The 55,759-nt window shown below is 70.8% G+C and carries 48 protein-coding genes and 3 tRNA genes (1 of these 51 running past the window's edge); 28 read left to right on the forward strand and 23 right to left on the reverse strand.

Going from position 1 to position 55,759, the window contains the following annotated elements; translation table 11 throughout:
- The 9 genes in view from AC2D8W_RS07315 to AC2D8W_RS07355 are tightly spaced (at most 41 nt apart) and all read left to right on the forward strand, a layout consistent with a single transcriptional unit that may run on beyond the window.
- On the forward strand, positions 1 to 298 hold the 3' end of the coding sequence (locus AC2D8W_RS07315; protein ID WP_484670985.1) for a TonB-dependent receptor. It extends 1,928 nt beyond the left edge of the window; only the last 298 of its 2,226 coding nucleotides appear in the window; its start codon lies beyond the left edge, outside the window; the stop codon is at positions 296 to 298.
- Positions 299 to 327: 29 nt separating this feature from the next.
- Positions 328 to 900 (forward strand): VOC family protein, encoded by a 573-nt coding sequence (locus AC2D8W_RS07320; protein WP_484670986.1) that lies wholly within the window; start codon positions 328 to 330, stop codon positions 898 to 900.
- 7 nt (positions 901 to 907) lie between these two features.
- Positions 908 to 2,287: a spinster family MFS transporter gene (locus AC2D8W_RS07325; RefSeq protein WP_484670987.1), complete on the forward strand. Its 1,380-nt coding sequence runs from the start codon at positions 908 to 910 to the stop codon at positions 2,285 to 2,287.
- Between the two features lie 34 nt (positions 2,288 to 2,321).
- Positions 2,322 to 2,960, forward strand: a complete 639-nt coding sequence (locus AC2D8W_RS07330; RefSeq protein ID WP_484670988.1) for a carboxymuconolactone decarboxylase family protein — start codon at positions 2,322 to 2,324, stop codon at positions 2,958 to 2,960.
- A 17-nt stretch (positions 2,961 to 2,977) separates the two neighbouring features.
- Positions 2,978 to 3,268 carry a putative quinol monooxygenase gene (locus tag AC2D8W_RS07335; RefSeq protein ID WP_293481923.1) on the forward strand — a complete coding sequence of 97 codons (291 nt, stop codon included), beginning with the start codon at positions 2,978 to 2,980 and terminating at the stop codon, positions 3,266 to 3,268.
- A gap of 41 nt (positions 3,269 to 3,309) precedes the next feature.
- A complete protein-coding gene (locus AC2D8W_RS07340; protein ID WP_484670989.1) occupies positions 3,310 to 4,308 on the forward strand; it encodes a phosphotransferase family protein in 999 nt (332 codons plus the stop codon).
- A complete protein-coding gene (gene eno / locus AC2D8W_RS07345) occupies positions 4,305 to 5,606 on the forward strand; it encodes a phosphopyruvate hydratase (RefSeq protein ID WP_484670990.1) in 1,302 nt (433 codons plus the stop codon). Before AC2D8W_RS07340 ends, eno begins: the two co-directional genes overlap by 4 nt.
- On the forward strand, positions 5,603 to 6,550 hold the full coding sequence (locus AC2D8W_RS07350) for a 2-hydroxyacid dehydrogenase (protein ID WP_484670991.1): 948 nt from the start codon (positions 5,603 to 5,605) through the stop codon (positions 6,548 to 6,550). Before eno ends, AC2D8W_RS07350 begins: the two co-directional genes overlap by 4 nt.
- A complete protein-coding gene (locus tag AC2D8W_RS07355) occupies positions 6,550 to 7,260 on the forward strand; it encodes an alpha/beta fold hydrolase (protein ID WP_484670992.1) in 711 nt (236 codons plus the stop codon). Before AC2D8W_RS07350 ends, AC2D8W_RS07355 begins: the two co-directional genes overlap by 1 nt.
- On the opposite strand, the gene AC2D8W_RS07360 is transcribed toward AC2D8W_RS07355, so the two are convergent.
- Positions 7,252 to 8,322 carry a hypothetical protein gene (locus tag AC2D8W_RS07360; protein WP_484670993.1) on the reverse strand — a complete coding sequence of 357 codons (1,071 nt, stop codon included), beginning with the start codon at positions 8,320 to 8,322 and terminating at the stop codon, positions 7,252 to 7,254. The genes AC2D8W_RS07355 and AC2D8W_RS07360 overlap by 9 nt on opposite strands.
- A 107-nt stretch (positions 8,323 to 8,429) precedes the next feature.
- Between AC2D8W_RS07360 and AC2D8W_RS07365 the strand changes: the two genes are divergently transcribed.
- Positions 8,430 to 8,909 (forward strand): MarR family winged helix-turn-helix transcriptional regulator, encoded by a 480-nt coding sequence (locus tag AC2D8W_RS07365; protein ID WP_484670994.1) that lies wholly within the window; start codon positions 8,430 to 8,432, stop codon positions 8,907 to 8,909.
- Between the two features lie 16 nt (positions 8,910 to 8,925).
- On the forward strand, positions 8,926 to 9,513 hold the full coding sequence (locus tag AC2D8W_RS07370) for an NADPH-dependent FMN reductase (RefSeq protein ID WP_484670995.1): 588 nt from the start codon (positions 8,926 to 8,928) through the stop codon (positions 9,511 to 9,513).
- Here the strand turns inward: AC2D8W_RS07370 and AC2D8W_RS07375 are convergent.
- Entirely contained in the window at positions 9,503 to 11,131 is a 1,629-nt protein-coding gene (locus AC2D8W_RS07375) for a long-chain-fatty-acid--CoA ligase (RefSeq protein WP_484670996.1), read from the reverse strand. The genes AC2D8W_RS07370 and AC2D8W_RS07375 overlap by 11 nt on opposite strands.
- 113 nt (positions 11,132 to 11,244) lie before the next feature.
- On the opposite strand from AC2D8W_RS07375, the gene AC2D8W_RS07380 reads away from it, so the two are divergent.
- Both AC2D8W_RS07380 and AC2D8W_RS07385 read left to right on the forward strand, forming a co-directional pair.
- The gene (locus tag AC2D8W_RS07380; protein WP_484670997.1) at positions 11,245 to 12,381 is read left to right on the forward strand and encodes an alpha/beta hydrolase; all 1,137 of its coding nucleotides are present in this window, start codon (positions 11,245 to 11,247) and stop codon (positions 12,379 to 12,381) included.
- On the forward strand, positions 12,378 to 12,872 hold the full coding sequence (locus AC2D8W_RS07385) for a DUF3237 domain-containing protein (protein ID WP_484670998.1): 495 nt from the start codon (positions 12,378 to 12,380) through the stop codon (positions 12,870 to 12,872). Before AC2D8W_RS07380 ends, AC2D8W_RS07385 begins: the two co-directional genes overlap by 4 nt.
- A gap of 43 nt (positions 12,873 to 12,915) precedes the next feature.
- Here AC2D8W_RS07385 and AC2D8W_RS07390 read toward each other — a convergent pair whose 3' ends face one another.
- Complete coding sequence (locus tag AC2D8W_RS07390) at positions 12,916 to 14,193, reverse strand: Rieske 2Fe-2S domain-containing protein (protein ID WP_484670999.1); 1,278 nt, start codon at positions 14,191 to 14,193, stop codon at positions 12,916 to 12,918.
- Positions 14,194 to 14,278: 85 nt separating this feature from the next.
- On the opposite strand from AC2D8W_RS07390, the gene AC2D8W_RS07395 reads away from it, so the two are divergent.
- Positions 14,279 to 15,439, forward strand: a complete 1,161-nt coding sequence (locus AC2D8W_RS07395) for a Gfo/Idh/MocA family protein (RefSeq protein WP_484671000.1) — start codon at positions 14,279 to 14,281, stop codon at positions 15,437 to 15,439.
- A 2-nt stretch (positions 15,440 to 15,441) separates the two neighbouring features.
- Positions 15,442 to 16,434, forward strand: coding sequence for a substrate-binding domain-containing protein (locus AC2D8W_RS07400; protein WP_484671001.1), 993 nt, complete (start codon positions 15,442 to 15,444; stop codon positions 16,432 to 16,434).
- A gap of 6 nt (positions 16,435 to 16,440) precedes the next feature.
- Here AC2D8W_RS07400 and AC2D8W_RS07405 read toward each other — a convergent pair whose 3' ends face one another.
- From AC2D8W_RS07405 to AC2D8W_RS07415, 3 genes are read right to left on the reverse strand one after another with little or no spacing between them, the layout of a single operon-like run.
- Positions 16,441 to 18,363 carry a DUF3604 domain-containing protein gene (locus tag AC2D8W_RS07405; protein WP_484671002.1) on the reverse strand — a complete coding sequence of 641 codons (1,923 nt, stop codon included), beginning with the start codon at positions 18,361 to 18,363 and terminating at the stop codon, positions 16,441 to 16,443.
- Positions 18,364 to 18,373: 10 nt separating this feature from the next.
- Entirely contained in the window at positions 18,374 to 19,525 is a 1,152-nt protein-coding gene (locus AC2D8W_RS07410; RefSeq protein ID WP_484671003.1) for a glutathione S-transferase family protein, read from the reverse strand.
- 2 nt (positions 19,526 to 19,527) lie between these two features.
- Positions 19,528 to 21,852, reverse strand: coding sequence for a TonB-dependent receptor (locus tag AC2D8W_RS07415; RefSeq protein ID WP_484671004.1), 2,325 nt, complete (start codon positions 21,850 to 21,852; stop codon positions 19,528 to 19,530).
- A 122-nt stretch (positions 21,853 to 21,974) separates the two neighbouring features.
- On the opposite strand from AC2D8W_RS07415, the gene AC2D8W_RS07420 reads away from it, so the two are divergent.
- Together AC2D8W_RS07420 and AC2D8W_RS07425 are read left to right on the forward strand one after the other, a co-directional pair.
- Complete coding sequence (locus AC2D8W_RS07420) at positions 21,975 to 22,862, forward strand: LysR family transcriptional regulator (protein ID WP_484671005.1); 888 nt, start codon at positions 21,975 to 21,977, stop codon at positions 22,860 to 22,862.
- Between the two features lie 55 nt (positions 22,863 to 22,917).
- Positions 22,918 to 23,397, forward strand: coding sequence for a MarR family winged helix-turn-helix transcriptional regulator (locus tag AC2D8W_RS07425; protein WP_484671006.1), 480 nt, complete (start codon positions 22,918 to 22,920; stop codon positions 23,395 to 23,397).
- Positions 23,398 to 23,401: 4 nt separating this feature from the next.
- Here AC2D8W_RS07425 and AC2D8W_RS07430 read toward each other — a convergent pair whose 3' ends face one another.
- A complete protein-coding gene (locus tag AC2D8W_RS07430; protein WP_484671007.1) occupies positions 23,402 to 24,652 on the reverse strand; it encodes an acyl-CoA dehydrogenase family protein in 1,251 nt (416 codons plus the stop codon).
- A gap of 62 nt (positions 24,653 to 24,714) precedes the next feature.
- Positions 24,715 to 26,535, reverse strand: coding sequence for a DUF3604 domain-containing protein (locus AC2D8W_RS07435; protein ID WP_484671008.1), 1,821 nt, complete (start codon positions 26,533 to 26,535; stop codon positions 24,715 to 24,717).
- Positions 26,536 to 26,764: 229 nt separating this feature from the next.
- Between AC2D8W_RS07435 and AC2D8W_RS07440 the strand changes: the two genes are divergently transcribed.
- Positions 26,765 to 29,131, forward strand: coding sequence for a TonB-dependent receptor (locus AC2D8W_RS07440; protein WP_484671009.1), 2,367 nt, complete (start codon positions 26,765 to 26,767; stop codon positions 29,129 to 29,131).
- Between the two features lie 45 nt (positions 29,132 to 29,176).
- Here the strand turns inward: AC2D8W_RS07440 and AC2D8W_RS07445 are convergent, their stop codons facing one another.
- The 4 genes from AC2D8W_RS07445 to selB form a co-directional block, all read right to left on the reverse strand.
- Positions 29,177 to 29,695 (reverse strand): UGSC family (seleno)protein, encoded by a 519-nt coding sequence (locus tag AC2D8W_RS07445; RefSeq protein ID WP_293481882.1) that lies wholly within the window; start codon positions 29,693 to 29,695, stop codon positions 29,177 to 29,179.
- A gap of 30 nt (positions 29,696 to 29,725) precedes the next feature.
- Positions 29,726 to 31,306: a peroxiredoxin family protein gene (locus AC2D8W_RS07450; protein WP_484671010.1), complete on the reverse strand. Its 1,581-nt coding sequence runs from the start codon at positions 31,304 to 31,306 to the stop codon at positions 29,726 to 29,728.
- Between the two features lie 41 nt (positions 31,307 to 31,347).
- Positions 31,348 to 31,442 (reverse strand) — tRNA-Sec (locus AC2D8W_RS07455).
- Complete coding sequence (gene selB, locus AC2D8W_RS07460) at positions 31,435 to 33,387, reverse strand: selenocysteine-specific translation elongation factor (RefSeq protein ID WP_484671011.1); 1,953 nt, start codon at positions 33,385 to 33,387, stop codon at positions 31,435 to 31,437. Before selB ends, AC2D8W_RS07455 begins: the two co-directional genes overlap by 8 nt.
- Before the next feature lie 104 nt (positions 33,388 to 33,491).
- Here selB and selA point away from each other — a divergent pair, with 104 nt between their 5' ends.
- Complete coding sequence (gene selA / locus AC2D8W_RS07465) at positions 33,492 to 34,895, forward strand: L-seryl-tRNA(Sec) selenium transferase (RefSeq protein ID WP_484671012.1); 1,404 nt, start codon at positions 33,492 to 33,494, stop codon at positions 34,893 to 34,895.
- A 40-nt stretch (positions 34,896 to 34,935) separates the two neighbouring features.
- Here the strand turns inward: selA and AC2D8W_RS07470 are convergent, their stop codons facing one another.
- Positions 34,936 to 35,670: an IclR family transcriptional regulator gene (locus AC2D8W_RS07470; RefSeq protein WP_484671013.1), complete on the reverse strand. Its 735-nt coding sequence runs from the start codon at positions 35,668 to 35,670 to the stop codon at positions 34,936 to 34,938.
- Between the two features lie 122 nt (positions 35,671 to 35,792).
- On the opposite strand from AC2D8W_RS07470, the gene AC2D8W_RS07475 reads away from it, so the two are divergent.
- The 4 genes from AC2D8W_RS07475 to AC2D8W_RS07490 are packed head-to-tail and all read left to right on the forward strand — an operon-like array spanning position 35,793 to position 41,895.
- On the forward strand, positions 35,793 to 37,388 hold the full coding sequence (locus AC2D8W_RS07475) for a carboxylesterase/lipase family protein (protein WP_484671014.1): 1,596 nt from the start codon (positions 35,793 to 35,795) through the stop codon (positions 37,386 to 37,388).
- A 4-nt stretch (positions 37,389 to 37,392) separates the two neighbouring features.
- Complete coding sequence (locus AC2D8W_RS07480; protein ID WP_484671015.1) at positions 37,393 to 38,862, forward strand: MmgE/PrpD family protein; 1,470 nt, start codon at positions 37,393 to 37,395, stop codon at positions 38,860 to 38,862.
- A gap of 13 nt (positions 38,863 to 38,875) precedes the next feature.
- Positions 38,876 to 40,495, forward strand: coding sequence for a carboxylesterase/lipase family protein (locus AC2D8W_RS07485; RefSeq protein ID WP_484671016.1), 1,620 nt, complete (start codon positions 38,876 to 38,878; stop codon positions 40,493 to 40,495).
- Positions 40,495 to 41,895 carry a carboxylesterase/lipase family protein gene (locus AC2D8W_RS07490; protein ID WP_484671017.1) on the forward strand — a complete coding sequence of 467 codons (1,401 nt, stop codon included), beginning with the start codon at positions 40,495 to 40,497 and terminating at the stop codon, positions 41,893 to 41,895. Before AC2D8W_RS07485 ends, AC2D8W_RS07490 begins: the two co-directional genes overlap by 1 nt.
- A 224-nt stretch (positions 41,896 to 42,119) precedes the next feature.
- On the opposite strand, the gene AC2D8W_RS07495 is transcribed toward AC2D8W_RS07490, so the two are convergent.
- The 3 genes from AC2D8W_RS07495 to AC2D8W_RS07505 form a co-directional block, all read right to left on the reverse strand.
- The gene (locus AC2D8W_RS07495; protein WP_484671018.1) at positions 42,120 to 42,959 is read right to left on the reverse strand and encodes a YwqG family protein; all 840 of its coding nucleotides are present in this window, start codon (positions 42,957 to 42,959) and stop codon (positions 42,120 to 42,122) included.
- A gap of 109 nt (positions 42,960 to 43,068) precedes the next feature.
- Positions 43,069 to 43,704 (reverse strand): hypothetical protein, encoded by a 636-nt coding sequence (locus AC2D8W_RS07500; RefSeq protein WP_484671019.1) that lies wholly within the window; start codon positions 43,702 to 43,704, stop codon positions 43,069 to 43,071.
- 411 nt (positions 43,705 to 44,115) lie between these two features.
- Positions 44,116 to 44,192: transfer RNA gene (locus AC2D8W_RS07505), tRNA-Pro, on the reverse strand.
- 146 nt (positions 44,193 to 44,338) lie between these two features.
- Between AC2D8W_RS07505 and AC2D8W_RS07510 the strand changes: the two genes are divergently transcribed.
- From AC2D8W_RS07510 to AC2D8W_RS07525, 4 genes are all read left to right on the forward strand, one after another.
- A tRNA-Gln gene (locus AC2D8W_RS07510) sits at positions 44,339 to 44,412 on the forward strand.
- A 259-nt stretch (positions 44,413 to 44,671) separates the two neighbouring features.
- On the forward strand, positions 44,672 to 45,088 hold the full coding sequence (locus tag AC2D8W_RS07515; RefSeq protein ID WP_293481860.1) for a response regulator transcription factor: 417 nt from the start codon (positions 44,672 to 44,674) through the stop codon (positions 45,086 to 45,088).
- A 2-nt stretch (positions 45,089 to 45,090) separates the two neighbouring features.
- Positions 45,091 to 45,786: a response regulator transcription factor gene (locus AC2D8W_RS07520; protein ID WP_484671020.1), complete on the forward strand. Its 696-nt coding sequence runs from the start codon at positions 45,091 to 45,093 to the stop codon at positions 45,784 to 45,786.
- 209 nt (positions 45,787 to 45,995) lie between these two features.
- On the forward strand, positions 45,996 to 46,730 hold the full coding sequence (locus AC2D8W_RS07525; protein ID WP_484671021.1) for a sensor histidine kinase: 735 nt from the start codon (positions 45,996 to 45,998) through the stop codon (positions 46,728 to 46,730).
- Positions 46,731 to 46,736: 6 nt separating this feature from the next.
- Here the strand turns inward: AC2D8W_RS07525 and fixJ are convergent, their stop codons facing one another.
- The 4 genes from fixJ to AC2D8W_RS07545 form a co-directional block, all read right to left on the reverse strand.
- Positions 46,737 to 47,354 carry a response regulator FixJ gene (gene fixJ / locus AC2D8W_RS07530; protein WP_484671022.1) on the reverse strand — a complete coding sequence of 206 codons (618 nt, stop codon included), beginning with the start codon at positions 47,352 to 47,354 and terminating at the stop codon, positions 46,737 to 46,739.
- Positions 47,314 to 48,825 carry a sensor histidine kinase gene (locus AC2D8W_RS07535; RefSeq protein WP_484671023.1) on the reverse strand — a complete coding sequence of 504 codons (1,512 nt, stop codon included), beginning with the start codon at positions 48,823 to 48,825 and terminating at the stop codon, positions 47,314 to 47,316. Before AC2D8W_RS07535 ends, fixJ begins: the two co-directional genes overlap by 41 nt.
- Positions 48,826 to 48,977: 152 nt before the next feature.
- Positions 48,978 to 49,523: a GNAT family N-acetyltransferase gene (locus AC2D8W_RS07540; RefSeq protein ID WP_484671024.1), complete on the reverse strand. Its 546-nt coding sequence runs from the start codon at positions 49,521 to 49,523 to the stop codon at positions 48,978 to 48,980.
- Positions 49,520 to 51,607, reverse strand: a complete 2,088-nt coding sequence (locus AC2D8W_RS07545) for a S9 family peptidase (protein ID WP_484671025.1) — start codon at positions 51,605 to 51,607, stop codon at positions 49,520 to 49,522. Before AC2D8W_RS07545 ends, AC2D8W_RS07540 begins: the two co-directional genes overlap by 4 nt.
- Before the next feature lie 184 nt (positions 51,608 to 51,791).
- Between AC2D8W_RS07545 and AC2D8W_RS07550 the strand changes: the two genes are divergently transcribed.
- Complete coding sequence (locus AC2D8W_RS07550) at positions 51,792 to 52,631, forward strand: trypsin-like serine peptidase (RefSeq protein WP_484671026.1); 840 nt, start codon at positions 51,792 to 51,794, stop codon at positions 52,629 to 52,631.
- An 18-nt stretch (positions 52,632 to 52,649) separates the two neighbouring features.
- Here AC2D8W_RS07550 and AC2D8W_RS07555 read toward each other — a convergent pair whose 3' ends face one another.
- From AC2D8W_RS07555 to AC2D8W_RS07565, 3 genes are all read right to left on the reverse strand, one after another.
- Positions 52,650 to 53,099: a MaoC family dehydratase gene (locus AC2D8W_RS07555; RefSeq protein WP_484671027.1), complete on the reverse strand. Its 450-nt coding sequence runs from the start codon at positions 53,097 to 53,099 to the stop codon at positions 52,650 to 52,652.
- A 145-nt stretch (positions 53,100 to 53,244) separates the two neighbouring features.
- Positions 53,245 to 54,786, reverse strand: a complete 1,542-nt coding sequence (locus tag AC2D8W_RS07560) for an acyl-CoA synthetase (RefSeq protein WP_484671028.1) — start codon at positions 54,784 to 54,786, stop codon at positions 53,245 to 53,247.
- 136 nt (positions 54,787 to 54,922) lie between these two features.
- Positions 54,923 to 55,678, reverse strand: coding sequence for a class I SAM-dependent methyltransferase (locus tag AC2D8W_RS07565; protein ID WP_484671029.1), 756 nt, complete (start codon positions 55,676 to 55,678; stop codon positions 54,923 to 54,925).
- Positions 55,679 to 55,759: the final 81 nt, after the last annotated feature.

The following is a 55,759-nucleotide window of genomic DNA, read 5'->3' on the forward strand; positions in this document are numbered from 1 at the left end:
CTTCGAGCTGGCGGGCGGTGGGACCATCACCCCCGACGTGGCCTGGTCGCACGAGGGTTCGCACTTCACCGACACCCTGAACGTGCCGCAGGGCTTCCAGAAGGCCTACAACGTCTGGGACGCGAGCCTGACCTACGTCGAGCCCAAGGGCCGCTGGCGCGCGTCGCTCTGGGGCAAGAACCTGAACAACGTGGCGCACCGGCTCTCCGCCGTGCCCACGGCCGGCGTGCTGACCCAGCTCTACTTCGCCGAGCCCCGCACATACGGGGTCGAGCTGCGGGTCAACCTCGGCGAATAGCCTCGGGGGACCGCCAGAAGGAGACGATGATGACTGAGCCCATGCGCTACAGCGGCGTGAACCACGTGGCCCTTGTCGCCCGCGACATGGCCGAGACGGTGGATTTCTACACCAACGTCCTGGAGATGCCGCTCGTGAAGACGATCGACCTGCCCAACGGGCGCGGTCAGCACTTCTTCTTCGACTGCGGCGGCGGCGGCTCGATCGCCTTCTTCTGGTTCCCCAATGCGCCGGAGGCGGCGCCCGGCGTCGCCTCCATGCATCCCGACTACCAGAAGGTGGGCTCGCAGACGGCGCACGCCTCGATGAACCACCTGGCGATCAACATCCCGCTGGAGAAGTTCGACGAGTACGCCGATCGCCTGCGCAAGAAGGGCGTGTCGCTGCGGGTGCTCAACCACGAGGACTCCGACCGGCACGGTTCGGAGGAGGTGACCCCGCTCACGTGGATCCGGTCGATGTACTTCCGCGACCCGAACGGCATCCACATGGAGCTGGCGGCGCTGACCCGCGACTACCGGCCCAGCGACGTGGCCCACGATCCGGTCAACGCCAAGGGCGAGCGCGTGCCGCTGAACGCCCTGGGCAAGGTTCCGGCCTAAGACCCAGATGACCGCGCAGGCGCAGACCGAACCCTCGTCGCCGCCCGCGCCGGCCTCGGCAGAGTATCCGCCGGCGACCTACGCCTGGTTCGTCGTCGGCGCGCTGTCGCTGGTCAACATGATGTCCTACGTCGAGCGGCAGATCCTCACGCTGCTGTTCGCGCCCATCAAACGGGACTTCAACCTGACGGACACGGAGGTGAGCCTGCTCGCGGGCGCCGCCTTCGTGATCTTCTTCGTCGTTTTCGGCCTTCTGTTCGGCCGCCTGGCCGACCGGGGAAACCGCAAGCGGATCATCATGCTGGGGGCCCTGTTCTGGGGCCTCGCCACCGCGGCGTGCGGCGCCGCGCAGAACTTCATCCAGCTGTTCGTCGCCCGGATCTCCGTGGGCATCGGCGAGGCGTCGCTGGGCCCCAGCGCGCTGTCGACGATCAGCGACTACTTCCCGCGGCACAAGCTGACGCGGGCGATCAGCTTCTACACGGGCGCGCAGTACGTGGGAGCCGGCCTGGCCCTGGTGATCGGCGGGCTGGCGATCCACCTGGTCGCCCAGCTGCCGCCCATCGCGCTGCCCGGCCTCGGCGTGCTGCGGCCCTGGCAGATGACCTTCGTGCTGGTGGGCCTGGGCGGGCTCCTGGTGCTGATCCCCATGGCCTTCGTGAAGGAGCCGGCGCGGCGGGGCGTCACCCGCGCGGCGACCGCCAGCGGCGCCGGGCGGGGCGAGATGCGCGCCTTCCTGGGCGCCAACCGGCGCATGATCTTCAGCCACTTCGCCGGCTTCTCGATGAGCTCGATGCTGGGGTTCGGCGTCGTCGCCTGGACCCCCACCTTCTTCATCCGCGTGCACGAGTGGGCGCCGCAGGACATCGGCTACGTCTACGGCGGGATCCTGGCGGTCATGGGCGGCGCCGGGGTGCTGGCGGGCGGCCGGGTCGCCGAGTGGATGGAAAGCCGGGGCGTCCGCGACGCCTACTTCCTGCTGCCGATGATCTCGGCCACCACCACAATGGTCCTCTTCATCAGCGCCATGTTCGCGCCGACGGCCGAAATCGCCCTCGGCCTCCTGGTGTGCTCGACGTTCTTCAGCAGCTTCCCCGTGTCGCTGATCATGACGGCGCTGCAGGCCGTCGCCCCGAACCAGCTGCGGGGCCAGCTGACCGCGCTGTTCTCGCTCGTCACCAACCTGCTGGGGGTCGCCACGGGCCCCACCGTGGTGGCGATGCTGACCGACTATCTCTACCGCGACGAGATGGCCGTGGGCTGGTCCCTCGCCACGGCCAGCGCCGTGATCACGCCGCTGGTCGTCGTCCTGCTCGCCGTCGGCCGCCCCGGCCTGCGCGACAGCCTCGAACGGTCCGCCCGGCAGCATGAGGCGCCGGCGGCATGAAACCCATTTTCCGAACGTCGTCAGGAGTTCGCTGATGCCCCGCGTAACGCCCCTTTCCCGCAGCAAGGCGCCCGAGGACGTGCTGGCCTTCTACGCCGAGGTCTTCGGCGCCCGGGATCCGGTGGAGGAGCCGGGCACGGCCACGGGGACCCCGGGCAACTGGTGGACCGCCTGGGCGCGGGTGCCGGGGATCCTGCGCGCGTTCCGGGCCTATCCGGCGGGCGACTGCCCGCTCGATCCCCAGCTGCGCGAACTGGCCGTGCTGCGGACGGGCTACGCGCGCGGAAGCCACTTCGTCTTCTCGCAGCACTCGAAGTCGGCGCGCCGTGCGGGCGTGAGCGAGGAGAAGGTCCGCGCCGTGCCCTACTGGACGATCTCGGACGTCTTCAGCGACGCCGAGCGCGCGGTGCTGGCCTATGTGGACGGGATGATCCTCGAAGGCGGACGGGTGCACGACTGCGTGTTCGAGGCGCTGCGCAAGGCGCTGCCGGAAGACCACATCCTGATGCTGACTTACTTCGTGAACATGTATGCGCTGCACGCCACCAGCACGAAGGCGCTGCGCCTCGAGTACGACGACGTGCCCGAGCGGGTGGTCGAGATCCCCGCGCCCGAGCAGGGCGGGGTGCAGGACTGGCGCGATCCGGTCTGGGCCGAACGCGGCGGCGCGTGAGCTTTGGGAGGAACCCTGTGACGATCGGTGTGATCGCCCGCGTGAAGGTGGTGGCGGGCAAGGGCGCGGAGTTCGAGGCGGCGTTCGCCGAGCAGGCGAAGGGCGTGCGGGCGAACGAGCCGGCCAACCGGCTCTACCAGCTGGTGCGCTCCCGCCAGGATCCGGACAGCTACGTGGTGATGGAGCTCTACGACGACGACGCGGCCCTGGAGGCCCATCGCGCCGCGCCCCACATCGTGGCGAACCGTCCCCGCATGGCGCCGCTGATCGCCGAGCGGACCGTGGTCGAGGTCTATGACGCGGTCTGAGCCGCTGGACGCCGATCGCTTAGCCTTCTAACGAAAGCGGGATGTCGGCCGAGATCCTGGACGCTCTGAGGCGCGGCGGCTTCCTGGCCGACGGCGACGTCGCGCGCCTGGAGCCGCTGACGGGCGGCGTGTCCAGCGACGTGTTCCGGCTCGAGACGGCGCACGGCGTCTACGGCGTCAAGCGGGCCCTGCCCAAGCTGCGCGTGGCGGCCGACTGGCGCGCGCCCGTGGAGCGTTCGCACTACGAGGTGGAGTGGCTTCGCGCGTCCGAGCCCTTCGCCGGCGGCGCGATCCCCAAGGTGATCTACGAGGATCGCGACGCGCACCTCTTCGTCATGACCTTCTTCGACCCCGCCGCGCACAGCGTCTGGAAGTCCGATCTGGCCGCGGGAAAGGTGGACGCCGACTTCGCCGCCCAGGTGGGCCGGCTGCTCGCGGCGCTGCATGCGGGCGCCGCGGGGGACGCGGCGCTGGCGGCCCGGTTCGACACCACGGCGCTCTTCGAGGAGCTGCGCCTGGCGCCGTTCTTCCGGCACGCGGCGCTGGCGCACCCGGATCTGGCGCGACGTCTGGTCGACCTGGCGGACACGACGGCGGCGCGGCGCATCTCGCTGGCGCACGGCGACGCGAGCCCCAAAAACATCCTGGACGGACCGGCCGGCCCGGTGCTGCTGGACGCGGAGTGCGCGTGGTATGGGGATCCGGCCTTCGATCTCGCCTTCTGCACGGCCCATCTGCACCTGAAGACGGTGTGGAAGCCCGCACATGCGCCGGCCTACCTGGCGGCTCTGGCGCGCCTGCAGGCCGCCTACCTCGCGGGCGTGACCTGGGAGGCTCCCGCAGGCCTGGACGCCCGCGCGGCGCGGCTCGCGGCGGCGATCCTGCTGGCCCGCGTGGACGGCAAGTCCCCCGCCGAGTACCTCCAGGCTGACGCCGACAAGGCGTTCGTGCGCGGGACGGCCCGGCGGCTGATCGCGGCCGACGTGGATCGCCTCGACGGGCTGGCGGCGGAATGGGGCAGGGCGCTGGAGGCGCGATGAAGACGACGATCACGGCGGTGCGCGCCCGGCAGGTCTGGGACTCGCGCGGGCGGCCCACGGTGGAGGCCGAGGTGGCCCTGGCCGGCGGCGCGACCGGCCGCGCCTGTGCGCCCGCCGGGGCCTCGCGCGGCGCGCACGAGGCGCACGAACTGCGCGACGGGGGCGCCCGCTTCGGCGGCCTGGGCGTCGACCGCGCCGTCGCCGGCGTGAACGGCGAGATCGCCGGGGCGTTCGCGGGCGCGGACGCGGCCGACCAGGCGGCGCTCGACGCGCGGCTGGAGGCCCTGGACGGCACGCCGAACCTTGGCCGCCTGGGCGGCAACGCCACCGTGGCGGTCTCGCTGGCGGCGCTGCACGCCGCGGCCGCGGCCGAGGGCCTGCCGCTGTGGGCGCACCTGGCCCAGGGGCGGAAGGTCCGCGTGCCCCTGCCGGAGATCCAGATCTTCGGCGGCGGCGCCCACGCGGGCCGGCGCACCGACGTCCAGGACTTCATGGTGATGGTCCCGAAGGCCGACAGCGTGCGCGAGGCGCTGGAGGTGACCGCCGACGTGTTCCACGCCGCCGGCCGGCTGATGGCCGCCACGGGCCGCCTGGCGGGGGCCGCCGACGAGGGCGGCTGGTGGCCGGCCTTCGACTCCAACGAGGACGCGCTCCAGGCGCTGACGCAGTCCATCGAGCGTTCGGGCCACCGGCCGGGCGAGGACGTGTTCATCTCGCTGGACATCGCGGCCAACGAACTGGACGTGGGCGGCGGCCGCTACCGCCTGGGCCTGGAGACGCGCGAGCTGTCCACCGCCGAGATGGTGGAACAGGTGGCCGACTGGGTGCGGCGCTACCCCATCCTCTCCATCGAGGACCCGGTCTCGCAGGACGACCTCGACGGCTTCGCCCAGGCCACCCGCGCCTACGGCGATCGCGTCCAGCTCATCGGCGACGACATCCTGGTGACCAGCGCCGAGCGCGTGCGCCGGGCCGCGGCCGCCGGCGCGGGCAACGCGGTGCTGGTCAAGGTGAACCAGGCGGGGCTCGTCTCGCGGGCCAAGGCGGCGCTGGATGCGGCGCGGGCCCTGGGCTGGGGGGCCATCGTCTCGGCCCGCTCGGGCGAGACCGAGGACGTCAGCATCGCCCATCTCGCCACCGGCTGGGACGCCGGGCAGATCAAGGTCGGCAGCTTCGCGCGCTCGGAACGGATGGCGAAGTGGAACGAGCTGCTGCGGATCGAGGAGGCCATGGGCGCGGACGCCGTGTTCGCCGGCCCCTCCGCGCTCGCGCCCTCGGTGGCGGCGGGCCTCGCATGAAGGCGGTGCTCCACTATCGCGCCAGCCGCGGCTTCCGCGCCGCGCTCGCCGCGCAGGCGGCCGCGGCGGGCGTCGACGCCGTGGTCGTCGACGAGACGGACGACGCCGGCTTCGCGCGCGAGATCGCCGACGCCGACGTCCTACTGCATGTGCTGAAGCCGGTGACCGCGCAGATGATCGCGGGCGCGCCGAAGCTGCGGCTGATCCAGAAGCTGGGCGTGGGCGTGAACACCATCGACCTGGAGGCGGCCAAGCACGCCGGCGTCGCGGTCTGCAACATGCCGGGCACGAACAGCCAGGCCGTGGCCGAGATGGCGCTGACCCTGATGCTCGCCGTCCTGCGCCGGATCTCCTACCTGGATCCGCTGACCCGGCGCGGGGATGGCTGGGCGCCCGATCCCGACCTGGTGGACGGCGCCGGCGAGATCGCCGGGCGGACGGTGGGGTTTGTCGGCTACGGCGCCTCGGCGTCACGGCTTGGGCCGGTGGTGGAAGCGCTGGGGGCCCGGGTGATTTACACCGCCCGCAACGCCAAGCCCGAGGTCGCCGCGCCGTTCCGCACCCTGCCCGAACTGCTGGCCGAGGCGGACATCGTCTCGCTGCACCTCCCGCTCACCCCGGAGACCGAACGCCTGATCGACGCCGAGGCGCTGGCCGCCATGCGGCCCGGCGCGATCCTGGTGAACACCGCCCGCGGCGGGCTCGTCGATGAGGCGGCCCTGCTTGCAGCGCTTCAGTCGGGGCGGCTGCGGGGCGCCGGGCTCGACGTCTTCGCGCAGGAACCGGTGGATCCGGCCAACCCGCTGCTGGCCTTGCCCAACGTCGTCGTGGCCCCGCACATGGCCTGGCTGACGCCCGAGACGCTTGACCGCAGCCTGACGGTCGCGTTCGACAACTGCGCGCGGCTGGGCTCGGGCCGGCCGTTGGTCCATCAGGTGGTCTGATGCCGCGTCCTGCCGTCGTCTTCGCCTCCGGGCAGCTGCTCACCGCCGAATGCTGGGCCCCGCAGATCGCGGGCCTGTCGCGGGACTACGACCTTCGCCTGTCCGACCACACGCGGGACGAGACCATCGGCGGCATGGCCGATCGGCTGCTCGCCGAGGCGCCCGAACGCTTCCACCTGGTCGCCCACGCCATGGGCGGCTTCACGGCCTTCGAGGTCGCCCGCCGCGCGCCCGAGCGGCTCGCGAGCCTGGTCCTGATCGCCACCCTCGCGCCCAACGACGGACCGGCCCAGACGGAGCGGCGGCAGGGCTACATCCGGCTGGTGGAGGCGGGCCGCTTCGCCGAGGTCGTCGAGGAGCGCATCCCGATCCTCGTCCACCCGGCCCGGCGGGAGGACGCGCCGCTGCTCGAGGTCGTGCGGCGCATGGCGGCGGACACCGGCGCCGAGACCTTCCTGCGCCAGCAAAGGGCGATCATGGCGCGCGCCGACAGCCGGCCTGGACTGGCGGCGATCACCACGCCCACCCTGGTGGTCAGGGGCGCCCAGGACGGGATCACCACGCAGGCGCACTTCGAGGAGATCGTCGGCGGCGTTCCCGGCGCCCGGGGCGTGACGATCGACGACTGCGGCCACCTGCCTACGCTGGAGCGGCCCCACGCCACGAACCGCCTGCTGGCCGACTGGCTGGCCGGACAGGTCTCAGTCTGAGCCGGTCAGCTCCCGGCGCACGATCGCCGCTCCGTCGGCCATGGCCTTCAGCTTGCCGAAGGCGGTCTCGCGGCTGATGTACTTCATGCCGCAGTCCGGGGCGATCAGCAGGCGCTCGGCGTCGATGTAGGGCAGGGCCTGGCGGATGCGGTCCGCCACCACCTGGGGCGTCTCCACGTCGGGATCGTTCAGGTCGATCACGCCGTACATGATGTGCTTGGTCGGCAGCTCCCGCAGGATCGACGGGTCGAGTCTGGGCTGGGCCGCCTCGATCGAGATGATGTCGATGTGGGAGTCCTCGAGTTCCTCCAGGAACGCGTAGCCGCCCGGCTTGCTGGCCCCCTGGTGGACGTGGGCGTAGCCGAAGCAGATGTGCAGGGCGGTGACGCCGCCGACGCCCTTCACGGCCCGGTTGATGGCCTCGATGGCGAAGCTGCGCGCCTCGTCAGCCTTGGCCTGCAGGTAGGGCTCGTCCAGCTGCACGATGTCGACGCCCGCGGCGAACAGGTCCCGCGCCTCGGCGTTGACAGCGTCGGCGTAGTCCAGCGCGAGGGCCGCCATGTCGGGATAGTGGTCGTTCTGCGCCTGCTGGGTCATGGTGAAGGGGCCCGGGATGGTGATCTTCACCGGGCATCCGGCGCGCGCCTTCAGGAAGGCGGCGTCCTGCGACTCGATGGGCGAGGTGCGGCGGATCGGTCCCGCGACCCGGGGCACCGGGTTCATCTTGCCCGTCCGGTCCATCGCCTGCCCCGGCGGATCCGTCTCGATGCCCGCGAGCGAGGTCGCCAACCGATTTGAGTAACTTTCCCGGCGCATCTCGCCGTCGCCGACGATGTGGATGCCCGCCAGCTTCTGGTCGCTGACCGCCACCAGCGTCGCCGCCTCCTGGGCGTCGGCCAGTTGCTGCGGGTCCTTGATGCGCCACAGCTCCTGCGCCCGCACGCGCGGCGGCAGGCGGGACTTCAATCCCTCCCGGTCGATGAGCCAGTCCGGCTGCGGGTAGCTGCCGACGATCGTGGTGGGCAGGAGCGGCAGGCCGGGCAGCACCATCGGACGTTCCAAATCATTAGTATTCTAATGTATCGGTAGGGTCGGTGAATGGGCCTGTCAACGCGAGGTGGTGGGTGGCCGGATTGCAGTGCGGCGCGGACGGTGGAAGGCTCGGGCCCATGACGGACATCCAAGTCTACGCCGATCCCGGCAACAGCATCGGCTACCTGACCCGCATCGCCTTCCGCTCGTTCTCGCGGGCGCTCGAGATGCGCACCGCGCCGCACGGCGTCTCGAGCGGCCAGTGGCGGTTCCTGCGCGTGCTCTGGAGGGAGGACGGGCTCACCCAGCGCGAGCTGAGCCGGCGGGTAGGGATGCGCGAGCCCACGACCGTCATCGCCCTCAAGAGCCTCGAACGCAGCGGCTTCGTCGTCCGCCGCAAGAGCGACGAGGATCGGCGCAAGGTGCACGTGTTCCTGACGCCGCAGGCCAGGGCGCTGCAGCCCCTGCTGCTGCCGGCCGTCGCCGAGGTGAACGCCATCGCCCTGAAGGGGCTGTCCGAGCGGGACGTGGCCGTCCTGAAGAAGGCCCTGAGCCAGGTCGCCCGCAACCTCGCCGAGGACGTGGGCGAGGACGCCAACTCCGATTCCTCCGTCTGAAGGACCCGAAACCAGAATGGCCGTCAAACTCCTCGCCTTCTCCGGCAGCACGCGCGCCGGATCGCTGAACCAGGCGCTCCTGGACCTGGCCGTGGCCGAGGCGCGGGACCGCGGCGCCGAGGTGACGTCCATCCGCCTGAAGGATTTCGACCTGCCGCTCTACGACGCCGACCTGGAGCGGACGGCCTATCCGCAGGGGGCGCGGGACCTGCGGGCGCTCTTCCTCGCGCACCACGGCTTCCTGATCGCCTCGCCCGAGTACAACGGCTCGATCAGCGGCGTCCTGAAGAACGCCATCGACTGGGCCTCGCGGCCCTTCGAAGACCAGCCTGCGACCATCATCGCGGGGTTCCGAGGCAAGGTGGCCGGGATCATGGGCGCGTCCATCAGCCCGTTCGGCGGCCTGCGCGGCGTGACCCACCTGCGCCAGATCCTGGGCACCATCCAGACCGTCGTGGCGACCGAACAGGTGCTGATCCCGGCCGCCGCCACGGCGTTCGACGAGAACGGCAAGCTGAAGGAGGCGCTGCCGGCGCAGCTGCTCGGCGTGATGGCCGCCCGGGTGATCGAACTGGCCGAGAAGCTGTCGCCGCCTACCGCTTGAGGTTCGGATCGAACGGGAGCTGGTAGCCGGTCAGGCGTTCGCGCAGCTTCTTCTTGTCGATCTTGCCGGTGGCGCCGATGGGGATCTCGTCGACGAAGATCACGTCGTCCGGCATCCACCAGCGGGCAATCTTGCCGTCCAGGAAGTCCAGGAACTCCTGCTTCTCGGCGGCGGCTCCCGGTTCCAGCTGGACCAGCAGCACCGGCCGTTCGTCCCATTTCGGGTGCACGACGCCCAGCACGGCGCAGAGCGCCGCCTTGGGGTGACCGACGGCGATGTTCTCCACGTCGATGGAGGAGATCCACTCGCCGCCCGACTTGATGACGTCCTTGGCCCGGTCGGTGATCTGCATGTCGCCGTGCTCATCGATGGTGGCGACGTCGCCGGTGTCGAAGAAGCCCTCGTCGTCCACCGCCGAGTTGTGCGGGCTGCCGTAGTAGCCGCTGGCCACCGTCGGGCCCTTGATCATCAGCCGGCCGAAGGTCTTGCCGTCGTGCGGCAGCCGCCGGCCCTCGTCGTCCACCAGCTTCAGGTCGAGATTGCCCACGAGGCGGCCCTGCTTGAGCTTGCCGGGCAGGGCCTCCTCGAAGCTGAGGCCCGGCCGCTTCGGGATCGAGATGGTCGCCAGCGGCGAGGTCTCGGTCATCCCCCAGCCCTGGATCACGTCGACGCCGTAGTCGTCATGCAGGGTGCGGATGATCGACTCGGGGCAGGCCGAGCCGCCGACCGTCGCCCGCTGAAGGGTCGTGAGCTTGCCGTTCGTCTCCTTCAGGTGCGCCAGCAGCATCTGCCAGAGCGTCGGCACGCCGGCGGAATAGGTGACGCCCTCGGTCTCCATCAGTTCGTGCAGCGAGGCGCCGTCCAGCTTCTGGCCCGGCAGCACCAGCTTCGCCCCCACCAGCGGGGCCGAGTACATCACGCCCCAGGCGTTGGCGTGGTACATGGGCACGCTGAGCAGCACCGTGTCGCGCGCCGAGAGGTTCAACGCGTCGGGCTGCAGCGTCATCATCGCGTGGATGTAGTTCGACCGGTGGCCGTAGAGCACGCCCTTCGGATTGCCGGTCGTGCCCGAGGTGTAGCAGAGGCCTGCCGCGGACGACTCGTCGAAGCCGCCCCACGGCGTGTCCTGCGGGCGGTCGGCCAGCCAGGGCTCGTAGGCGTCCGCCGGGAAGGATGTGGCGGGCGCCTCGGCGCTCAGGAAGATCACCCGGCGGATCGTCGGACACTGCGGCAGGATCTCCTCCAGCAGCGCGGCGCAGGCGGGGTCGGCGAACAGCACCGTGTCGCCGGCGTGGTTGGCGATGTAGACGAGCTGCTCCGGGAAGAGCCGCGGGTTCAGCGTGTGCAGCACCGCGCCGACGCCGATCGTCCCGTACCAGGTCTCCAGGTGGCGATCGCTGTTCCAGCCCAGGGTGGCGATGCGGTCGCCGGGGCGGACGCCCATCTCCAGCAGGCCGTGCGACACCTGCTTGGCCCGCTGCTTCAGGCGCGCGTAGTCCGAGCGCACCAGCGGGCCCTCGACCGACCGGGTGACGATCTCGCGCTCCCCGTGCCAGCGGGCGGCGTGGTCGAGGATCTTGTCCAGGGTCAGGGACCAGTCCTGCATCAGGGCCCGCATGTGTCGTGCTTCCTCCGGTTCGCTGTGGCGCGCCGCGCGCTTCGCCGATAATGGTTAGATAGCGAAGTATCGAGCGGGGCGTGAAGGTCTCGCCGGATCATAGGGGGCGAGGCGTGATCGACGACAGTGACCTTCTGGCGGGGCTGGACCGTGAGTTCCTGGGGTTCGTCTCGCCGACCTCGCCGCGGATCATGGCGGGCGGCCACCCCTGCCAGGGCATCTACACCGCCCCGAAGGGCAAGCGCCCGAAGGTCGCCTTCATCGCCACCCACTACAACGTCGATTTCTCCGAGCACTACGTCGCCCCGTACCTGGCCTCGCGGGGCTGCGGGTTCCTGGGCTGGAACACCCGCTACCGCGGCGCAGAGGACCAGTTCCTGCTGGAGCATGCGGTCGTCGACATCGGCGTGGGCGTGCGCTGGCTGAAGGAGAAGGCCGGCGTCGAGTGCGTGGTGATCCTGGGCAACTCGGGCGGGGGCTCGCTGATGGGGGCCTATCAGGCCGAGGCCATCGCGCCGACCCTGGGCGATCTCCTCAGCGGCCCCGGCCTCGAGGCGCTGAACACCCTGCCCAAGGCCGATCTCTACATCTCGCTGAACGCGCACCAGGGGCGCCCGGAGGTGCTCACCGACTGGATGGACGCCTCGGTGGTCGACGAGAACGACCCGGTGGCCACCGACGAGAGCCTGAACCCGTTCAACCCCGAGAACGGGCCGCCGTACTCCCCGGAGTTCATCACCCGCTACCGCGCCGCCCAGCGCGCCCGCAACCAGCGCATCACCGACTGGGCCAAGGCCGAGCTGGCCCGGCTGAACGCGGCCGGCGTCCCCGACCGGCTGTTCCCGCTGTTCCGCTGCTGGGGCGACCTGCGGATGATGGACGGCAGCATCGACCCGTCCGAGCGGCAGACGCCCATGTGCTACCGCGGCCACCCCGCCGTGGCGAACCGCTCCCCCAGCATCGGCCGGGCCAACAACCTGAAGACCTGGCTGTCGATGTGGAGCCTGGAGACGTCGAAGTGCCAGGGCGCCGAGCAGCTGGCGAAGTTCGACACGCCCAGCCTGGTCGTCCAGGGCCTCGCCGACACGGGGGTCTTCCCCAGCGACGCCCACAAGATCTTCAACAACATCGGGTGCGCCGACAAGGAGCTGCAGCTCATCAAGGGCCAGCACTACTTCGAGGACAGCCGCCAGGTCCGCGACGACATGGCGGACCTCCTGTGCGCGTGGGTCGCGAAGAAGGCCGGATGAGCGAGCTCGCCTTCCCGGGCCTGGTCAGCACGCCCCTGTGCATCGCCGACTTCGAGGTCGAGGGCGGCATCATGGCGCTGGGCCAGACGCCGTTCAGCGCCCGCAGGGTCGGCTACATCACCGGAGGCCGGTTCCGCGGCGCGCGTCTGGACGGCGAGATCCTGCCGGGGGGCGGCAACTGGTCCCACGGCGGCCAGATGGAGCCCGGCGTTCAGGTCGCCGCCTTCGACGCGCGCTCGATGTGGCGGACGCACGACGGGGCGCTGATCCATCTTGCGTACGCGGGCCGCAGCGTCGTGCCGGACGCCGTGGCGGCGGCGTTCCGCGATCCGGCCGCCCCCGAGGTGGACCCCAGCGCCTACTCGATCCGCATCGCCCCGGTCTTCGAGACGGCCGACCCGCGCTACGCCTGGCTCAACGGGGTGCTCGCGGTCGGCTGCGGCGTGCGCATGGACTGGGGCGTCCGGCACTTCATGTACGCGATCGGCTGACGGCGGCCCGGCTCGTCCCGGCGACCGGCTGGGGGCGGGCAGGCTACTCCGCGGCGGCCGCCGCCGCGGCGCTTCGGGCGGTGAAGCCGCGCCAGTCGGACGTCCTGGGCACGACGCCCTCGAACGAGGCCAGATCGACCTGGCGCGAGGCCGAGCGGGTCCCGAGGGCCGGCTCGCCGGCGGCTACGGCCTTGGCGGCCGCCACCATCTGGCGGCGGAACTGGACGATGGCCGCGTCGCTGGCGCCCAGGTGATCTTCGCTGCGGTCGGCGATCGGGCCCATGCTCTCCCACATGGCCATGTCCTGGAACGGGATGCCCTCGATGCCGGTGAAGTCGCCGGCCTTCATCTTCGCGCGGTCCTGCAGGTAGTCGTTGGCCAGGTTGCGGCGCTTGCGGAAGTCGCTGTCGAGGTCCTTACCCACCTCGGCGGCGCAGAAGCGCCGCCAGGCGTCCTGCCCGATCCCCTTCGTCTCGTGCCAGGCGATCCAGTAGAACATGCAGTTCACGTCATCGATCGGCACCAGCATCTGCGCCAGCTTGTACTGGTCGTTCGGCGGGATCAGCACCGTGAAGGGCGCGATGAAGACGGTGGTGCGGACGTAGACGTGGGTCTCGGGGTCGCGCAGCGGCCTGCGCAGGGCGGCATAGTGGAAGCCGTAGTCGGTGGCCTCCACCTCCAGCCGCGGGGCCTTGTCGTTGGAGGGACGCAGCCAGGCGGTGTCGGTCGCGGTCGAGCCCTCCACCTGGGCCGTCGGCATGTTCGTGGAGTGCAGGCTGGACGAGTGGGCGCTGTCGATCGAGCCCTCCAGCACCTGGGCCCAGTTGCACTCGGCGTGGATCTTCACGATCGAGATCCGGGTGTCCGGCGTCGGCGCCCAGGCGGGCGTCTCGAAGGGCCGGACGGCGTCGGGCTCGCCCAGCCAGACCCAGACGAAGCCGCCGGCTTCGCGCGCGGGGTAGGCGCGGGCCTTCAGGTTGTACATGCGGCTGTCCGGGGGTTCGGACGCCATCTCCTGGATGGTCCCGTCCACGCCGAACTTCCAGCCGTGGTAGAGGCAGCGCAGGCCGCAGTCCTCGTTGCGGCCGTAGACCAGCGAGGCCCCGCGGTGCGGGCAGCGCTCGTTCAGCACGCCGATGCGGCCCTCCGAGTCGCGGAACACCACGAGGTCGACGCCCAGCAGGCGGCTGCGGACAGGCGCGCCGTCGGGCTCGGCGACCTCCTCGATCGTGCAGGCCGGCAGCCAGTGCTGGCGCATGAGCCGGCCCATCGGCGCCTCGCCCTCGACACGGCAGAGAAGTTCGTTGTCGGCGGGTCTCATCGTCGCGCCCGGTTGAGATAAACTTAGATATCGAAGTATCGTGCTCCGGCGTCGCGGTGTCCAGTCGGAGGGGAGGCGGGAGTTCATGTCTGGTCGCGTGCTGCGCATCGGCGTGGCCGGACTCAGCCGGGGGTTCGACCTGACGCGCCCGACCTTGCAGGCCGACGCGCGGGTGGCCGTCGTGGCGGCGGCCGATCCGCGGCCCGAGGCGCGCGCCGCCTTCCAGGCCGAGTTCGGCGCGCCGGCCTATCCGACCGCCGAGGCGATGTTCGAAGATCCCGACGTCGAGGTGGTCTACATCGCCACGCCGCACGAGACCCACGCCGACCTCGCCGTCGCCGCCGCCCGTCAGGGCAAGCACATCCTGGTCGAGAAGCCCATGGCCCTGAGCCTTGCCGACTGCGCGCGGATGCGGGCCGCCGCCGACGCTGCGGGCGTGAGCCTGGTCGTCGGCCCCAGCCACGGCTTCGACGCGCCCGTCGCCTGGGCCGGCGACTTCATCGCCTCGGGCGTCGTCGGCGCGCCGCGCATGGTGACGGCGGTCACCTTCACGGACTTCATCTATCGCCCGCGGCGCCCCGCGGAACTCGACACCCGCCAGGGCGGCGGCGTGGTGTTCAGCCAGGCCGCGCATCAGGTGGACGTGGCGCGCCGGCTGGTCGGCGACCGGGTCGTCGCCGTGCGGGCCACGACCGGCATCTGGGACCCGGCGCGGCCGACCGAGGGCGCCTACCAGGCCTTCCTGACGTTCGCGGGCGGGGCGTCGGCCGCGCTCACCTACTCGGGCTACGGCCGCTACGACAGCAACGCCCTGATGGGCGGGATCGGCGAGACCGGCGAGGCGGTCGACGTCGACGCCTACGCCGCCGCGCGAAGCCGGCTCGCCGCCGCGCCGGAGTCCGAATTGAAGTCCTCCCGGGCCTATGGGGCGGCCGCTTCCGCGAAGGGTGCGCCGGTGGGGCATGAACACTTCGGCTTCGTGCTGGCCTCCTGCGAGCGGGCCGACGTGCGCCCGACGGCGAGGGGCGTGGAGATCTACAGCGAGACCTCTCGGCGGACGGTGGATCTCCCGCTGGGTCCGGCTGGCCGCAAGCGGGTGATCGACGAGCTCTGGACGGCCGTGGTGAAGCGGGCGCCTGTCATCCACGACGGGCTCTGGGGCGCCGAGAACCTCGCCGTCTGCTTGGCCATCCTGCGCGCGTCGGCCGAGGGTCGGGAAGTCGAAGTGGACGCGTTGGAGAGCTGAGAATGAGCAGGCTGCGGCTTACCCTGGCGTGCTGGGACTACGACCGCACCCGCGCGCTCGCCGACGGGCGCGTCCGGCCCGAAGGCATCGACCTCAACTTCCTGCCCCTGGAGGTCGAGGAGACCTTCTTCCGGATGCTGCGCAACCGCGAGTTCGATGTCGCGGAGATGTCGCTGTCGTCCTACTGCGTCTCGCTCATGCGCGAGGATCCGGCCTTCATCGCGATCCCCGTCTTCCCGTCGCGCTTCTTCCGCCACTCGTGCGTCTTCGTGTCGGCCCGCAGCGGCATCGAGAGGCCGCAGGACCTGGTCGGCCGCCGGGTCGGCGTGCCCGAGTACCAGATGACCGCGCCGGTCTGGATCCGCGGCATCCTGTCGGACGAGTACGGCGTCGACCCTGCCTCGGTGGAATACTTCACCGGCGGCGAGGAGGAGCCTGGCCGCGACGAGAAGCTGAAGCTGAGCCTGCCCGAGCGGTTCCGGGTCACGCCCATCGGGCCCGGGAAGACCCTGTCGGCCATGCTGGCGGACGGCGAGATCGACGCCCTGCACACGGCGCGCACGCCCTCGACGTTCTACAGCCGGCCGGACGACGTGCGCCGGCTGTTCCCGGACTTCGTGGCGGTGGAGAAGGACTACTACCGGCGGACGGGCCTCTTCCCGATCATGCACGTCATCGCCATCCGCCGGTCGGTCTACGAGGCGAACCGCTGGATCGCCCAGTCGCTGTTCAAGGCCTTCTGCGAGGCCCAGGCCGTCACCTACGCCGCCCTGTCGGTCACGTCGGCGATGACCTCGATGCTGCCCTGGCAGGTGGCCGCCGTGGAGGACGCGCGCGCTCTGCTTGGCGACGACTGGTGGCCCTACGGCTTCCACCGCAACCGGCCGGTCCTCGACACCTTCCTGCGCTACCACCACGAACAGGGGCTGTCGGCGCGCCGCCTTGCGCCTGAGGACCTGTTCGCCCCGGAGACGTTCGAGGCGTTCAAGATCTGAGCGGCCTCAGGCCGCGGGTTCGTACCAGATGGGCGAGGACCAGGCGCGCTCGAGGATCGTCGGCGCGAGGTTCGGGTTGACCGGCGTCCCGTTCCGCAGGGCGTCCCACGCCGACCAGCGGCATGACGGGTTCTCGAGCACCCGCACATAGTAGAAGGCGCGCTGCCGCGGATCGAACTCTGGATCGCGCCAGACGGTCTTGAGCTCGACGTCGCCCTTGAACGGATCCGGCCGGCAGGTCTTCAGGTCGACGCCGGCGCCGTTGTCCGGGCAACGTCCGGCCGAGGGTTTCAGGCCGTCGGAACAGACCACGTCGATCACCTTCTCGCGGGCCTGGCCGTTCTCGATCCAGCCCTTCACGATCTGGGCGCGCTGGAGGTAGCCGCCCGAGGGATCGCGCACCGCCCAGAGGACGAAGGCCGGGGTCTTGCCCTTCGCCGCCAGGAGGTCGCCCCCCATGGGAACGCCGTGGGCATAGGCTTGCCGGACCGCGTCGGCGCGGCCCAGCAGGTCGGCCGGGAATTCGTAGCCGGCGAAGAACCGCACCTTGATGCGCGGCCCCGAGGTGGCGAAGGTCTCTCGCCGCCGCAGCGCGGCGTAGATCGCCTCGCGGCTGTTCTCCTCGGCCCAGACGCCCGCCAGACCGCTCGCGCCCCAGGTCTGAGCCGGCAGCGTGGTCCCGTTGCCGGTCCTCGCCGCTGAGTCCGCGGTCCAGCCGCGCTGGCCCTTCGGCGGGATCGAGCCCCGCAGCTCGGGCGTGCCGTCGGGCAGGCCGGCCTTGGAGAAGTAGTTGGGTTCCTCGACGCTGCCGGGCGCAGCGTTGTGGGTGTCGGATGAACCGATGAACCCCATCCGGAACGGGTTCGCGCCGATCTTCTCGCGATAGATGATCCCGTCCTGAAGCGCGCGGCGGACGTAGCTGCCGGCGAACTTGGTCACCGGGTTCGGCCGCCCGATGTAGGTCTCCATCAGCTCGAAGCCGGCCCATTCGTCGTTCGGCGACAGGGTCGGGTGGGTTTCGGACGTGCCCTTGATCTGGGTGATCTCGGTCAGCGGCTCGTTGCGGTCGCGGAGCTCGGCATAGGCGCGGTCCAACGGCAGCCCGTTGCGCCGCGTGGTGTCGTACATCAGCCCGTCCGAGCCGTTGGCGTTGTGCGAGATCGCCAGCGCCTCGATGCCCTTGGCGCGCCAGCCGTCCATCGCGCGCCACAGGTCCTCGGGGTCGGTCGATTCGCTCGCCGAATAGGGCGCGCCGGGAACCTTTGCCGAGCGGAAGATCACGTTGCGGTGCAGGTTCCGGCCGTCGGGCGCGGAGGTGTACTCGTAGCCGATCAGGGTGGTGAAGCGGCCGGGCTGGTTGTGCCGCGCCGCGGCCGCCTGCACCTCGGCCCAGGCGCGCGAGCCGATCGCCGGATCCGTGTACGCCTGGGGCAGGGTCCCGGACTGCCGCGCCTGCACCAGCCGGGAGAAGCCCTTGAGGATCTGGTCGGGGTCGGAGCTGAAAAGGCCCTGCGAGAACTCGAGCTTCGACAGCGGACTGTTGGGGTCGCCCGCCTCGCGGATCATCGCCATGTATTCGGCGTGGTCGGTCACCGCCACGAAATCGAGCGGCCCGCCTGCAAGCCGGACTTCGAACCCGCCCGCGTGGCCGATCGTCTCCCCGCGGGCGAAACGGTAGGCGTCGTCCGGCGTCCGGCGGACGTTGAAGATGTAGGCGTCGTTGGACAGGTAGGTGTGGACGTGCAGGTCGCCGAAGTAGGCGTTGCGGTCGGCGCTCCACCCCGGCAGCCGGGCGGATGCAGGCGGGGCGGCCGAGGTCCCGTCGGCGGGCGTCTTGATCTCCGGGGCCGCGCCGCTGACGGCGGCGCCTCCTCCCACCAGGACCCCGGTCATGATCGCCGGGATCGCCGCCCGCCAGATCGACTTCATCGCCTGCCCCCTATTCCAGCACCAGCACGTAGTCGGCGCGCTTCAGACCGCGAACCGGTCGGAAATCCCTGACCGTTTCCCCGCCCGTCCGGCGGATGAGATCATCCAGTCTTGCACGTTCCGCGCCTGTGGACTCGCTGGCGATCCGCGCGGCCCGCGCAAAGTGCCAGACCGTCTGGGGCACGCAGCCCTTGCTCATGGTGACGCCGCGCCAGGGGAAGCGGATCGGCCCCAGGTTCGGGTGCACGTCGCGACGGCCTGCGGCTCCCACCGTCGAGCCGGACGGCCGCGCCTCGGCGAGCGCCCAGACGTCGAACGCGGCCCGCTGAGCTTCCAACTCGGGACGGACGTCCGCGAAGACATAGGCCAGCAGAGCTTCAAGCGAGGCTGGAATCTCATCGTGAGCGAAGTAGGCCTGGGCGACAGCGAACTCGGCATCCGCCAGGCCCGCCGTGTTCATCCGCTCGACCCATCGGGCCACGTTCGGGGCCCGGGTCCGCATGATCATGGCTGGAACCGGGTCGCGCCCGAGGTGCGCGAACAGCGGCGCCATCAGGCCGAAGTCCGCGACGCTCGGCCGGCCGCCCAAGAGATACGGATGTCCCTGCAGGTGGATGTCGAGGAGGTCCAGAAAACCCAGGTAGGATTCCTCGATGGCGGGGGCGGTCTCCGGCGAGATCCCCAGCCAGCCGAGAAAGCCGCTGAAATAGCCCATGATCTTGCGGCCGGCGGCCCTCTGCGCCTCGCGGTCGGGTCCGCTGTAGACGCCGCGGCCGAACTCGGCCTCGAGAAAGCCTTCCTGCTGTTCGCGATAGCTCCAGCGGTAGTGCATCGCGGCGGGCAGGAGAAACTCGGTCCCGTAGGCGTCAAGCACCTCGGCGATGAAGCGCAGCGTAGGCTCGCTGGGGGTCAGGGAGGTCCCGGCGTCGGCCTCAAGCCGGTCGATGATCGCCGTGGTGTCCTGCAGCATCTCCCCGTCGGGCGTTTCCAGAATGGGGACGACGCGCAGGCGTACGGTGGGGATGGCGACGTCGCGATAGCGGGCGTCGAAGGGTCGCCGCTCCTCGAATGGCAGACCCTTCTTGATCAGGTAGGCGCGCAGCTTGCCCGTGTAGAGCGAATGCGGCGTGCCCCACATCAGGTAGGGCCTGATCTCCTCCATGGTCAGAACGTCTTCGAGGCCCGAACGCCCCAGGTGCGAGGGGGCGCCACGAAGCCGCGGTAGAGCGTGGCGCCCGTGGCGGGCACGCGAACGCCGAACACCGCGTCCAGGACCTGCACGAACTTGGAGCCCCGGAAGTACTGCTCGTTCGTCAGGTTGTCGCCGAACAGGGCGACGTTCCAGCTCTTGTCCGGGCTCGTGAGCGCGATGCGGCCGCCGTAGAGCGTGTAGCGATCCTGGATCGCCTGCGGGTTCAGGTCCGGCGTGGCGTAGAGGCGATCGGTGTAGGCCATGTCGCCACGCACGGTCAGGGTGAAGCCGCCGCCGAACGGGGGCGTGGTGTACTCGACGCCGAGGTTGCCCTGCCACTTCGGCGCGTAGGTCGGCCGGCGGCCGGTGAGGTTCTGCACCGTCCGGCACGAGGTCGCCGAGTTGTTGCAGGCCGGGAGGCCCGGCGCGGCGACGTTCGAGGTGAAGACCGAGTCCAGGTAGGCCACGCCGAAGTCGATGGAGACCCCGTCGATCGGCTTCACCTGGCCCTCGATCTCGACGCCCTTGGCGCGGATCGAGCCGGCGTTGCGGATGATGAAGCTGACGCCGTCGAACGAGCGCTCCTGGAAGTCGTCCAGGTCGGTGCGATAGGCGGTCACGTTCAGGAGCAGGCGGCGGTCGAACAGCACCGACTTCACGCCCAGTTCCCAGTCCTTCGACTTCTCGGAGTCGAAGAGGCGCTTCTGGCCGAGGACGCTGGCCCCGCCGGCCGAGTTCAGGCCGCCCGACTTGTAGCCGGTGGAATAGGTGACGAACGCCATCACGTCGTCGGTGATGTGCCACGAGAGGTTGGCGCGCCAGTTCGGCTGGCTGTCGTCGAACTTGAGAGCGGTGGTCTCGGCGCCGCGCAGCAGGGCGGCGGCGGGGTTGAGCACGGTCTGCACGAAGCTGCCGGACTTCTTGTCCTTGGTCTCGCGGGCGCCGAGGATCAGGTCGACGGTGTCGGTCACCGCGAACGTGGCCTGGGCGTAGACGGCGTAGCTCTTGGCGTTCTGGGTGAACAGCCCCGGCGTGACGCCGATCTTGGGGCCGGCGTTGCAGGCGTTGACGAGCGCTGGCGCCGCCGCGGCCACGGCGAAGCTGCAGTACTGGCTGCCGAGGTTGAAGTTCTCGCCGATGTCGTAGTCTTCCTCGAAGAAATAGAGGCCCGCGACGAAGTCGAGTCGGCCGTCCAGCAGCGCGCCTTCAGGCGACAGCAGCTGCAGTTCGTGGCTCTGGGCCTGGCTCTTGAAGGTGGAGTCGCGGCTGACGAGGTCCAGGCGGGTCGAGACCACGTCGCCGTCGCGCTGCAGGTTCTTCCAGTCGCGATAGGCGTTGATCAGGCGCAGCGTGTAGTCGCCCGGCAGGTTGATGGAGAGGTCGCTGGTCAGGCCATACTGCCGGTCCTTCAGGTCCCGGTTGTTGACGCGGTAGTCGAAGGTCCGGCTGGGCGGATACGTCAGCTCGGCCAGCGGGGTGCCCGAGCGGGCGGCGAAGTTCGCGATCTGGGTCGGCGACAGCGTCGAGGTGTCGACCTGGTTCAGCGGGAAGCCGTCGCCGTTGGTCCGCGCGTAGTCGACGCGGCCGATCCAGGTGATGTTGTCCGACAGCTTCGCCTTGGCCGAGACGCGGCCGGCGACCGTGTCGCTCTCGCCGTAGGTCTTGCCGTCGAACAGGTTCTTGGCCCAGCCATCCGTGTCGTTCGCGGTGAGCGCCATGCGCACGGCGAACTGGTCGTTCACCGGCAGGTTCACGATCGCCTCGGCCTTGTGACTCCCGAACCGGCCGGCCTCCAGGACCGCCTTGCCCGAGAAGCTGTCCTGCGGCGCGGTGGTCCGCAGCGAGACGGCGCCGACCGTGGCGTTGCGGCCGAAGAGCGTACCCTGGGGCCCGCGCAGGACCTCCGCGCTCTCCACGTCGAGGAAGGTCGTCAGCATGGCGCCGGGGCGCGGGATGAAGACGCCGTCGATGTAGGGCGCGACGCTGGGGTCGATGGCGGCGTTGGAGCTGGCGCCGAAGCCGCGGACCCGGATCGACACGCCCGCGGACTGGGCGATGGTGTCGAAGCGCAGGTTCGGCACGACCTTCTCCAGACCCTTCACGTCGGTGACGTTCTTCGACTCCATCGCCTTGGCCGAGACGGCCATGATCGAGAGCGGCACGTCCTGGATGTTCTCGGCGCGCTTCTGGGCGGTGACCACCACCTCTTCGACGCCCACCGCCTCCTGCGCCGACGCGGCGCCGGCGGCCAGCACCAGCATCGAACTCGCGAGCCAGAAACGTTTCGTGCCGAACATGGTGTCTCTCCCCAAACGCTTTGGCCGGGCGCTTAGCGGCGCGGCGCCTTGCCGGGAAGCGAAAGAACCAGCACACAGCTATCGCCAAAGGCGATAGGAGAAGGGCCCTGGACATCCGTCAGATGCGCCACGTCCTGGCCATACACAGGGCCGGCAGCTTCGCCCGCGCGGCCGACGACCTGGGGCTGGCGCAATCCACCCTCTCGAAGAGCATCGCCCGCCTGGAGGACCAGCTCGGCCTGCGCCTGTTCGAGCGTTCCGGCTCGGGCGCGGAGCCGACGCCCATGGGCCTGGTGGTGGCCGCCCGCGCGGGTCGCATCATCGCCGAGGCCGAGCGTCTGCAGCGGGACGTCGAGCTTGCCGCGGCGGGTGAGGCGGGCGAGGTGCGCATCGGGCTGGGTCCGGCGCTGCGGCCGGCGTTCATGCCGCCCTTCGCCGAGGCGCTGGTGCGACGCTGGCCCCGGCTCAAGGTGACCCTCGACGTCGGCCGCCGCGAGCGCGTGATCGAGGACTTCCGCGCGGGTCGCTTCGACATGGTCATCGCCGCCCGCGCCGCCGAACTCGAGACACCTGACCTGGTGTCCACCGAGATCCTGCGCGAGCCGGTGGTCGCCCTGGCGGCGCCCGGGCATCCGCTCGCGCTTCTGCGGTCGATCGCCCCGGACGAGTTCCTCGCCCATCCGCACGTGGCGGCGAGCGCCGTGTCGATGCTCACCGCCCCCGGGGCGGCCACGGAGGTCCGGCCGACGCTGCCCGACGAGCCGCAGATCCAGTGCAGCGACGAGCAGGCGGTGATCGCCGTCGCCCGGGCGGGCCTCGCCACCGCCTTCCTCCCGCGCCACATCGCCGCCGCCGAGATCGAAGCCGGCCGCCTGGTCGTGCTGCCCCTGCGCTGGCGCATGACGATCCGCCTGATGGCGACCACCACGAAGGCGGCTCGCAGCTCGCCCCTGATCCAGGAGATCCTCCGGACCGCCCGGCAGGTGGCCGACGACCTCAGCCCGGCGTGACGCCTGCGAGGCGAGCGCTGCTGGCGCGGAGACGCAGGTTTGCTAGTAGGGGCCGATGAACGACCGGCCGGAACGGCAGCCGCCCGCCACGCGGGCCGACCTTCTGATGACGCGGCTGCTGATGCGCGTCTACTGGTTCGACGAGGCGCTTCAGACCGCGCTGAAGTCGGCCGGCTGGCCGCCGGTCACGCGCGGCCAGTCCCTGCTGTTCGCCAATGTGTCGGCGGGCGTCCACAGGCCGACGCGGCTGGCCGAGAACCTGGGCGTCACGCGCCAGTACATGAGCCAGATGATCGGCGAGCTTGCAGCCCGCGGTCTGCTGGAGGTGGGCCCGGACCCCGAGGACCGCCGCGCGCAGGTGGTGACCTTCGGCAAGGCGGCCATCCCGTTGCGCGACGCGGCGTTCCAGGTGCTGCAGGATCTGGAAGCCGAACTCGACGCGCGCATCGGCGCCGACGCCGTCGAGGCCCTGGGTCGCGCGCTGGCCGCCGACTGGGGCCCCCCGCCGCAGGTCGCGGCCCCGCCGATCCGATAGCCCGTCAGGTCAGCGCGGTGTTGGGCGGCAGGCCCACGAGCGCGCGTCCCTGAAGCTCCAGCGCCAGGTCGAGGTCGTAGACCACGTGGCTGGCCATGACGTTGACGTCGCGCTGCGCCCGCTGGAGCGGGTTATCCAGGGCGTGGGCGCTCGATCCCGAGGCTTCGCACACCTCGCGGATCGCCCTGCGGCAGGCGTCCATGACCCAGGCGATCTGGACTCGCAGGTGGATGCGCTGTTCGGCGGTCGAGGGGCTGCCCTGGTTGGCCACCACCATCACCTGGCGGGCGGCGTCGCGCAGGAGGACCTCGGCCGAGCGGACCTCCATGTCGGCGCGCGCCAGGCGCATCTGGGCCGCGGGCCTTTCCCCCTGCCGGGTGGTCGTCCCATGCAGCACGCGCACGTCCAGCCGCTGGCGGAAGGCGGTGACCGCCGAGCGCGCCAGCCCGACCGCCGGGATCACCGCCGTGATCCCCAGGAACGGCAGCATGGGCATGCGGTAGATCGGGTTGGGATGCAGCGCAGCCCCCGGCGCGCGGCCCTCGCGCATGTGGCCCATGTCGATCACCCGGTGCTCGGGTACGAACAGCTCATGGGTGGCGATGTCGTTCGAGCCCGTCCCGGCCATGCCGTCCATATGCCAGGTGTCGATGACCTGGGCCTCGGACGCGGGGAAGGCGAAGAACAGCATCCGCGGCGGCGCTTCGCCCGGGACCATCCCCGTCGCCAGGATCCAGTCGGCGTGCATCACCCCCGTGCCCCAGCGCCAGCGCCCGGTCAGCCTGTAGCCGCCGGGCACGGGCTCGGCCTTGCCGGGCGGCATGGTCACGCCGGGCGCGATGACATAGGGCCAGCCGCCGCCGAAGATTTCGTCCTGGGCGGCCTTCGGGAACTGCGCCAGCATCCAGTTGTGCTCGACGCAGAACGAGGCGACCCAGCCCGTCGAGGCGCAGCCCTCGCCCAGCGGCAGCATGGCGTCGATGAAGGTCTCGAGGTCGAATTCCAGGCCGCCGTAGGCCCGGGGCACGAAGTGGTAGAAGATTCCGCTGTCGCGCAGCGCCTGCCAGACGGAGTCCACCGGCCGGCGCAGGGCCTCGGCCTCGGCGGCGTGGGCGGCCAGCAGCGGCCTCAGCGCCTCGGCCCGGGCCACCAGCTCGGCCGGCGTGAGCGCGTCCAGGGCCGCGCGGCTCAGCCAGTCGCCCCCGGCGGGAATGCGGCGGTCCGCGAACTGCAGCGAGGTCATGTCGTCGGGCATTGCGGCCTCCTTGCGCACTTTGTCAGGTAACTTGACAAAGCTCGTCAAGCCGAAAGCTCCCTTTAGCTCGGCGCGTACCAGATCGGGGAGGCCCAGGCGCGTTCCTCGACGGTGCGGTCCGCGGCGGGGAAATCGCCGCACCGGCCCGCCTTACGGCACTGGTGCGCCGACCAGCGCGGAGTGGGCGCCTCGACGACGCGGGCGTACCAGTACGCCGGCTGGCCGGCGTCGAACGCCGGGTCGCGCCAGGTCGCGCAGACGCGCCCGCCCGGCGCGGTCGGGCCGCGCCAGACTGTCTCGACGCGCTCGTCGTAGCCGCCGTCGCGGCGCGTCGCGCCCTTGACGATCTCGATCCGCGCCAGAGGCGCGCGGTCGGCGATGGCCTCGATCCGGAAGGCCGGAGCCGCGCCGGCGGCCTCCAGGGTCCCGCCCATGGGAACCGCGGCCTGCAGGGCGCGCCCGTCCGCGCCCTCGCAGGCGAGGGGCGTCCGCCCGCGGGACGCGTGGACGCGCAGGGCGATGCGCGGACCGCTGGTGGCGTAGACCTCGCGCCGGCGCATCGCCGCGAACAGGGACTCGCGCGTGTTCTGCTCGGCCCACACGCCCACGACGCCGCCGGGGTTGAAGTCGAGCCGGCCCACGTTGCGCTCGAAGTTGTCGAGGCCGAACACCGTTCCCCGCCACTGCGCCTCATCGACGAAGCCGCCGAGGCCGGTGTGGGTGTCCGTCGATCCGACGAAGCCCACCTGCAGCGGGTTGCGGCGGGTCTGGGCCTGGGCCATCAGGCCCCGCCGCAGGAGGCCGCGGGCGTAGGTGGAGCGCGCCTTCTCCCACTCGGCCTGCGCGAAGTCGGCCAGGGGCTTCGGACGTGCGTGCGAGGTGATGTAGGGCTCAAAATCGCAGTCCTTGCTGGTCAGCCGGTCCGCGTACGGCGCCATGCATTCGCTGGCGCCCTTTTCCTGAGTGATCTCGACGAGCCGCTCGTAGCGGGTGCGCAGGGCCAGGTCGCTCTCGTCCTCGGTCTCGATGTCGAAGCTGAGCCCGTCGCCCATGTTCATGTTGTGCGGGATCGCGATGGCGTCGCAGCCGTCCTGCGGCCGGCACTGACGCGCCAGGGTGTTCCAGAGCTGCGAGACGGACGGATAGCGGATGTAGTCGATCGGGACCGCGGTGGTCTTCTCGTTGGCGAAGATGACGTTGCGGTGGTTGTGCGCCGCGCCGGGCGTGCCCGACCACTCGAAGCCGATGAAGGCGGTGAAGCGGCAGGGTTCGTTGGCGGCGTTGGCCTGCTGCTGCACGCGCGCCCACTGGCTGTCCCGCGCCGCTTCGCAGGCCTTCGGGTCCTGCCTGCAGAGCTCGGTGGGCTGAGGGCGGTCCAGGGTGATGGTCGGGTTCACGTAGTCGCGGAAGACCTGGCTGCCCGTCGCCTGGCTGCTCTTCGCGCGCAGGTCCTTGCAGACCGGATGGTCGGAGACCCGCGGGTCGGTGCAGGTGAACATCAGATCCAGCCACTCGGCGTGGTCGGTCACCGCCATGAAGTCGAGCGGCCGGTCCAGCTGGACGGGGCCCGCCGCGAGCCGGATCGACTCACCCTTGGCGAACCGGTAGGCGTCGGCCGGGGTCTGGATCGTGCCGTAGCCGTAGGCGTCGAGAGAAAAGGCGGTGTGGACGTGCAGATCGCCCCAGTAGACGCGCTTCACGCCGGGCTGCGCGCCGGGGCAGGGCCGCGCCTGAGCCATGGGCTCGGCGGCGGCGGGCGTCGCTGCGGGAGGGTCCGAGGCGCAGCCGAGCAGGGGGGAGGCGAGCAGCGCAAGCGGCAGGAGCCGCCGCGTCATCGCGCTCCGCCGGAAGACGCCGGCGCCGGGCAGCCTGCCGATCCACATCCCGCCTCTCCCTGCAAACGCGCGCCGGATCACGCTCGGGGCTGGCGCCGATTTAGTCAACAGACCTGACAGATCGCGATTTCGTCAGGTTAATTGACAAAGCCCGGAGCCCACGTAGCATCCCCGCTGAACGGCGTTCGGGGCCGTTCACAGGCCGGAGCCGTCGCATCACGCGATGGCGCGTCGGAGAACCGGGCCAGCTGGCCCGCCGGCCATACGGGGAGGTAAAATGTCTCGCACATCACGGTCGCCGTACCGGCTGACGTTTGCACTCGCCATGGCCCTCTCGGGCGGTGTCGCGGCGGTTCCGACGGTCTCCAGGGCCCAGGCGGCGGACACCCGCGACGCGCTGGCGATCGAGGAGGTGGTCGTCACCGCCCGCAAGCGCGAGGAGAACCTCCAGGAAACTCCCATCGCCATCACTGCGGTGGGCGGCGAGCAGCTGCAGGCGCGCGGCGCCGTGGACCTGACCGCGATCGAGACGCTCGCGCCGAACGTCCACTTCTCGGCGAACCAGCCCACCTCGGGCCTCTCGGGGGCGACGGCGGTGTTCATCCGCGGCATCGGGCAGCGCGACTTCACCATCAACATCGACCCCGCCGTCGGCGTCTACTTCGACGGCGTCTACGTCGGCCGCTCCATCGGGGCCCTCATGGACCTGGTCGAGATCGAGCGCGTCGAGGTCCTGCGCGGCCCGCAGAACACCCTGTTCGGCCGCAACACCATCGGCGGCGCGATCAGCGTCGTCACCAAGTCGCCCGCCGAGCAGTTCGGCGGCTCGATCCGGGTGTCAGGCGGCGAGGACACCTACGCCGAGGTGGCGGGCAGCGTGAACGTGCCGCTCTCCGAGACGGTGCGCGCCAGCCTCAGCGCCTTCTACCGCCACCAGGACGGCTTCGTGAAAGCCCTCCAGTACAACGACGTGAAGCTGGGCGAGGACGACGTCCGGGGGGCGCGCGCCAAGCTCGTGTTCGACTTCAGCCCGTCCGTCAGCCTGGAGCTCGCCGGCGACATCGCCCGCACGTCGAACACCCCCGGTCCCGTGGTCCCCGTGGTGCTGAACACCCTGCTGCCGGTGGGGACGGTGGGCACCGGCCCGTTCAACACCTTCTTCAACAACAGCCTGACCCTGTCGGGCGACGCGGCTTGCCGGACCACCGCGGGCCACGCCACCAACAGCCGCTGCTTCGGTTCGGTCTGGCTGCCCGCGTCGCGCTACGCCTCCAACGCGGTCTTCACCGACCGCAATGGGCGCAAGGTGGATCCGGACAACCAACTCGACACGAACGGGATCAGCGCGACGCTCACGGCCGACACGCCGCTGGGGCAGTTCAAGTCGATCTCGGCCTACCGTGACTTCGACGCCGTCACCTTCAACGACCTCGACTTCACGCCCTACCTGCTGTTCGCCAACAACCACCCCGAGTTCTCCCAGCATCAGTACTCGCAGGAGTTCCAGCTGGTGGGCTCGACCGCGAACGGAAAGGTCGACTACGTCCTCGGCCTCTACTACTTCGAGGAGAAGGGGCTCGAGCGGATCTTCAACCAGATCGTCACCGCCTTCAACGCGACGACGAACCCCGGCTCGCTCGCCCAGGACATCTTCCGCAACATCGACAACTCGTCGAAGGCCGCCTACGCGCAGGTGACCTACCACCTCACCGACGCGCTCAGCATCACCGGCGGCGCCCGCTACACCGAGGGGCGCAAGACCTTCAGGATCAAGAACATCCTGCCCAGCGGCGCCACCGACGGCCCCTATCGCGGGGTGAAGGAGGTCGAGCGGCTGACCCCCACGATCACGGTCGGCTGGAAGGCGACGCCCGACTCCTACCTCTATGCCACCTATTCGGAAGGCTTCCGGGACGGGGGCTTCGCCGCCCGCTTCCTGGGCGTGCTGCCGGCCAACCTGCCGTCCTACGATCCCGAGTTCGTGGAAGCCTACGAGGTGGGCTCGAAAAACGTCCTGTTCGACGGGCGCCTGCGCCTGAACGCGGCGGTGTTCCACACCAAGTACAAGGACCTCCAGGTCGACGCGACGGTCCCGCCGGCGCTGCAGATCTCCCAGCAGTCCACCATCCTCAACCTGGCGCAGGCCCGCATGCAGGGGGTCGAGGTGGAGTTCGACGGGCGCCTCACCGAGTGGCTGCGGGTCGATGGGGCGGTGGGCTACCTGGACGCCGACATCCAGAGCGTGCTCGGCGGCCGCGTGGCCTCGGGCGCGTTCGGCGTCACCACGGCCACCGATCTGCCCTACACGCCGAAATGGACCGCGAACCTGGGCGTGACCGCCACCACGCGGGTGGCCGAGATGGGCAAGCTCGCGGCCCGGTTCGACCTCAGCTACTCCGACACCCAGACCTCGGCCATCGACGGCAACTACGAGACCAAGCTGCGCTCGCGCAGCCACCTCAACGCCTCGCTCCGGTACACGCCGGACGGCGGCCGCTGGGAGGCCGGGCTCTACGTCCGCAACCTCACGAACGACCACTACTTCGTGCAGAAGACCAACATCCAGGCGCTGAACTCCGCGTTCGGGGCCCTGGGCCGCCCGCGCACGATCTTCGCCTCGGTGACCTACCGTTTCGGAAACTGAGCGGGCCGCTGCGGCCGGTCGACGGATCGCCGGCGACCGGCGCGGCTAGGTGGTGACGGCCGCGACCACCGCGTCCAGCACGGCCTGCGCCTTGGCGCGCATCTCGTCGTCGGTCGCGTCCTGGATCGGATGGTCGACCAGCACGTAGCGTGCGCCATCCATGCCCAGCATCCTGCGCTGGGCTTCGGCGGCCTCGGCGAACTCGCTGGACGCTATGGAGACGGCGGGCCGGCCCTGGATCTCGAACCACACGGTGTCGTGCAGACTGCACGTCGTGCATGATCCTCAATCGGCGAGGGCTTCGACCACCACGTTGCACTCGGCCTTGATCTTCAGCCGCAGGTCCGAGGGGCAGGGCTTGGCGAAGGTCGGCTTCGCGTAGCGCCGGATCTCGGCCTCGGGGAACCGGCCCGCCAGCAGGCGCTCCAGCTCGTCCAGCAGGACGTTGCCGCGCGGCTTCGAGATGTCGAGCAGGCCGATCACGCCGGGAGAATTGGCGGTCCGCGGCGTGATCTGCCGCGCGACGGGCACCCGCTCGTCTGTGGGATCCAGGATTGTCGTCATCGACGTCCTCCGAACGATGCCGCGAGGCTATCAGTCTTCGATTTTCTTGGAAACGACGGCCGAGCCCGCGGAGCCCGTCAGCCAGCCGTGGAAAGCCGCGGAGAACTTTCCGGCTTCCGAGCCCGCCACCACGATGTGGATGAACTTGCCGTCGGCGAACTTGGGCGCGGGCGAATCCAGCACCGCGTCGGTCATCTTCGCGGCGGACGCCAAGGGGATTCCGGCCCCCGACACCGCATTGGCGACCATCTCGCGGAGCGGCCGCGCCGTCACCGCCTGGATGCGCTCGCGCAGGCGGGCCTTGGGGTAGTCGCCCTGTGAGGTGAGCGTCTTCACATGCTCGGGGCAGACCACCAGCAGGGCGTCGACCGGGATCCGGTGGATCTTCGACAGGAAGACGCCCTCCAGCCCCAGGCCCAGCGTGCCCGCGATCTGGTCCGGTTCGCGGGACTCCTGATCGACGATCTGGACCGGACCGCTGGTCATGGCGAAGGCGGTGATGACCGAGTCCTCGCGGCCGAAGCCGCGCTCCACGTGCAGGGGCTCCCACGGCGAGCCTTCCTCCCACTCGGCGAAGCACATGGTGAACTTCATCGGATTGGAGAGGGTCGAGCGGTCGGTGCCGCCGGGCCTGGCCCCCCCGACGTTGCGCACCACGAGCCGGACGGCGCGGCCGATCGTGGCGTTGGCGCGGTTGCCGTTGCCCAGGGCGGCCTGCTTCATGTTCATGCCGATGCGGTGACGGATGGGGCCGTTCACGATCAGCACGGGGGCGGCGCCCATGGTCGTGGCGTTCACGCCGTGGATGTTGAACTCGTCGGTGCAGACCGCCTCGACCCCCGCCAGGACGACCGGCAGGTACTCGGGCTTGCAGCCGGCCATCACGGCGTTGATGGCGACCTTCTCCACCGTCACCGGAGCCATGCTGGGCGGGACGATCGCGACGATGTCCTGCGGCGACCGCCGCGTCCCCGTGAGCATGCGTAGCACGCGCTCGGGCGTTGGCGCCACCAGCGGCAGGCCGTCCGAGAAGCCCTGATCGAACATGAACTCGTCGATGTCGTCGGACGGCGCGACCTCGATGCGTCGCGCCCGTATCGGGCTGCCGTCGGCTTCCGCGAGCAGGCGGTCGTGGATCTCCGGATCGAGGTGCTTGGAGCCGCATCCCGGCCGCCAGTCGGGGAGTTGCGGCCAGTCCACGGCGGGTGGCGGCAGGGCCAGCTCCGCGGAGATCCGCTGGGCGAGCTGCCGCCACTCCTCGCGGACGAATCCTTCCAGGGGCGCGCCCGGTTCCTGGCCTGGAGCGATCCAGTACACGGCAGGCACGATGTCGAAGCCCCACGCCAGCGACGTCCTCAGCGCACTGTCGTCGAGGATCGGCAGGGTCAGGCCGTGACGGTCCTTCAGGATCGCATTGCCGTCGGCGGTCTGGCCCACCATCCAGACGTCCGCGGCGTCGGCCCATGCGCGGTGGAACGCCTCCAGCACGGGCGCGGTCAGGTTGCAGGTCGCGCAGTCCTCCTTGACGAAGGCGATCAGGCTGGGGCGGCCGGTCGGAAACCGCCGAGGCTCGCCGGCCATGTCGGGCAGGGAGAAGGCCGTGGCGGTCATCGGGCTGTCCTCATGTTCGCACGCGTGCGCGGGGCCGCATCTGGCGGAGGCGGATGGGAATCGAACCCACCACACGCCTTGTCGACGTGTCGCCGGTTTTGAAGACCGGGGAAGCCACCAGACTCCAGTCACCTCCAGGGTGCGACACTAGGCTGGGTTCCGTGGCGTCCCGAAGCGCTTTCGCGAAACTCGACGATCCGGCGCACGTCGCCTTCGCGGACCGTGTCCCCGCGGGCGTCCAGGAATTCCAGGATCGGGACGATGAACTTGCGCGACGTGCCCAGGGCTTCCCGCGCGGCGCCGGTGGGAAACGCGGCGGGCGGCGGAAAGGCGGCGCGCAGCCTGGCGAGCGCCTCGTCCAGGGCGGCCACGTGGAACACCAGGGTCTGGCGCAAGGCGTGGTTCCGCAGGCGCGCCAGACGGTCGAGGTCGATCAACAGCTCGACCAGCGCCGCGTCGTCGCTGCCCGGCGGCGCAAGCACGGCCAGGTCGGGCGGCGATGCACCGCCCTCGCGGATCTGGCCCTCCAGCTGGCGCAGGCGTGCGAGCGCCGTGGTGGAAAGCCGCGCCAGCGGGTCGTGCGAGGCCAAGGCCACCCGCGCGCCGTTCAGCCTGATGTCGCCGTCGCGGACGAGCTGTCGTTCCACGTGATCCAGGAGGTCCCGGGAGGTCGTGCGGCCGAAGCCGGCGCGGATCGCAGCGACCTGCGCCCACGCCCGGTCCGGGTCCGCGCGATGGGCCTCGGCCAACCGTGACCGGTAGGCCTCGCGTGTGGCGTCGATGACGGCGGGCGAGGCCAGCAGGTCGGGCGCGAGTTCGCGGAACGCTCCCAGCCGGGCCCGGACCTCGGCCGCCGGCCGCCGCGAAAGCCGCGCCGCTTCCGAGGTCGTGAGAACACCGCCGTCGCGGCGGGCCAGCAGCTCGGCGATCTGGTCGAGGTCCCCCGCGGCTGCGGCTTCCAGAAGTTCGCTGCGCGCGCCGGCGTCTCCCCGCAGCCTCGGCGCCACGGGATCCAGCACCACGGCGCCGCCGATCGTCTCGGCAGGGGAGGGACGGCGCAGCACCGCGCGCTGGCCCGCGAACGCCGCCACCGGCGACGTGAAGCGAAGCTGCGCCAGGCCCCGTGCGCCCGGCGTCAGCGCACCGTCGGCCAGCAGCCGCACCTTCGCCAGGTCCTGCCGCGCGCCCCACATCACCCGAACCTCGTCGCCCGATTTCAGGGGCCGGACGCTGTCCGCCGCCAGCCCGAGCTGAACATCGACCAGCAGGCTGGGTGCGAGGGCGTGCGGCGTGCAGAGGATGTCGCCCGCGCGGACCTCGTCGAGCGTGACGCCGCGCAGCGCCGCCGCGACGCGTCCGCCCGGCGCCGCGCTTTCCACCGCGGCGCCGTGCACCTGCAGCTGGCGCAGGGTGACCTGCACGCCCGAGGGCATCAGCATAGCCGGCGCTCCCGTTCGCAGGGGCCCGCCGTGGAGCGTCCCCGTCACCACCGTGCCTGCGCCGGCCACCGTGAAGACCCTGTCCAGCGGCAGGATCGCCCCCGGCGCCGGCTCGGGTTCGGGACGGCGCGCGACGAGGGCCGCCAGGGCCTCGTGCAGGGCCGCGAGGCCCGCTCCGGTCTGCGCGGAGCATGCGATCATCGGCGCGCCCGCGAGGAACGTGCCTTCGACCTCGGCGGCGATGCGCGAGCGGACGGCGGCGGCGTCGTCATCGCCGAGCAGGTCCGACTTGCTGATCGCGACGATGCCGGCGCGCAGGCCCAGCAGTTCGGCCACGCGCAGGTGTTCCCGGGTCTGCCGGCCGAAGCCCTCGGTCGCCGAGACCACCAGGAGGGCCGCGCGCGCGCCGGTGGTCCCCATCACCATCGCCCGGATGAAGTCCTCGTGCCCGGGCGCGTCCAGGAAATCCACCGCGCCGTCCGGGTAATCGCGCCAGGCGTAGCCGAGCGTGATCGACAGGCCCCGCGCCTTCTCCTCCGCCAGCCGGTCGGTCTCGATCCCGGTGAGGGCCCGGACGAGCGCGGTCTTGCCGTGGTTCACATGGCCGATCACCGCGACGCTGAGGGAGGGTCCAGGGCCCATGGCGACGTCCCTACGCAAAAGCGCGCCGGCCGTCATCCGACCCGGCGCGCCTTGCCCGGCGCCCGCCGGACTCCTTACTGTCGCGCGCTGCCCGGAGGAGCTCGATGACAGCCGCGTCCGACGCCCGGAACCCGGATCCGCGCCGCCGCCTGCCGGCCGTGGGGACGGTTTGCGCGGACCCCGCGGCGTCGGCGCTGACGCACAGGTTCGGCGCGACCGCCGTCGTCGCAGCGGTGCGGACGGTGCTGGACGAGACCCGGGGCCGGCTCCGGTCGGACCCCGGCGGCGTCCCCACGATCGCCGAGCTTCTCGCCGCCTGCGCCGCCAGGCTGGAGGCCCGCGCGCGGGCGACCCTGGTCCCGGTGATCAACGCCACGGGCGTGGTCATCCACACCAACCTCGGCCGCGCGCCCCTCGCGCCCGAGGCCGTCGCGGCCATGGAGGCCACGGCGGGATACGGCAATCTGGAACTGAACCTGGACACCGGCCGGCGCGCCTCGCGCCACGACCATCTCGACGCGCTCATCGCCGAGCTTTCCGGCGCCGAGGCCGGGCTGGCGGTGAACAACTGCGCCGGGGCGGTCCTGCTGGCGCTCGCGGCCGTCGCGGACCGCGCGCCGGTCATCGTGTCGCGCGGCGAACTGGTGGAGATCGGCGGCGGCTTCCGCGTGCCCGACGTGGTGGCGCAGAGCGGTTCGCGCCTCGTCGAGGTCGGCGCCACCAACCGCACTCACCTGCGCGACTACGAACAGGCGCTTCGGGAGCACCCGGATGCGAAGGTGATCCTGCGCACCCACCCCAGCAACTTCCGCATGACGGGGTTCACCAGCAGCCCTTCGCTGGACGCTCTCGCCCGCTTCGCGCACGCCCACGGCCTGCTGCTGATCGAGGACCTGGGCGGCGGCGCCCTGATCGACCTTGGCCCCTATGGGATCCCCGACGAGCCCACGGTGCAGGCCAGCCTCCGCGCCGGCGTCGACCTCGTGCTCTTCAGCGGCGACAAGCTGCTGGGCGGGCCGCAGGCGGGCATCGCCGCGGGCTCCCGCGATCTCGTCGACCGGCTGGGCCGCCATCCCCTGGCCCGGGCGCTACGCCTCGGCAAGCCGTCGGTCGCGGCGCTGGCCGCGACGCTGCGCCTGTACCGCGCCCCCGCCGACCCCACTCAGCGGATTCCCGTGCTGCGAATGCTGACCGAGCCGCTCGCGGCGATCGCCGCCCGCGCGGAAGCCCTGGCCTCGCGGATCGCCGACGTGCCTGCGCTCGAGGCGGCCGTCGAAGAGACCCAGGGCTATGCGGGCGGGGGCGCGATGCCGATGCTCCCGCTGCCGGGCCGGGCGGTGGCGCTTCGGAGCCGCCGGTTCAGCCCCGACGACCTCGCGCGCCGGCTCCGCAATGGGGCGACGCCGGTTCTCGGCCGGATCGAGCGAGATCTCCTGCTGCTGGAGCTGCGCACCGTGTCGGACGCCGAACTGCCGGCCCTCGCGGCCGCCATCGCCCAGGCGGCGTGACGCAGCGCGCACGCGCCCGGGCGGCGCCCGAGGTCGGCGCCTAGAGCAGGCCGACCGTGTCCTGGAGCGCCGCGCAGGTGGCGAGCAGCGCCGTGGCGACGCGGGCCTCGTCCTCCTGGGTGACCCGCTCGACGGGCGCGGAGATCGAGATCGCGGCGGCGGGCGATCCCGTCCGGCCGGGGATCGCGCAGCCGATGCTCACCACGCCCGGCGTGTCCCGTGAGATCGCGTAGCCCCGGCGGCGGGCTTCTTCCAGGTCGCGCACGGTCTCGTCCAGAGTAGCCTCGCGCCGGTCGCCGGCATGCGCCAGCGCCCGCGCCGCGGCGTCGCGGAGGTCGGCGGCCTCGGCCAGCATGGCGCGGCCGCCCGACGTCAGCAGCGCGGGAACCCGGCTGCCGGGGCGCGCGGAGAAGCGGGTGGGGCGGGGCGAGACGAGCCGCTCGAGGTACAGGACATCCTCGCCGGACGGGACCAGCAGGCTGACGGTTTCGCCCACCTCCCGGTGCAGCGACTGCAGGAACGAGGCCGCCGCGCGCTTCACGGGGTGCTCGAAGACGATGGCCGAACCCAGTTCCCACAGCTTCAGGGACGCCCCGTACCGCCCTGTCTCGGCCTCCTGGATCACGTAGCCCAGGGCGACGAGCGTCTGCAGGATCCTGTGCGCGGTGCTCTTCTGCAGGCCGACCTGCTCCGACAGGCGGGACAGTCGCACCGGCGCCCCGGCCGACGCCAGCGCCTCGAGGATCGCGAGAGACCGGGAGACGGCCTGGTCCATACTGTTCCTTCGATGAAATGCCGAGACGGGGCGATTGACTCGAAAGGACGTCCGGTCAGAGAATGCCGTCAGTCAATACGTCGTTCCGTAGAACGGAACAAGCGGCGCTGGAGGGAGAGCCGATGTCGTTGCGTGGACCCACCCGTCGCTCCGCGCTTGCGGCCGGCGGCCTGGCCGTGGCCGCCGGGCCCTCCTGGGCGCAGTCGGAGTCCATCGTCGAGACCACCGAGGGGAAGTACCGGGGGCGCGTCAGCGACAGGATCCACGTCTTCAAGGGCATGCGCTACGGCGCCTCGACGGCCGGGGCAGGCCGGTTCCGTCCGCCGCGTCCGGCCGAGCGGTTCGCCGGCGTCCGCGACGCGCTGGACTACGGCGACCAGACGCCCCAGGTGCGCTCGAGCCTCGCCGACCCCGGACCGATGAGCGAGGACTGCCTGCGGATAAACGTCTGGACGCCGGGCCTGGGCGACGGGCGCAGGCGGCCGGTGCTGCTGTGGTTCCACGGCGGCGGGTTCGAGGCGGGCTCGGGCTCGGCGCCGATCTACGACGGGACGCGGATGGCCCGGCGGGGCGATGCGGTGATCTGCACGATCAACCACCGCCTCAACGTCTTCGGCTTCTGCGATCTGTCGTCGTACCTGGGCGAGCCGTTCCGGCAGTCGGGCAACGTCGGCTACCTCGACCTCGTGGCCGCCATGCGATGGGTCCGCGCCAACATCTCGGCCTTCGGCGGCGACCCGGCCAACGTGATGATCTACGGGCAGTCGGGCGGCGGGCGGAAGGTGAGCATCTGCTACGCAGGGCAGGACGCGGCCGGGCTGTTCGCCAAGGGCGTCGTGCAGTCGGGCTCGCACCTGCTGATCCAGACCCCGGAGCAGTCCGGCGCGCTCACGGCGTCTCTGCTGAAGACGCTCGACATCGACCCGAAGAACGCCGCGGCCCTGCTGGAGGTCCCGCAGGAACGGCTGACGGCGGCTCAGCGCGACGTCATCGTCAAGGCAGGCTACCGGTTCGAGCCCGTGCTGGACGGCGTCACCTTCACGGCCCATCCGTGGATCCCGAACGCGCCCCAGCGGACGGCCCGGGTCCCGCTGATGCTGGGCACGACCCGGACCGAGCTCTCGAACCAGCTTGGACGGGATCCGGCGGTCTATGCGCTGGATGACGCGGCCCTGAAGGCCCGGCTGAGGACCTTCCTGCCCGCGCCGGACCTGGACGAGGCGGTCGCCGCTTTCAGGGCCGCAAACCCGGCTGCGTCGCCCACCGAACTCTACTTCCTCATCACCTCCTGGCGGTCGTACATCCTGAACGCCACCATCATGGCTGAGGCGCGGGACACGCTGAACGGCGCCCGGAACCCCACCTGGATGTACCAGGTCACCTGGCGCTCGCCGGCCGAGGGCGGCCGCCGGATCAGCCAGCACACGCTGGACCTGCCGTTCATGTTCGACAACGTGGCGCGGGCGCCTCATCTGACCGGGCCGGAAAGCGCCGAGACCCGGGCCATGACCGAGGCGATGGCCGGCGCCTGGCTGGCCTTCGCGCGCTCGGGCGATCCGAACCACAAGGGCCTGCCCCATTGGCCCGCCTACGACCGCGCGCAGCGGCGGACGATGCTGTTCGAGACGCCCGCGAAGGTGGTCGCCGATCCCTTTGCGGCCGAGCGCCGGTTCATGGCGCGATACGAGCCGGTGCGCGCCACCGCGCGGAGTGAGTAGGGCGATGACCTCGGCCTCGCGTCGCGGCCTCCTGGCCGGCGCAACCGCCGCGGCGCTCGGATCGCTGGCGCCCGAGGCTGCGGCGCAGCCGCTGCAGCCGCAGGTGACCCCCGCGCTGAGCCGCTTCGTGGCCGCCAGCCCGTCTGCGTCCATCCCCGAGGACGTGCGCGAAGCCGGCCGGCTCCACATCCTGGACACCCTGGCGTCGATCGTCGCCTGCCGCGACCTGCAGCCGGCCGTCCTGGCCCGCCGGTTCGCCGAGCAGCAGTCGGGCGCGCCCCGGCGCAACGCCGCCACTATCCTGGGGACGCAGTCGCGGGCCGCCCTGATCGACGCCGTGTTCGCCTCGGCGATGACCGGGCACGCCGCCGAGATCAACGACTTCATCCCGTCGGCCTTCGTGCAGCCGGGTCCGCCCATCGTATCGGCCGCCGTCGCCCTGGCTGAACAGCGCGGGCTGGGCGGGGATGCGGTGCTCCGGGCGACCATCACCGGCTACGAGCTGGCCAGTCGCGTCCCCAAGGCGCTGGGCCTGCGCAATCTCAACCGCAGCGGCCTGGCGAACCACGGGATCGGCCCGGTGTTCGGCGTCGCCGCCGCCGCGGCTTCGATGATGCGCCTGCCCGAGCCCCGCATCCCCGACCTCCTGACCTACTGCTCCCAGCAGGCGGCCGGCTCCTGGCAGTGGCTGCTGGACGTGGAGCATGTGGAAAAGGCCTTCGTGTTCGCCGGGATGGGCGCCCGCGCGGGGCTGCAGGCGGCGCTGTTCGCGGAGCTCGGCTTCACGGGGGTGCGGAACAACCTGGATCAGCCCGGCGGCTTCCTGGACCAGGGCGTCTTCAAGGGGCCGGACAGCGACCTCGACCGGAGCCGCCTGATCGACGGCCTGGGCCAGCGCTGGGAGATGTCGCATGCGGCCTTCAAGCGCTATCCGACCGGGGGCCCGACCCAGCCGGCGGTCGAGGGCCTGCTGAAGCTGCTGCGGGAGCTGCGCGCCGAGACGGTGCGGCAGGTCAGGATCGAGATGCCCGGCCGCTGGCAGGCGTTCCGTGACGCCGAGATGCCGGCGCTGAACCTGCGCTACCTCACCGCGATCATCCTCATCGACCGCCGCCTGGACTTCGTGTCGGCCCAGTCGCTCGAACGGATGCGGACGGACGCGGCGGTCCACGCGCTGATGGGCCGGGTGGAGATCGCGCACGACCCGGCGCAGGAGACGCCGCCGGGGCAGCCGCGTGCCGAGTCCGCGCGGGTGATCGCCACCGATGCGTCCGGCGGCCGCCGCGAGGCCTTCGTGCCCTATGTGCTGGGCTACCCCTCGCATCCCATGGCCCGCGCCGACGTGGAGGCCAAGGCCTTCGACCTCATGGCGCCGCGCCTGGGGAGCCGGCGCGCGCGCGAGGCGATCGCCCGCTGCCGCGAGATCGAAACCGTGAGGTCGGGCGCCGAACTCGTCCGCCTCATCGCCAGCTGACCGGAGACCTGCCATGACGCATCCGAACGTCCACCGCCGCGCCCTCCTGGGCGGGGTCGCCGCCAGCTTCGCGGCCGGGGCCGGGCGCGCGGCCGTGGGCGACATCTTCCCGATCGTGGAGACGGCGGACGGCAAGCTCCGGGGCCTGGTTTCCGGCGGGATCAAGGTGTTCAAGGGCGTGCCCTACGGCGCCGACACCTCGGGCCCCAATCGCTTCCGCCCGCCCCAGCCGGTGAAGAATTGGGCGGGCGTGCGCGACGCGCTCGACTACGGCAACGTCTGTCCGCAGACGCCGGGCGACCGCCGCCGCGACTACGCCAACCTGATCTTCCTGGACTACCAGCCGGGCGGCATGGGCGAGGACTGCCTCAACCTGAACCTCTGGACCCCCGACCTGTCGCCCACGGCGAAGAAGCCCGTGATCGTCCGCTTCCATGGCGGCGGGTTCTACGGCGGGTCCAGCAATTCCCCTGGCATGGATGGCGAGATGCTGGCGCGCTACGGCGACTGCGTGGTGCTGTCGGTGAACCACAGGCTGAGCGCCTTCGGGTTCCTCCACCTGGCCGACTCGGGCGCGCCGACCGACTTCGCCCAGTCGGGGATGGCCGGGATGCTGGACCTGGTCGCCTGCCTGCGGTGGGTGCGGACCAACATCGCGGCGTTCGGGGGCGACCCGAGCCGGGTGATGATCATCGGCCAGTCGGGCGGCGGGGCGAAGGTCAGCGGACTGATGGCGATGCCGTCGGCGCAGGGCCTCTTCCACCGGGCGGTCCAGATGAGCGGCGCGATGCTTCGCGTGGCGCCCCGCGACCGGGCCAAGGGAACCGCGGACGCCCTGCTCAAGGCCGTGAACCTTCGCGGCGGCGACGTGCGCAGGCTGCAGTCGATGCCGTTCTACGATCTCCTCTCGGTCCAGGCCGACCTGGAGGCCTCGGCGCGGTCGCGGGGCGAGGCGCCCTCGTCCTTCACGCCGGTGCTGGACGGCGTGGCGATGCCGCGTCACCCGTTCGACCCGGACGCCCCGGCCATCAGCGCCGACGTTCCGATGATCGTCAGCACGACCCTGGACGAGCGCAGCTACCGCCAGGCCAACTTCGACGAGACCTGGGAGGGCCTGAAGGCCGCGCTCGGTCCCCGACTGGGCCGCGACGCCGACGAGATCATCCGGATGTACCGCGAGGAGGACGCGAAGGCCTCGCCCTATCTCCTCCAGGCGCGGATCATCTCGGACATGGGCCGCGGCGCGAGCTTCGCGATGGCCGAGCGCAAGGCGGCGCTGGGGAAGGCGCCCGCCTACGTCTACCTGTGGAAGGCGGCGAGCCCGGCGTGGGGCGGCCGGTATGGCGCCACGCACGGCGTCGACGTGGGGCCCAGCAGCCGCGAGATCCGCGGCGCGCTGCAGGGGCCCAACCCGGAGAGCCAGAGGCTGGCCGACGAACTGTCGTCGGCCCTGGTGGCGTTCGCGGCCACGGGTCGGCCCGACGGCAAGGCGCTGGGCCCATGGGCTCCCTACGACGCGAGCCGTCGCGCCACCATGGTGTTCGATCAGCCGAGAAGCGGCTTGGCGGACGATCCGCGCGGCGCGTTCCGCCGGCTGTGGGCGGCTCGCGCCGCCCAGTCGGCGGCGGGCTGATGCGCCGGGGCCTCGCCGCGGCCGTCGCCGCCCTCGCCGCCGTCGCCGTCGCCGCCGGCGCGGAGCCCGTGCAGGTGTCCACCAGGGCCGGCGTGCTGGTGGGCGAGAGCCGCGACGGCGTGCGCGTGTTCAAGGGCGTGCCCTATGCGCAGCCGCCCGTCGGCCCGCTGCGCTGGGCGGCTCCGCGACCGGTGGCCTGGAAGGGCGCCCGGCCCGCGGTCGCGTTCGCCCTGCCGTGCCTGCAGCCCGACGGCGTGGACGGCCGGCGCAACGGCGGCGGACATTCGGGCCCGTCGTCCGAGGACTGCCTCTACCTGAACGTCTGGGCGCCGGCCGCCGCGAAGAAGGCGCCGATCATGCTCTGGCTCTACGGCGGCGGCGGCACCATGGGGGGCGGCCACCTGCCGGCCTACAGCGGCGACGCCTTCGCGCGGGACGGCGTCGTGCTGGTGACGATCAACTACCGGCTTGGCGCGCTGGGCGGCTTCGCGCACCCGGCGCTGACGCGCGCCGGCGAGGGCTTCGGCAACTACCACCTGCTGGACGCGATGGCCGCGCTCCGCTGGATCAAGGCGAACGCCGCAGCGTTCGGCGGCGACCCCGCGAACATCACCGTCTTCGGCGAGTCGGCCGGCGCCACGATGGTGGCGAACCTGATCACCAGCCCGATGGCGAAGGGCCTGTTCGCCAAGGCGATCATCCAGAGCACCGGATCGCTGCCGACGCCCGCGACCCCCCTGAAGGCCGCCGAGGCCAGGGGCGCCGAGGTGGCGACCCTCCTGGGGCTGCCGGGCGCCGAGGCCAGCGCCGAAGAGCTCCGGGCGCTGCCGGCCGACCGGATCATCCTCGACCGCCGCACGGGCTTCGGCCACCGCACGATCCTCGACGGCCGGGTGAAGACCCAGTCGATCATGGAGGCCTTCTCCGCCGGCACGGCGCTGGATGTCCCGCTGATGATCGGCACCAACAGCGACGAGGGCCGCCTGAGCGGCACGCAGCGGGTGGCGGCCTACGCCATGGGCGGCGCGCCGGTCTGGCAGTACTTCTTCGACTACGTCCCGGAGTGGCGACGGGCCGAACAGCCGAACGGCGTCCCCCACGCGGGCGAGATCCCCTACGTCTTCGACACGCTCTCGGCGGACCGGGCCGGCGCGAGGATGACGCCCAGGGACCACGCCGTTGCGGCGCGCGTGCACGGCTGCTGGGTGGCGTTCGCCAGGGCGGCCGCGTCCGCACGCTCGCTCGCCTGTGCGGACGGCTTCGAATGGCCGGCCCGCAGCGATGCGAACGGCGGCGCCGTCGCGATCTTCGAGGAGCGCCCGAGGCTGGGCGTCGCCTCCGCCCTTCGCTCCCCGCCGAACGGCGCCAAGCCCGGCCCGACCAGCCGGGACGAGGAGTAGCCCCGCCGAGCGCCGCCGCCCGGCGGCGCAGGCCCCCTGCGAACATGCGCCTCGCGCGACGCTCAGCGCTTGGTCGCGTGGCGCAATGAGGCGGTGGCCGGGAGAACCAGGCGCGCAAGGTCTTGTTTGCCTAAGGACCGGACGTCTCCGACCGTTGGCCCAGGGCAAGTCCCCGAGCCAGGGAAGTTGAGCGGCCGAGCGCAGCGAGTCTCACCACCCGGGCGTCAGAAGCACTGCAGAATCATCCAGATCTTCGAGAAATCACGAGCGCGCGCGTCCTGCTCACGGATCCAGAAATAGAGCATGCCGGTATCGCCCCACATCATGCCGGCGTCGTTGTCCGTATCGACCTGGAGAAGCAGCCGCCAGTCCGCGGAAGACGTTCCGCCACTAGGCTTCGGGCCCGTGCGCCAGCGATCCAGTCCCTGCGTGACCTGCTGGCATTGCGCCTCCATATCGTCCGCTTGCACGGGACGAGGGAATCCACCGACCTGATGAACGGGTTCTGTCGGTTGGAGCGCCTCGACCGCAGCTTGCACAGCGAGCCTTTCCGCCTTCGTCATTCCCCTCCAGTCGAGACCGAGCCGATCCTCTGATGGAAGCGAAACGGCTGGCGAGAACTGGACAGGATGTCCTCGGAACTTCTCACCTTCACCAAGGTCGGCAGGCTCTACGGCCGGCTTCGGCTCACCCACCTCATAGACGACGGCTGCACTGCCCGCGTCCTTCGCCTCCATGCCCCAAGAGCCATGCTCGAGTTCGTAGAAGAACATCAGCCGTCCGTTGTCCGGCAGCCAGTCGGGTCCGTCCGCAGCCCTCAGCTCCGCGAGATCAAGCTGCGCGACGCAGGAGAGGGGGCGGCCCTCGTAGCGCGGCCATGGGCCGGCGAGGTCCGGAACACCGCCCAGGCGCGAGTTCCCAGACCCGCCCGACGATATGCGAACGCACGGCTGCGCCAACGCCTGCAATCGAGCGACGATGGCGTTGGCGCGTTCCGCGGGATCGCGCGGTGGATCGATGGCTTTTTTCCCAAAGGGGCTTAGCAGCCTCTTGAAGAGCGACATGTCGCATCCCCCGCGAACCATTCACTCGGATAGTCTAGAACAAAAAAAGAACAACGCAACCTCCGGGAATCGGCGGCGGCTGCGCCCGTGCGGCCGCCACCGACCTCGGCTATTCGCGGCGCGGCGGGGGCGGCGCAGGCGGGCGGGTCAGATTCTCCCACGCGTCAGCAGCATAGGAGCCGATGGCGGTCGGAAACGTCTTTTGCCAATCCGTCGTGCCGTGCCAGGCCCTCATGATGGGGTTGAACCGCGGCTTGCCGTTCCAGGCGCCGTGCAGGCGACGATGCGTCTCCTGAGGCAACGTCTTGAGCAGCGCCGGGTTGTTCTTCCAGCTCTGCGCGGAGCGGCTTAGGCCGTTGAGCGCGACAGTGTGGTGGATCTCATCGCCCTTGCCCGCAAGGCCGGCCCGGCGAATCCGCTTCGCCGTGGCGCCTGCGCTCATCGATTTCTTCGTGACAAGGCCAATTCCCTTGGTCGCCGCCCTCGTACCCTTGACGATCGCGCCGACCGGCAAGGCGTCGGCAACAGCCATGGTAGCGTTGAACGCGGCGCCGCCGTAGTTCCCGTCCTGAAGGTCGGCAGCGGCCTCCCACGCTGGACCAACGACGGGGATGAAGGATTGCAGGGTGGTCGGCCGCTGAATCTTCGGAGCGTCCTGCAAAGCCCCCAATGCGTCCTGCGCCAGGTCGAGGGGCGAGCGCACGCCGCGATACTCAGCTTCCCGCTGTGCTCTGATCTTGGCCATGTCCCTGTCGTAAAGTTCGCCGGCTGGATCCGGCACGCTCCGCGGTTCACCGCGCGGCATTCTTCCCATCAGATGTCTCCATGAGGCTGGTGCGCCGCTCAAGGCGGGCTGTGCCCGCGCGGCTTCCCCGCACAGGCCTGAAAGCTCAGATGACCGGAATCTTGGCGGCTCGACGTGTCCGCTGCGCGGGTGACAAGGCGCTGATCCTGACCGGATCAGAGCACATCGCGGCGAATCTGTCAAGAACAGAAGCAGAACTTCATCGACCCGAGCAGGTCTTGAAGCACGCGTGAGGAAGACGCTTCGCGCCGCCCACGGCGTCGCACGCGCCCAACGGCGCCCACGTGACGCGCGGGCGTCTTGTCATCCATTGGCGGGAAGGTGTCTTCCCAGGATATCGGGGAGAATGAATGGTCGGAGTGGCAGGATTTGAACCTGCGACCCCCGCGTCCCGAACGCGGTGCTCTACCAGACTGAGCCACACTCCGACTTGGAGGAGGGGCTTATAGAGGAGGGTTCCGGGCCTCGCAAGCGCGCGGAAAACCGGCGCCGTCAGAGGCGTTGCATCCGTCGGTCCGGTAGGCTATTTCCCCCGCTCCCGAGGGGGTGGACCCCCTCCGGTGACCGTTCCTGCTGGGGAATGGTGTAATGGTAACACAGCGGTTTTTGGTACCGTTATTCTAGGTTCGAGTCCTAGTTCCCCAGCCACGGCTTTCCGACCGGCCGCCCACGCGGGCGCTCCTGACGGCGGACCACCACTCACGGTTCATGCGACAGCCCGTCACACGTGAATCTACCTAAGGATTCGTCACGGATTTCCAGCCCGCGAATCACTGTGGTTCTTTCTCGTTAACCATAGTGAACACCGGCGGAAGGACGCGGTGGAGAAGGCTTCGGACGCCCCGTGAAGGGCTGCCCGAGGGGTCTCCCGAGCGCTCACTCCGCGGGGCCGAGCCTGGGGGCTGGAGTGGGCGGTAGAGTCCTGATCATCGACGACGACCCGGCGCTGCTGCGCCTCATGTCCATGGCCTTCCAGCAGGCGGGCTTCGGCGTGGTGGCGGCCGACAACGGGCGCAAGGGGATCCGTCTCGCCAGCGCCCACCGGCCGGACCTGGTGGTCACCGACATCGTGATGCCCGACATCGAGGGCATCGGCGCGATCCGCGCGATGAAGCAGGTGGCGCGGCCGCCCAAGATCATCGCCATCTCCGGCGCCGGCCGCGCGCGCGGCGCCGACTACCTGAGCTGGGCCAAGCATCTCGGCGCCGATGAGGTGCTCGCCAAGCCGTTCCGCATGTCTGAGCTCGTCAAGATGTCGCAGTCGGTGATCGCCGGCGGCGCCGCCCATCCATCCGTCCAACCGCAAACCGCCTTAGGGGGCTAGCCGTGTTCATTCTGGTCGTCGAAGACAACGCCTCCGCCGTGCGGAGCCTGGAACTGATCCTCAAGGCCGAGGGGCACAACCTCGCCGTCACCGCGTCCGGTGAGGAGGCCATCGAACTGGTCGAACTCTACGACTACGACGTGGTGCTCCTCGACCTCGACCTCGAGGACATCAGCGGGGCCGACGTGTTGCGCGAGATGCGCATGCGCAAGGTGTCCACGCCCGTGATCATGCTCACCGGGGCCGCCGACGTGGACTCGAAGGTGGCCGCGCTGGCGGCCGGCGCCGACGACTACATGACCAAGCCGTTCCACAAGGCCGAACTGGCGGCCCGGCTGAACGCCGTCGTCCGCCGCTCCCGCGGGCACACGGAATCGATCATCCGCACCGGCGCGATCGCGCTCAACCTGAACACCCGCACCGTCGAGGTGAAGGGCGCGCCGATCCACCTGACGCCCAGCGAGTACAAGATGCTGGAGCTGCTCTCGTTGCGGAAGAACAGCGTGCTCACCAAGGAGCAGTGCCTGAACCACCTCTACAACGGGATCAGCGAGCCCGAGATCAAGATCATCGACGTCTTCATCTGCAAGCTGCGCAAGAAGATCGCCGCCGCATCGGGCGGCGACAGCCAGATCGAGACCGTCTGGGGCGGCGGCTACATGCTGCGCGACGCCAAGAGCGAGCGCCTCGCCGCCTGACCCGGACTTCACACCGTCAGCACCCTGCGGCCGACGCCTCCATGCGAGGGTCGGCCGCCTCTTTTTGGGGGCCAGGCCACGCCGGAGCTGCGGCAGGTCGCCATAGGTAGACCTACCTAGGTAGTCGTGACGGGGTGATATCCGCCGCAGCGTGTGTCTTGAGTCGCTTGGACGGCCGCATTCCGGCCACTATCGGGTAGGGGACGCGCATGGCCTTCGACGGCTTCGCGGAGCTTCTGGAAAAGCGGACAGGGCGGGGCGGCGGCGCGGCCACCGCGGCCCACGACTTCAACAACCTGCTGGGCGTCATCATCGCCGCGAACGAGGCCCTGGCCCGGCAACTGCCCCAGGGCGGCGACGCGCACGAACTCGCCTCCATCGCCCTGGAAGCGGCCGAAAAGGGCGCGGAGCTGCTGGCCCGCATGATGGCCGGCGCCGAGAGGCCGCAGGCCGCCCCGAGCGGCCACGTCGACTGCGCCGAGGCGCTGACCGCGGCGGCGCGCCTGGCGAACGTTTCCACCGCGACGGGCGTGACCTGCGTGGCGCTGGGCCTGCGCGAGCCGCTGGCCTGTCGCGCGGACCGCGGAGACCTGGACTCTGCGCTGCTGAACCTGTGCATCAACGCCGGCCACGCGCTGCCCCGGGGCGGCGCCGTGCGCCTCCAGGCGGACGCCGCCGACCTCGACCCTGCCGCCGCCGCCGAGCTGGGCGTGCCACCCGGGCGCTATGTCGCACTGTCGGTCATCGACGACGGGGTCGGGATGCCGCCGCACGTGCTGGCGCGCTGCGCTGACGCCTACTTCACCACCCGCGCCGGGCGCGGCGGCACAGGGCTGGGTCTCGCGGGCGTCGCCGCCTTCTGCCGGGACGCCGGCGGCGCGCTGAAGCTGGCCTCCGTCGAGGGCCGGGGAACGACGGCGACCCTGGTGCTGCCGAGGGCCTGACGGGCCCTAGGCGGCGCCGGCGGTGATGGTGGAGCGGATGAGGTCCGACAGGCTGTCGGCGCGCATCTTCGACATGACGTTGGCGCGATAGATCTCGACCGTCCGCGGGCTGATCTCCAGCTTGGCGGCGATCATCTTGTTGCTGTCGCCCGCCACGATCAGGTCCAGCACCTGCCGCTCCCGCGCGGTGAGGCTCTCGAGCCGCCGCAGCACGCGGCGCTTCGCCGCGCCCGCATCGACGGCCGCGTCGTTCTCTTCCATGCAGGCCCGCACGACCCGCAGGATCAGCTCGCTCTCGAACGGCTTCTCGATGAAGTCCGAGGCTCCGGCCTTCATGGCGTCCACGGCCCGGCTGACGTCCGCGTGGCCGGTGATCACTATCACCGGTAGTGCGCTGCCCAGCCCCTTCAGCGCCCGGATCAGCTCGATCCCGTCCATGCCGGGCATCCGCAGGTCGCTCACGATACAGCCGCGGGACTGGGCGTCGAAGGTGGAGAGGAAGTCGGAGGCCGACGCGAAGGGCGAGGCCGACAGCCCGTCCGACTTCAGCAGCACGACCAGCGAGTCCCGGGCTGCATCGTCGTCATCGACGACGAACACCGTCCGCTCGGCCGCTGAGTTCATCATCCACACCTGCCCGCGCCAATACAAAACAGAAGGCGGCGCCGCCCAGACGGCTAGGCTTGACCCAGATCCGTCCCCTATGGTTTTCGACTATAGCACTGGAAATCGACAGGCCCAGCCCCATTCCTTCGGGCTTTGTGCTCGCGAGCGGTTGAAAGAGGCGGTCTACGACGCTCGGGTCGATCCCGGGACCACTGTCCTCCACAGTTGTCAGGATTTGGTTTCGAGAATCAACGTGCGTCGAAATGTTGAGCTGGCGGCGCGGGTACTTCGCGACAGCTTCAATAGCATTTCTCGCCAGGTTGACGATCAGCTGTTGAATCTGGATGCGGTCAGCGATCACCACGTCGTCGCCTTTGTGGAGATCGTAGACGACGCGCGCGTGGGCGTCCCGCGCCATCAGCGCGATGATGAAGTCCACCTCGCGAATGATGGCGCCGAGGCTCTCCGGCTTCTGCAGCGCGCCGCCGCGAGTCGCAAGGTCGCGCAGCGTCCGGATGATCTCGCCCGCGCGAACGGCCTGGTCCCCGGCCCGGCTCACGGCGTCCACCAGATCGTCGTTCCGGAGTTCCATGCGGGCGATCATGTTGCGCGCGGCGCGAAGGTAGTTGGCGACGGCTGACAACGGCTGGTTGAGCTCATGGGCCAGCACTTGCGCCATCTCGCCCATCGAGTGGGCGCTCCACACGTGCGCGAGCTGGGCGCGCAGCTCTTCGTTCCGGCGCTCCGCCGCCTGCACCGAGGTGAGGTCGCGCACGACGATGGTGAACAGCCGACGGCCGCCGGACCGCACGGCGCCGACGCGCACCTCCATGGGGAAGGTCTCGCCGGTCCGGCGCAGTCCCGTGAGCTGGCGCGTGCTGCCGTCGGGGTCGTCCCCATCGCCGGTCAGCGCGGCGTCCTCCCCCGGCGGCATGAGCCGGCTGAAGCTGGTCCCCACCACCTCGGCCGCGGTCCAGCCGAAGACCCGTTCGGCCGACTCGCTGAAGCTCTGGATGTCCCCGCCCTCGTCGGTCAGGATCAGGGCGTCGGCCACGATCTCGAGGCCCGCCTGCAGCAGCGCCTCGCGTTCCGCCTGGTCAGCGATCAGCTCGGCTGTGGCGCGCCGCTGGGCGAAGACGACCCTGGCCCCCGCGGTGACGGCGAGGCCTGTGATCACGAAGACGGCGGCGCGGCCAATCCGCTCGGCGAGGGGCAGGTCCGTGAAGGTGTCTAGCCAGAGGCCGGCGGCCGCGAGAAGCGCCGTGGAGAGGGCCGCCGAAAGCGGTCCGCCGAACCACGCGCAGGCCAGCAGCACGGGCGTGCCGAGCAGGTACACCGAGTGGCCGAAGACCGGGCGAAGGGCATAGGCGGCGACCGCGAGCAGCGCCGAAAGCCCGACGGCCAGCACGTGGGCCCGGACCGTGCCGGGCGCCAGCGCCGAGTTCGTGACCACGCCGGTTGTGCGTTTTCCCGTCCACAACCCAGCCATCTAAATCTGCATTCCACGCCGGTCCCCGCCGGCGCGCTATTCTTGCGGCAGCAAGCGCTGTTAAGCAATTACGTACAAGTACATAAGGGTGATCGTGCCGCCTATCAGGCGTTTTCTTGCCTCTTCTCTCGCCTTACGCGCGAAGACTTGAGCTAGGGCCCCGAGAGCCTGACTCCCGGGCCGCGGGGCGGGGTCTGATCGCCGCCATTGAGCGCCTTCTGCATCCAGACGATGTCGACCCAGCGCCCGTGCTTGAACCCGAAGCTGCGGCCCACGCCCTGGTGCGTGAAACCCAGCGCGGCGTGCAGGCCGATCGAGCCGGCGTTGCCGCTGTCGCCGATCACCGCCACGAGCTGGCGCACGCCCAGGCCTTCGCAGGCCTCGATCACCGCGCCCAGGACGGCGCGCCCGACGCCCCGGCCGATCGCGTCGGGCGCCACATAGACGCTGTCCTCCAGCGTGTAGCGGTAGGCCTCGCGCGGGCGGAACGGACCGGCGTAGGCGAAGCCCAGGACCCTCCCGTCCGCCTCGGCGACGCGGTAGGGCAGTCCCAGGCTCGCGAGGGCGGCGCGTCGGCGCTCCATCTCCGCGGCGGTCGGAGGCTCTTCCTCGAACGTCCCGAGCCCGTGCAGGACATGATGGCCGTAGATGGCCGCCAGCGCCTCGGCGTCCCCGGCTGTCGCCGCCCGGATGATCATTGCGCCTTCCAGCTCCCCTCCATCGCCCAGATGGCGAAGGCGTAGTCGAGGGCGATCTCCTTCAGGAAGTCGAAGCGGCCGGAGGCGCCGCCGTGGCCGGCCTCCATGTTGATCTTGAGCAGGATCGGGGCGTCGCCCGTGGTGTGTTCGCGTAGCCTGGCGACCCACTTCTGCGGTTCCCAGTAGGTGACGCGCGGGTCGGACAGGCCGCCGGTGGCCAGGATGGGCGGGTAGGCGCGGGCGCTCACCTGGTCGTAGGGGCTGTAGCTCGCGATCAGGTCGTAGGCGGCGGGGTCCTCGATCGGGTTGCCCCACTCGGGCCACTCGGGCGGCGTCAGCGGCAGGGTGGTGTCGCTCATGGTGTTGAGCACGTCGACGAAGGGCACCGCGGCGATGATCGCGCCCCAGAGGTCCGGGCGCAGGTTGGCGACCGCGCCCATCAGCATGCCGCCCGCCGAGCCGCCGTAGGCCGCGATCCGGCCCTTCGAGGCGTAGCCTTCGGCGATCAGGTGCTCGGCGCAGGCGATGAAGTCGGTGAAGGTGTTGGGCTTCTTCTCCTTGCGCCCGTCGAGGAACCAGCCCCAGCCCTTGTCCGAACCGCCCCGGATGTGCGCCGTGGCCCAGATCCAGCCGCGATCCACGAGGCTGAGGTTGCGGATGGAGAAGCTGGGCTCCATCGCGATGCCGTAGCTGCCGTAGCCGTAGAGCAGCACGGGCGCGGACCCGTCACGCGGCGTGTCCTTCAGCATCAGGAGCGTGATCGGGACCTCGGCGCCGTCCTCGGCGCGGGCGAGAAGCCGGCGCGCGACGTAGCGCGCGGGATCGTGGCCCGAGGGAACCTCCTGGGTCTTGCGCAGCGCGCGCTCGCGCGTGGCCATGTCGTAGTCGAACCACTGCCGGGGCGTGGTGGGCGACTGGTAGACGAAGCGCGTGGTCGTCGTCTCGTACTCGTAGCCGCCCTCGAGGTTGAGCGCGTAGGCCTCCTCATCGAAGGCGACGATGTGCTCGCCGCCGTCGAGGGCCGTCACCACCAGCCGGTCGAGCGCATTCACCCGCTCGGCGCGGACGAGGTGGCCAGCGTAGGCCGCGAAACCCGTGATGTACCGGCCGGGCTGGTGGCCGATCCAGTCGCGCCAGGTCGCCTTCGCCGGAACCGAGGCCTCGGAGACGCACAGCTTGAAGTCGACGGCGCCGTCGGCGTTTGTGCGGACCACCCAGCGGTCGGTCCAGTGGTCCAGGCCGTACTTCACGCCCGCGCGCCGCGGCTCGGCGACGACGGGCGTCGCCGTCGGGTCGGCGGCGGGGATCACCAGCACCTCGGTGGTTTCCTGGTTGCCCACCTGGATCAGGATGTGGCTGTCGTCGGCGGTCACGCCCACGCCCAGGAACATGCCGTCGTCGGGCTCCTCGTAGATCAGCACGTCCTCGCCGCCGCGGGCCGGGCGGCGGAAGACCTTGGCCGGGCGCGCGTTCTCGTCGCGCCAGGTCCAGTAGAGCCACTGGCTGTCCGGGGAGAACACGAAGTCGCCGCAGGCGCTCTCCATGGCCGCGCCGAGCGCCTGGCTGGTAGAGAGGTCCTTCACGCGGACCGTGTAGTACTCGCTGCCCTGCTCGTCGGCCGCCCAGGCGTAGAGGGCGTGGTCGGGGCTGTGCGCGGCGTGCCCCACATGGAAGTAGGCCTTGTCCTTGGACATGGCCTCCTCGTCCAGCAGCACCTCTTCGCCGGCTTCGGCGCCGCGCGGGCGGCGGGCGTGGACGGGGTGCTCGGCGCCCAGGGCGTAGCGGACGTAGTACTCGAACGGGCCGTCGGGCGAGGGGACCGAGGAGTCGTCCTCCTTGATGCGCCCCTTCATCTCGGCGAACAGCTGCGCCTGCAGCGCCTCGGTCTGCGCGAGCACGGCCTTGGTGTAGGCGTTCTCGGCCTCGAGGTGGACGCGGACGTCCTCGCGCAGCGTCTTGGGGTCGCGCAGGACCTGCTGCCAGTTGTCGTCCTTCATCCAGGCGTAGTCGTCCACGCGCACGCGCCCGAGCTGCTCGATCCGCTTGGGGACCTTGGGGGCGACGGGGGGCGTGGGCAGGGTCATGGCGCGCTAGATGCGGCCTCTCGGGCCGGCGCTCAAGCGCCGATGGCGCACGCCGCCGCGCGCGGCGCTTTCGCGCAGGCCAATGTGGCGACTTGTAGGCGCAAATCCTTCTGTGATTCACTCCTTGTGCATCTGCGTCGCGCATCAATGACGCGGTCGGGGCATCGAGTATCAGGGGCCACCCATGGTCATGGACCTAGCGGTCGAGTTGATCCACGCGACGGTGCAGCTGGAGCAGCCGCTCGGCGACGGCACGCGGACCGTCGGGACGGGGTTCCTGATCTCCGCGCCGGGTCCGGAGGGCAAGCCGCGGACGGTCCTGATCACCGCCAACCACGTGCTGCAGAAGATGCCCGGGGCCACGGCCCGCATCGGCTATCGCATCGCCAACCCGGACGGCTCGTGGAGCTACTCGCCGCAGCAGGTGAAGATCCGCGACGGCGACGGGGCCGAGCTCTGGACCCACCACCCGAACCGCGACGTCGCGGCCATGGTGATCAAGGCGCCGCCCGAGTTCGCGAAGGCCGCCATTCCGCAGGACTACCTGGCCGCCGAGGACAGCTTCGAAACCTACCGGGTCACCGCCGGCGACGAGATGATGGCGCTGGGCTTCCCGCGGGGGCTCTCGGCCAACTCGGCGGGCTTCCCCATCCTGCGCTCGGGCCGGGTCGCCTCGTACCCGCTGTCGCCGGCCAAGGTGTTCCCGACGTTCCTCCTGGATTTCTCGGTGTTCCCCGGCAACTCCGGCGGGCCCGTCTTCATCAACCGCCCGCTCCAGACCGGCCCGGTGCTGCAGGCGTCCAGCGGCCCGCCGGCGCCGGCGGGCTTCATCGCCGGCCTTCTGACGCAGCAGGTGGAGCTGAACAACGAGCGGCTCGAGATCGGCATCGTCACCCACGCCCGCTACATCCGCGAGACGATCGCCCTGATGCAGAACCCGCTGGCGCCCCAGACGCTGGCCGAAGGCATGACCGCGGTGTCGGGCAGCCGGACCGCGAGCGCGGAGGAGGCCGCGCGCGAATAGGCGCGGCCTCGCCGGGCGTCAGCCGCCGTACAGGACCGAGATCGTCTCAGCCACGCAGGCCGGGCGCTCCTCGCCCTCGATCTCGATGGTGCACTCGTTCTTGATCTGCATGCCGCCGGCCTTGGGCTCGGCGCCGATCAGCTTCTGGCGCATGCGCACGCGCTTGCCGACCCGGACCATGTTGGTGAAGCGCACCTTGTCCGAGCCGTAGTTGATGCCGCGGGTCACGCCCTTCACCGGCAGCATGCCGGCGCCCAGCATCGGGATCAGCGACAGCGTCAGGTAGCCGTGGGCGATGGGCCCGCCGATCTCCTTGGTGGCGCGCTCGACGTCCACGTGGATCCACTGGTGGTCGCCGGTGGCCTCGGCGAACTTGTTGACGCGGTCCTGGTCGATCGTGACCCAGTCCGACACGCCCACCTCCTGGCCCACCAGTCCGGGCAGGTCCTTGATCTCGACCGGGTTCATTCGTGGTTGCTCCTTCGTATGGCTTCAGGGGTCTGGCTCTAGCATCTGACGGCCGCGCGGCAAGGCGGACGCGGCGCAAACGCCACGGTCGCCCCGGTCTCGCCGGCGGCGAAACCGGGATGACAAGGACAGCGGCAGGCGCGTCCTAGACGATCCTGGATCCTTCCTTGCCCCAGTAGGCGTCGCGGATCAGGCGCTTGTAGAGCTTGCCGGTGGGATGGCGCGGGAGCTCCTCCATGAAGTCGAGCTTGCGCGGCGCCTTCACGTGGCTGAGGTGCTGGCGGGCGAAGGCCATCAGCTCGTCGCGCAGGGCGTCGCCCGCGTCGGCCCAGTTCGCCGGCTGGATCACCGCCACCACCTGCTCGCCCATCTCCTCGTGCGGCGCGCCCACGACGGCGACGTCGGCGACCTTGGGATGGCCGATCAGCAGGTTCTCGATCTCCTGCGGGTAGATGTTCACCCCGCCCGAGATGATCATGAAGCTCTTGCGGTCGGTCAGGTAGAGAAAGCCCTCCTCGTCCACCCAGCCCACGTCGCCCAGCGTCGTCCAGCCGTGCTTGTTGGTGTTCTCGGCCACCTTCTCGGGCGCGTTGTGGTAGCTGAGCGGCGGGCCGTTGGCGAAGTGGACCACGCCCTCGGTGCGGGGCGGCAGCGCCTCGCCGTCCTCGCCGCAGATGCGCAGCTCGCCGATCACCGCGCGGCCGACCGAGCCCTTGTGGGCCAGCCAGTCCTGGGCGGTGATGTAGCAGAAGCCGTTGCCCTCGGTGCCGGCGTAGTACTCGTAGATCGCATCGCCCCACCAGGCGATCATCTGCTCCTTCACGGGCACGGGGCAGGGCGCGGCGGCGTGCACCGCCGACTTCATGGACGAGACGTCGTACCTGGCCCGCACCTCCTCGGGCAGCTTCAGCATGCGCACGAAGTGCGTGGGGACGAACTGGCCGCAGTCGCACCGGTACTTCTCGATGAGCGCCAGGGCCTGTTCGGGGTCGAACTTCTCCATCACCACGACCGTTCCGCCCGAGCGGTGGACGCCCATGGTCCAGCGCAGCGGGGCGGCGTGGTAGAGCGGCGCCGGCGACAGGTAGATCGGCTTCTCCGGGAAGCCGAACAGCATCTGGGCGATCTGGCCCATGCCGGGCGTCTCGTCGATGGCGAGGCCGGTGAGCGGCGGCTTGATCCCCTTGGGCCGGCCGGTGGTGCCCGACGAATAGAGCATGTCCGATCCGGCGATCTGGTCGGCGATCGGCGTGGTGGGAAAGGCGGCCGTGGCGGTCTCCCAGCTCTCGTAGGGGGCCCGCGCAGGGTTGCACATGAAGAGCTTCACCGACTTCGGCAGCACGCCCGGGAGCTCGTCGACCACGGAGCCCACGCCGGCCGAGGTGATCAGCACCTGCGCGCCGCAGTCGCCGACGATGTACTCGACCTCGCCCGCCGTCAGCTTGGAGGAGATGCAGGTGTAGTAGAGCCCGCTGCGCTGCGCTGCCCAGGCGATCTCGTAGTAGCGCGGGTGGTTCTCCAGGAAGATGGCGATCACGTCGCCGGGCTTGAGGCCCAGCGAGCGGAACAGGTGCGCGCCCTGGTTCGAACGCTCGTCGAGCTGGCGGTAGGTCACCGTCTCGCCGGACCCCGCCATGATGTAGGCGGCGCGGTCGGGGTCGGTCTTGGCGTGGGTCGCCGGATGCATGGACGTGGTCACTCCCGTCGGGCGGGTCTGGAGGGCCCGCGCTTCGACGGCGAGTGAGGGGCGTTGACGTTGCGGGCGTCAAGCGGCGCGGCGATGCGCATCGCCTCCCCCGCATCGCAGGGGAGGCCGCCGCGGCCTACTTCGGCTTGCGGAACTTCATCACGAACTGATCCGTCTTCCCGCGGATCGAGGCGTCGAAGACGTTCGTGGTGTGGGGGTCGGACTCGAGTTTCAGCATCGGGCTCTGCGCCTCCAGCCTGAAGCCGGCGGCCTCGACCTCCTGCTTCACGATGGCCGGGTCGATCCGGTGCGTCTTCATCGGCGGCTCCAGCCCCGAGCCCGCGGGCGCCACGTGGTCGACGATCACGTAGGTCCCGCCGGGCTTGAGCGACTTGAAGACCTCGGCGTTGACCTTGGAGGCCGTGTCCTTCGGGAACGGCGTCAGGTGCAGGTCGTGGTAGTTCTGGACCGTCAGCACCATGTCCAGCCCGTCAGGCAGGTCGAGCCCGCCCAGGGTCCCGTTCACCGCGGTGATGTTCGCGTAGGCGCCCGCCACCTTCTTCTGGTCCTCGCCGTAGCTGGCCTGGAAGCGGATGAACTCGTCGGGCTGATAGGCGTAGACGCGGCCGTTCGGGCCGACCGCGACCGACAGGATGCGGGTGAAGTAGCCGCCGCCCATGATCAGGTCGGCCACCTGCTGGCCGGGTTTCACGCCGGCCCAGGCGAGCAGTTCGCCCGGCTTGCGTGCGGCGTCACGCGCCTTGTCGGCCGCGGGGCGGTTCGCGTCGGCCAGGGCCGCAGCGATGTTCGCGGGCGCGTCGGCGGCCCAGGCGCCGCCCGCCGCGCCGAGCGCGGCCGCCGCGAGGGCGGAAGCGAATGCCTTACGGATCATGGTTGTGCCTCCCAACATGTCGTGCACGAGGTCTATCACCTGCCGTCCGGCGCCCACTAGCGATCTGCGACCGCCGGCCGT

The organism is Phenylobacterium sp. T106 (assembly GCF_057219735.1).

Excerpts from the sequence above, each read along its gene's own strand:
- AC2D8W_RS07390 (WP_484670999.1), bottom strand. The coding sequence starts at position 14,193 with ATGAGACCCGCCGACAACGAACTTCTCTGCCGTGTCGAGGGCGAGGCG.
- AC2D8W_RS07405 (WP_484671002.1), bottom strand. The coding sequence starts at position 18,363 with ATGAAGTCGATCTGGCGGGCGGCGATCCCGGCGATCATGACCGGGGTC.
- AC2D8W_RS07330 (WP_484670988.1), top strand. The coding sequence starts at position 2,322 with ATGCCCCGCGTAACGCCCCTTTCCCGCAGCAAGGCGCCCGAGGACGTG.
- AC2D8W_RS07550 (WP_484671026.1), top strand. The coding sequence starts at position 51,792 with ATGGTCATGGACCTAGCGGTCGAGTTGATCCACGCGACGGTGCAGCTG.
- AC2D8W_RS07420 (WP_484671005.1), top strand. The coding sequence starts at position 21,975 with ATGCGCCACGTCCTGGCCATACACAGGGCCGGCAGCTTCGCCCGCGCG.
- AC2D8W_RS07415 (WP_484671004.1), bottom strand. The coding sequence starts at position 21,852 with ATGTTCGGCACGAAACGTTTCTGGCTCGCGAGTTCGATGCTGGTGCTG.
- AC2D8W_RS07435 (WP_484671008.1), bottom strand. The coding sequence starts at position 26,535 with ATGTGGATCGGCAGGCTGCCCGGCGCCGGCGTCTTCCGGCGGAGCGCG.
- AC2D8W_RS07440 (WP_484671009.1), top strand. The coding sequence starts at position 26,765 with ATGTCTCGCACATCACGGTCGCCGTACCGGCTGACGTTTGCACTCGCC.
- selA (WP_484671012.1), top strand. The coding sequence starts at position 33,492 with ATGACAGCCGCGTCCGACGCCCGGAACCCGGATCCGCGCCGCCGCCTG.
- AC2D8W_RS07325 (WP_484670987.1), top strand. The coding sequence starts at position 908 with ATGACCGCGCAGGCGCAGACCGAACCCTCGTCGCCGCCCGCGCCGGCC.
- AC2D8W_RS07450 (WP_484671010.1), bottom strand. The coding sequence starts at position 31,306 with ATGACCGCCACGGCCTTCTCCCTGCCCGACATGGCCGGCGAGCCTCGG.
- eno (WP_484670990.1), top strand. The coding sequence starts at position 4,305 with ATGAAGACGACGATCACGGCGGTGCGCGCCCGGCAGGTCTGGGACTCG.
- AC2D8W_RS07555 (WP_484671027.1), bottom strand. The coding sequence starts at position 53,099 with ATGAACCCGGTCGAGATCAAGGACCTGCCCGGACTGGTGGGCCAGGAG.
- AC2D8W_RS07425 (WP_484671006.1), top strand. The coding sequence starts at position 22,918 with ATGAACGACCGGCCGGAACGGCAGCCGCCCGCCACGCGGGCCGACCTT.
- AC2D8W_RS07500 (WP_484671019.1), bottom strand. The coding sequence starts at position 43,704 with ATGGCCAAGATCAGAGCACAGCGGGAAGCTGAGTATCGCGGCGTGCGC.
- fixJ (WP_484671022.1), bottom strand. The coding sequence starts at position 47,354 with ATGAACTCAGCGGCCGAGCGGACGGTGTTCGTCGTCGATGACGACGAT.
- AC2D8W_RS07400 (WP_484671001.1), top strand. The coding sequence starts at position 15,442 with ATGAGCAGGCTGCGGCTTACCCTGGCGTGCTGGGACTACGACCGCACC.
- AC2D8W_RS07375 (WP_484670996.1), bottom strand. The coding sequence starts at position 11,131 with ATGCGGGCCCTGATGCAGGACTGGTCCCTGACCCTGGACAAGATCCTC.
- AC2D8W_RS07475 (WP_484671014.1), top strand. The coding sequence starts at position 35,793 with ATGTCGTTGCGTGGACCCACCCGTCGCTCCGCGCTTGCGGCCGGCGGC.
- AC2D8W_RS07495 (WP_484671018.1), bottom strand. The coding sequence starts at position 42,959 with ATGTCGCTCTTCAAGAGGCTGCTAAGCCCCTTTGGGAAAAAAGCCATC.
- AC2D8W_RS07535 (WP_484671023.1), bottom strand. The coding sequence starts at position 48,825 with ATGGCTGGGTTGTGGACGGGAAAACGCACAACCGGCGTGGTCACGAAC.
- AC2D8W_RS07395 (WP_484671000.1), top strand. The coding sequence starts at position 14,279 with ATGTCTGGTCGCGTGCTGCGCATCGGCGTGGCCGGACTCAGCCGGGGG.
- AC2D8W_RS07565 (WP_484671029.1), bottom strand. The coding sequence starts at position 55,678 with ATGATCCGTAAGGCATTCGCTTCCGCCCTCGCGGCGGCCGCGCTCGGC.
- AC2D8W_RS07490 (WP_484671017.1), top strand. The coding sequence starts at position 40,495 with ATGCGCCGGGGCCTCGCCGCGGCCGTCGCCGCCCTCGCCGCCGTCGCC.
- AC2D8W_RS07540 (WP_484671024.1), bottom strand. The coding sequence starts at position 49,523 with ATGATCATCCGGGCGGCGACAGCCGGGGACGCCGAGGCGCTGGCGGCC.
- AC2D8W_RS07430 (WP_484671007.1), bottom strand. The coding sequence starts at position 24,652 with ATGCCCGACGACATGACCTCGCTGCAGTTCGCGGACCGCCGCATTCCC.
- AC2D8W_RS07525 (WP_484671021.1), top strand. The coding sequence starts at position 45,996 with ATGGCCTTCGACGGCTTCGCGGAGCTTCTGGAAAAGCGGACAGGGCGG.
- AC2D8W_RS07385 (WP_484670998.1), top strand. The coding sequence starts at position 12,378 with ATGAGCGAGCTCGCCTTCCCGGGCCTGGTCAGCACGCCCCTGTGCATC.
- AC2D8W_RS07480 (WP_484671015.1), top strand. The coding sequence starts at position 37,393 with ATGACCTCGGCCTCGCGTCGCGGCCTCCTGGCCGGCGCAACCGCCGCG.
- AC2D8W_RS07320 (WP_484670986.1), top strand. The coding sequence starts at position 328 with ATGACTGAGCCCATGCGCTACAGCGGCGTGAACCACGTGGCCCTTGTC.
- AC2D8W_RS07470 (WP_484671013.1), bottom strand. The coding sequence starts at position 35,670 with ATGGACCAGGCCGTCTCCCGGTCTCTCGCGATCCTCGAGGCGCTGGCG.
- AC2D8W_RS07485 (WP_484671016.1), top strand. The coding sequence starts at position 38,876 with ATGACGCATCCGAACGTCCACCGCCGCGCCCTCCTGGGCGGGGTCGCC.
- AC2D8W_RS07350 (WP_484670991.1), top strand. The coding sequence starts at position 5,603 with ATGAAGGCGGTGCTCCACTATCGCGCCAGCCGCGGCTTCCGCGCCGCG.
- AC2D8W_RS07355 (WP_484670992.1), top strand. The coding sequence starts at position 6,550 with ATGCCGCGTCCTGCCGTCGTCTTCGCCTCCGGGCAGCTGCTCACCGCC.
- AC2D8W_RS07410 (WP_484671003.1), bottom strand. The coding sequence starts at position 19,525 with ATGGAGGAGATCAGGCCCTACCTGATGTGGGGCACGCCGCATTCGCTC.
- AC2D8W_RS07545 (WP_484671025.1), bottom strand. The coding sequence starts at position 51,607 with ATGACCCTGCCCACGCCCCCCGTCGCCCCCAAGGTCCCCAAGCGGATC.
- selB (WP_484671011.1), bottom strand. The coding sequence starts at position 33,387 with ATGGGCCCTGGACCCTCCCTCAGCGTCGCGGTGATCGGCCATGTGAAC.
- AC2D8W_RS07340 (WP_484670989.1), top strand. The coding sequence starts at position 3,310 with ATGTCGGCCGAGATCCTGGACGCTCTGAGGCGCGGCGGCTTCCTGGCC.
- AC2D8W_RS07370 (WP_484670995.1), top strand. The coding sequence starts at position 8,926 with ATGGCCGTCAAACTCCTCGCCTTCTCCGGCAGCACGCGCGCCGGATCG.
- AC2D8W_RS07560 (WP_484671028.1), bottom strand. The coding sequence starts at position 54,786 with ATGCATCCGGCGACCCACGCCAAGACCGACCCCGACCGCGCCGCCTAC.
- AC2D8W_RS07365 (WP_484670994.1), top strand. The coding sequence starts at position 8,430 with ATGACGGACATCCAAGTCTACGCCGATCCCGGCAACAGCATCGGCTAC.